The organism is Caballeronia choica (assembly GCF_001544535.1).
Taxonomy (GTDB): domain Bacteria; phylum Pseudomonadota; class Gammaproteobacteria; order Burkholderiales; family Burkholderiaceae; genus Caballeronia; species Caballeronia choica.
In genome coordinates this window covers 54752-111770 of record NZ_FCON02000011.1, presented here as the reverse complement: position 1 = coordinate 111770, position 57019 = coordinate 54752, and the positions used below count along the sequence as shown (strand labels likewise).

Annotated in this window: 55 protein-coding genes (2 of these 55 cut by a window edge); 20 read left to right on the top strand and 35 right to left on the bottom strand. The window is 64.8% G+C overall.

Going from position 1 to position 57019, the window contains the following annotated elements:
- The 5 genes from benD to catA all read right to left on the bottom strand — a co-directional run.
- Positions 1-258, bottom strand: partial view of a benzoate diol dehydrogenase BenD gene (gene benD / locus AWB68_RS07640; RefSeq protein WP_087643738.1) — the 5' end (the start) only. It extends 519 nt beyond the left edge of the window; 258 of the gene's 777 nt are visible here — the first part of the coding sequence; the start codon lies at positions 256-258; its stop codon lies off the left edge, out of view.
- Complete coding sequence (benC, locus tag AWB68_RS07635; RefSeq protein WP_087643737.1) at positions 255-1277, bottom strand: benzoate 1,2-dioxygenase electron transfer component BenC; 1023 nt, start codon at positions 1275-1277, stop codon at positions 255-257. Before benC ends, benD begins: the two co-directional genes overlap by 4 nt.
- 40 nt (positions 1278-1317) lie before the next feature.
- Positions 1318-1806 (bottom strand): benzoate 1,2-dioxygenase small subunit, encoded by a 489-nt coding sequence (gene benB, locus AWB68_RS07630; RefSeq protein ID WP_087643736.1) that lies wholly within the window; start codon positions 1804-1806, stop codon positions 1318-1320.
- The gene (locus AWB68_RS07625) at positions 1803-3161 is read right to left on the bottom strand and encodes a Rieske 2Fe-2S domain-containing protein (RefSeq protein ID WP_087643735.1); all 1359 of its coding nucleotides are present in this window, start codon (positions 3159-3161) and stop codon (positions 1803-1805) included. Before AWB68_RS07625 ends, benB begins: the two co-directional genes overlap by 4 nt.
- Positions 3162-3272: 111 nt before the next feature.
- A complete protein-coding gene (gene catA, locus AWB68_RS07620; protein ID WP_087643734.1) occupies positions 3273-4208 on the bottom strand; it encodes a catechol 1,2-dioxygenase in 936 nt (311 codons plus the stop codon).
- 175 nt (positions 4209-4383) lie between these two features.
- Here catA and AWB68_RS07615 point away from each other — a divergent pair, with 175 nt between their 5' ends.
- The 9 genes from AWB68_RS07615 (at position 4384) to AWB68_RS07575 (ending at position 17373) form a co-directional block, all read left to right on the top strand.
- Complete coding sequence (locus tag AWB68_RS07615) at positions 4384-5307, top strand: LysR family transcriptional regulator (protein ID WP_087643733.1); 924 nt, start codon at positions 4384-4386, stop codon at positions 5305-5307.
- Between the two features lie 105 nt (positions 5308-5412).
- Complete coding sequence (locus AWB68_RS07610) at positions 5413-6540, top strand: muconate/chloromuconate family cycloisomerase (RefSeq protein WP_087643732.1); 1128 nt, start codon at positions 5413-5415, stop codon at positions 6538-6540.
- A gap of 88 nt (positions 6541-6628) precedes the next feature.
- Entirely contained in the window at positions 6629-6907 is a 279-nt protein-coding gene (catC, locus tag AWB68_RS07605) for a muconolactone Delta-isomerase (RefSeq protein WP_087643731.1), read from the top strand.
- Between the two features lie 16 nt (positions 6908-6923).
- Positions 6924-8135 (top strand): benzoate/H(+) symporter BenE family transporter, encoded by a 1212-nt coding sequence (locus tag AWB68_RS07600; protein ID WP_087643730.1) that lies wholly within the window; start codon positions 6924-6926, stop codon positions 8133-8135.
- A gap of 441 nt (positions 8136-8576) precedes the next feature.
- Positions 8577-9869 carry an ATP citrate lyase citrate-binding domain-containing protein gene (locus AWB68_RS07595; protein ID WP_087643729.1) on the top strand — a complete coding sequence of 431 codons (1293 nt, stop codon included), beginning with the start codon at positions 8577-8579 and terminating at the stop codon, positions 9867-9869.
- Positions 9870-9910: 41 nt separating this feature from the next.
- A complete protein-coding gene (locus AWB68_RS07590; RefSeq protein ID WP_087643728.1) occupies positions 9911-12616 on the top strand; it encodes a CoA-binding protein in 2706 nt (901 codons plus the stop codon).
- Between the two features lie 105 nt (positions 12617-12721).
- Positions 12722-14089, top strand: coding sequence for a 2-hydroxycarboxylate transporter family protein (locus tag AWB68_RS07585; RefSeq protein ID WP_087643727.1), 1368 nt, complete (start codon positions 12722-12724; stop codon positions 14087-14089).
- 67 nt (positions 14090-14156) lie between these two features.
- On the top strand, positions 14157-16019 hold the full coding sequence (locus AWB68_RS07580; protein ID WP_087643757.1) for a sensor histidine kinase: 1863 nt from the start codon (positions 14157-14159) through the stop codon (positions 16017-16019).
- The gene (locus tag AWB68_RS07575; protein ID WP_087643726.1) at positions 16012-17373 is read left to right on the top strand and encodes a sigma-54-dependent transcriptional regulator; all 1362 of its coding nucleotides are present in this window, start codon (positions 16012-16014) and stop codon (positions 17371-17373) included. Before AWB68_RS07580 ends, AWB68_RS07575 begins: the two co-directional genes overlap by 8 nt.
- A gap of 28 nt (positions 17374-17401) precedes the next feature.
- Here AWB68_RS07575 and AWB68_RS07570 read toward each other — a convergent pair whose 3' ends face one another.
- From AWB68_RS07570 to AWB68_RS07505, 14 genes are all read right to left on the bottom strand, one after another.
- Positions 17402-17608, bottom strand: a complete 207-nt coding sequence (locus tag AWB68_RS07570) for a hypothetical protein (RefSeq protein WP_087643725.1) — start codon at positions 17606-17608, stop codon at positions 17402-17404.
- Positions 17609-17747: 139 nt separating this feature from the next.
- On the bottom strand, positions 17748-18170 hold the full coding sequence (locus tag AWB68_RS07565) for an ACT domain-containing protein (RefSeq protein WP_087643724.1): 423 nt from the start codon (positions 18168-18170) through the stop codon (positions 17748-17750).
- A 202-nt stretch (positions 18171-18372) separates the two neighbouring features.
- Positions 18373-19107 (bottom strand): Crp/Fnr family transcriptional regulator, encoded by a 735-nt coding sequence (locus AWB68_RS07560; protein ID WP_087643756.1) that lies wholly within the window; start codon positions 19105-19107, stop codon positions 18373-18375.
- Positions 19108-19724: 617 nt separating this feature from the next.
- Positions 19725-20069, bottom strand: a complete 345-nt coding sequence (locus AWB68_RS07555) for a helix-turn-helix domain-containing protein (RefSeq protein WP_200828652.1) — start codon at positions 20067-20069, stop codon at positions 19725-19727.
- On the bottom strand, positions 20069-21220 hold the full coding sequence (locus AWB68_RS07550; protein ID WP_087643722.1) for an NAD(P)/FAD-dependent oxidoreductase: 1152 nt from the start codon (positions 21218-21220) through the stop codon (positions 20069-20071). Before AWB68_RS07550 ends, AWB68_RS07555 begins: the two co-directional genes overlap by 1 nt.
- Complete coding sequence (locus AWB68_RS07545; protein WP_087643721.1) at positions 21217-22614, bottom strand: FAD/NAD(P)-dependent oxidoreductase; 1398 nt, start codon at positions 22612-22614, stop codon at positions 21217-21219. Before AWB68_RS07545 ends, AWB68_RS07550 begins: the two co-directional genes overlap by 4 nt.
- Complete coding sequence (locus AWB68_RS07540) at positions 22599-22913, bottom strand: (2Fe-2S)-binding protein (RefSeq protein ID WP_087643720.1); 315 nt, start codon at positions 22911-22913, stop codon at positions 22599-22601. Before AWB68_RS07540 ends, AWB68_RS07545 begins: the two co-directional genes overlap by 16 nt.
- Positions 22910-24739 carry an ABC transporter ATP-binding protein gene (locus AWB68_RS07535; protein WP_087643719.1) on the bottom strand — a complete coding sequence of 610 codons (1830 nt, stop codon included), beginning with the start codon at positions 24737-24739 and terminating at the stop codon, positions 22910-22912. The genes AWB68_RS07540 and AWB68_RS07535 overlap by 4 nt, the downstream gene beginning before the upstream one ends.
- Entirely contained in the window at positions 24736-25686 is a 951-nt protein-coding gene (locus AWB68_RS07530; protein WP_125482897.1) for an ABC transporter permease, read from the bottom strand. Before AWB68_RS07530 ends, AWB68_RS07535 begins: the two co-directional genes overlap by 4 nt.
- Positions 25683-26639, bottom strand: coding sequence for an ABC transporter permease (locus AWB68_RS07525; RefSeq protein WP_087643718.1), 957 nt, complete (start codon positions 26637-26639; stop codon positions 25683-25685). The genes AWB68_RS07530 and AWB68_RS07525 overlap by 4 nt, the downstream gene beginning before the upstream one ends.
- A 67-nt stretch (positions 26640-26706) precedes the next feature.
- Entirely contained in the window at positions 26707-28326 is a 1620-nt protein-coding gene (locus tag AWB68_RS07520; protein ID WP_087643717.1) for an ABC transporter substrate-binding protein, read from the bottom strand.
- Between the two features lie 71 nt (positions 28327-28397).
- Positions 28398-29672 carry an NAD(P)/FAD-dependent oxidoreductase gene (locus tag AWB68_RS07515; RefSeq protein WP_087643716.1) on the bottom strand — a complete coding sequence of 425 codons (1275 nt, stop codon included), beginning with the start codon at positions 29670-29672 and terminating at the stop codon, positions 28398-28400.
- Between the two features lie 30 nt (positions 29673-29702).
- Complete coding sequence (locus tag AWB68_RS07510; RefSeq protein ID WP_087643715.1) at positions 29703-30371, bottom strand: haloacid dehalogenase type II; 669 nt, start codon at positions 30369-30371, stop codon at positions 29703-29705.
- A gap of 184 nt (positions 30372-30555) precedes the next feature.
- The gene (locus AWB68_RS07505) at positions 30556-32034 is read right to left on the bottom strand and encodes an aldehyde dehydrogenase family protein (RefSeq protein ID WP_087643714.1); all 1479 of its coding nucleotides are present in this window, start codon (positions 32032-32034) and stop codon (positions 30556-30558) included.
- Between the two features lie 239 nt (positions 32035-32273).
- Here AWB68_RS07505 and AWB68_RS07500 point away from each other — a divergent pair, with 239 nt between their 5' ends.
- The 7 genes from AWB68_RS07500 (at position 32274) to AWB68_RS07470 (ending at position 39913) form a co-directional block, all read left to right on the top strand.
- Positions 32274-33155, top strand: a complete 882-nt coding sequence (locus AWB68_RS07500; protein WP_087643713.1) for a GNAT family N-acetyltransferase — start codon at positions 32274-32276, stop codon at positions 33153-33155.
- 4 nt (positions 33156-33159) lie between these two features.
- Positions 33160-34086 (top strand): 2-hydroxyacid dehydrogenase, encoded by a 927-nt coding sequence (locus AWB68_RS07495; RefSeq protein WP_087643712.1) that lies wholly within the window; start codon positions 33160-33162, stop codon positions 34084-34086.
- A 151-nt stretch (positions 34087-34237) separates the two neighbouring features.
- Positions 34238-35647, top strand: coding sequence for an aspartate aminotransferase family protein (locus AWB68_RS07490; RefSeq protein WP_087643711.1), 1410 nt, complete (start codon positions 34238-34240; stop codon positions 35645-35647).
- Positions 35648-35706: 59 nt separating this feature from the next.
- A complete protein-coding gene (locus AWB68_RS07485; protein ID WP_087643710.1) occupies positions 35707-36204 on the top strand; it encodes an Lrp/AsnC family transcriptional regulator in 498 nt (165 codons plus the stop codon).
- A gap of 165 nt (positions 36205-36369) precedes the next feature.
- Complete coding sequence (locus tag AWB68_RS07480; RefSeq protein WP_087643709.1) at positions 36370-37449, top strand: tartrate dehydrogenase; 1080 nt, start codon at positions 36370-36372, stop codon at positions 37447-37449.
- 17 nt (positions 37450-37466) lie between these two features.
- The gene (locus tag AWB68_RS07475) at positions 37467-38939 is read left to right on the top strand and encodes an NAD-dependent succinate-semialdehyde dehydrogenase (RefSeq protein WP_087643708.1); all 1473 of its coding nucleotides are present in this window, start codon (positions 37467-37469) and stop codon (positions 38937-38939) included.
- On the top strand, positions 38936-39913 hold the full coding sequence (locus AWB68_RS07470) for a M14 family metallopeptidase (protein ID WP_087643707.1): 978 nt from the start codon (positions 38936-38938) through the stop codon (positions 39911-39913). The genes AWB68_RS07475 and AWB68_RS07470 overlap by 4 nt, the downstream gene beginning before the upstream one ends.
- Before the next feature lie 203 nt (positions 39914-40116).
- Here AWB68_RS07470 and AWB68_RS07465 read toward each other — a convergent pair whose 3' ends face one another.
- The 10 genes from AWB68_RS07465 to AWB68_RS07420 all read right to left on the bottom strand — a co-directional run bounded on the left by AWB68_RS07465 (position 40117) and on the right by AWB68_RS07420 (position 48444).
- Positions 40117-41154 (bottom strand): branched-chain amino acid ABC transporter permease, encoded by a 1038-nt coding sequence (locus AWB68_RS07465; protein WP_087643706.1) that lies wholly within the window; start codon positions 41152-41154, stop codon positions 40117-40119.
- Between the two features lie 8 nt (positions 41155-41162).
- Positions 41163-42047, bottom strand: a complete 885-nt coding sequence (locus AWB68_RS07460; protein ID WP_087643705.1) for a branched-chain amino acid ABC transporter permease — start codon at positions 42045-42047, stop codon at positions 41163-41165.
- A 22-nt stretch (positions 42048-42069) separates the two neighbouring features.
- Entirely contained in the window at positions 42070-42840 is a 771-nt protein-coding gene (locus tag AWB68_RS07455; RefSeq protein WP_087643704.1) for an ABC transporter ATP-binding protein, read from the bottom strand.
- Entirely contained in the window at positions 42821-43591 is a 771-nt protein-coding gene (locus AWB68_RS07450; protein WP_087643703.1) for an ABC transporter ATP-binding protein, read from the bottom strand. The genes AWB68_RS07455 and AWB68_RS07450 overlap by 20 nt, the downstream gene beginning before the upstream one ends.
- Positions 43592-43610: 19 nt before the next feature.
- Positions 43611-44300, bottom strand: coding sequence for a DUF2848 domain-containing protein (locus AWB68_RS07445; RefSeq protein WP_087643702.1), 690 nt, complete (start codon positions 44298-44300; stop codon positions 43611-43613).
- A 76-nt stretch (positions 44301-44376) separates the two neighbouring features.
- Positions 44377-45609: an ABC transporter substrate-binding protein gene (locus AWB68_RS07440; protein ID WP_087643701.1), complete on the bottom strand. Its 1233-nt coding sequence runs from the start codon at positions 45607-45609 to the stop codon at positions 44377-44379.
- Between the two features lie 64 nt (positions 45610-45673).
- Positions 45674-45904 (bottom strand): hypothetical protein, encoded by a 231-nt coding sequence (locus tag AWB68_RS07435; RefSeq protein ID WP_200828650.1) that lies wholly within the window; start codon positions 45902-45904, stop codon positions 45674-45676.
- A gap of 2 nt (positions 45905-45906) precedes the next feature.
- Entirely contained in the window at positions 45907-46293 is a 387-nt protein-coding gene (locus AWB68_RS07430; protein WP_087643700.1) for a cupin domain-containing protein, read from the bottom strand.
- Positions 46294-46390: 97 nt separating this feature from the next.
- A complete protein-coding gene (locus AWB68_RS07425; protein ID WP_087643699.1) occupies positions 46391-47872 on the bottom strand; it encodes a 4-hydroxyphenylacetate 3-hydroxylase family protein in 1482 nt (493 codons plus the stop codon).
- 32 nt (positions 47873-47904) lie between these two features.
- Positions 47905-48444 carry a flavin reductase family protein gene (locus AWB68_RS07420; RefSeq protein WP_087643698.1) on the bottom strand — a complete coding sequence of 180 codons (540 nt, stop codon included), beginning with the start codon at positions 48442-48444 and terminating at the stop codon, positions 47905-47907.
- A 276-nt stretch (positions 48445-48720) separates the two neighbouring features.
- On the opposite strand from AWB68_RS07420, the gene AWB68_RS07415 reads away from it, so the two are divergent.
- A complete protein-coding gene (locus AWB68_RS07415; RefSeq protein WP_087643697.1) occupies positions 48721-49944 on the top strand; it encodes an IscS subfamily cysteine desulfurase in 1224 nt (407 codons plus the stop codon).
- Positions 49945-49967: 23 nt separating this feature from the next.
- On the opposite strand, the gene AWB68_RS07410 is transcribed toward AWB68_RS07415, so the two are convergent.
- Positions 49968-50510, bottom strand: coding sequence for a MarR family winged helix-turn-helix transcriptional regulator (locus AWB68_RS07410; RefSeq protein WP_087643696.1), 543 nt, complete (start codon positions 50508-50510; stop codon positions 49968-49970).
- Positions 50511-50619: 109 nt separating this feature from the next.
- Here AWB68_RS07410 and AWB68_RS07405 point away from each other — a divergent pair, with 109 nt between their 5' ends.
- Entirely contained in the window at positions 50620-51207 is a 588-nt protein-coding gene (locus tag AWB68_RS07405; protein ID WP_087643695.1) for a nuclear transport factor 2 family protein, read from the top strand.
- 30 nt (positions 51208-51237) lie between these two features.
- Here the strand turns inward: AWB68_RS07405 and AWB68_RS07400 are convergent, their stop codons facing one another.
- The 3 genes from AWB68_RS07400 to AWB68_RS07390 are packed head-to-tail and all read right to left on the bottom strand — an operon-like array spanning position 51238 to position 53608.
- Entirely contained in the window at positions 51238-52107 is an 870-nt protein-coding gene (locus tag AWB68_RS07400) for a LytR/AlgR family response regulator transcription factor (protein ID WP_235028246.1), read from the bottom strand.
- Positions 52104-53234, bottom strand: a complete 1131-nt coding sequence (locus AWB68_RS07395; RefSeq protein ID WP_160109983.1) for a sensor histidine kinase — start codon at positions 53232-53234, stop codon at positions 52104-52106. The genes AWB68_RS07400 and AWB68_RS07395 overlap by 4 nt, the downstream gene beginning before the upstream one ends.
- Entirely contained in the window at positions 53231-53608 is a 378-nt protein-coding gene (locus AWB68_RS07390; RefSeq protein ID WP_160109982.1) for a DUF2306 domain-containing protein, read from the bottom strand. Before AWB68_RS07390 ends, AWB68_RS07395 begins: the two co-directional genes overlap by 4 nt.
- A 242-nt stretch (positions 53609-53850) precedes the next feature.
- On the opposite strand from AWB68_RS07390, the gene AWB68_RS07385 reads away from it, so the two are divergent.
- Together AWB68_RS07385 and AWB68_RS07380 are read left to right on the top strand one after the other, a co-directional pair.
- Positions 53851-54726 (top strand): ATP adenylyltransferase family protein, encoded by an 876-nt coding sequence (locus tag AWB68_RS07385; RefSeq protein WP_087643692.1) that lies wholly within the window; start codon positions 53851-53853, stop codon positions 54724-54726.
- Positions 54727-54809: 83 nt separating this feature from the next.
- Positions 54810-55838 (top strand): S1C family serine protease, encoded by a 1029-nt coding sequence (locus AWB68_RS07380; protein ID WP_087643691.1) that lies wholly within the window; start codon positions 54810-54812, stop codon positions 55836-55838.
- Positions 55839-55846: 8 nt separating this feature from the next.
- Here AWB68_RS07380 and AWB68_RS07375 read toward each other — a convergent pair whose 3' ends face one another.
- Positions 55847-56107 (bottom strand): hypothetical protein, encoded by a 261-nt coding sequence (locus AWB68_RS07375; RefSeq protein ID WP_125482894.1) that lies wholly within the window; start codon positions 56105-56107, stop codon positions 55847-55849.
- A 522-nt stretch (positions 56108-56629) separates the two neighbouring features.
- Positions 56630-57019: the 3' portion of a hypothetical protein gene (locus AWB68_RS07370; RefSeq protein WP_087643689.1), read on the bottom strand. The gene runs 30 nt beyond the window's last position; the window shows 390 of its 420 coding nt (coding positions 31-420); the start codon falls outside the window, past its right edge — the gene reads right to left on this strand; the stop codon is at positions 56630-56632.

The window sequence follows — 57019 nt, the reverse complement described above, 5'->3', positions numbered from 1 at the left end:
CAGGACGTCGATGCCGCCAAACTTGCTTACCGCAAAAGCCATCGCCGAAGCCGCGCCTTCGTACGTCTCGAGGTCGGCGACGAACCCGGCCGTATCCGCGCCCTTCGCCTCGGCGGCCACTTCAGAAACGAAGTCGGCGCGGTCGACGAACAACACCCGGCCACCCTCGGCGGCCGCCCGCAGCGCGACACTGCGCCCGATGCCCTGCGCGGCGCCGGTGACAACCATGACCTTGCCAGCAAATCGTTGCGTGCTCATGCGGTCACCGGTGCGACGTTAGGAGTGAACTTCTCGTAATGGAAGCTGTTGGGCTTCACGCCGTTATCATCGAAGTGCTTGCGCACGGCATCGACCATCGGCGGCGGGCCGCACAGGTACACGTCGACATCGCCATCGTTCAGCGCCTCGGCCGGCATGTGTTGCGTCACCCAGCCCTTGGCGGGGTGGTTCGACTCCGCCTCGGCCACGACCGTGGTGTAGCTGAAGTTCGGCAACTTCGCCACATACGCTTCGACGGCATCGACCTGCACCAGGTCGAGGTCTCGCGTCACGCCATAAATCAGATGAATCTTCTGCTGCGAATTGGTGCGAGCCAGCACTTCCAACATCGACAGGAACGGTGCCAGGCCCGTGCCGCCAGCAAGGAACAACAAGGGCCGCTCGACGGCGCGCAGATAGAAACTACCCAGCGGTCCGGTCAGCTCCAGCTTGTGGCCTGGCTGCGCGGAGTCGAGCCAGGTGCTCATCACGCCACCGGGAATCCGCTTGATCAGAAAACTGACTTTCGATTGCCCCGGTGCCGACGAGAAAGAATACGAACGATGCTGGCCGCTGCCCGGGACATCGATGTTGACGTACTGGCCGGCCAGGAACACGGGCGCGACAGCATCCACGTCGAGTTCGAGGACGACGGCCGCATCGTTGTGCGGCTCGATCTTCGCCACCGTCGCGGCGAACTTGCTCTGCTCGGTCTTGCATACCGTGGAAGACGCCGGCACTGCAATCACGCAGTCGCTTTGCGGCACCATCTGGCACGTGAGCACGAGGCCACTCTCCTTCTCGTCGTCGCTCAGGGCGTCTTCGATATAGTCGTCGCCCAGATCGTAGCTGCCGCTTTCGGCGCGGCATTTGCAAGTGCCGCACACGCCATCGGAGCAATCCATCGGCAGGTTGATCCTGGCGCGAAAGGCGGCATCCAGGACCTTCTCGCCGGCCTTGCATTCGACGAAGCGGGTCACGCCGTCCTCGAAGTTCAGTGCAATGTTGTAGCTCGACATGTTGTCTCCTCTACTTTCAGTTTCCTGCTGACGCTCGACATCAAACGTGATAAATGTCGAGCACCTGGCGGATGTAATCGTTCTTCAGCACAATTCGCTTGTTGGAAATCAACAAGGCATCGTTGACCTTTCGCAGCGTGACGAACATCGTGCCGAAGAAGAAGTCGGTGGACCTGTACCGGTGGCTGAGCGTGTTGAAGTTGTAGCGCACGTCCACTTCGTTGTCGCGTTCGGCCAGCACTTCCACATTGGTGACGTTGTGGGCGGTCCGCGGCTCAGGCATCGAAGCGCTGCTGCGCTCGGTCTTGATGCGGAACACACGGTCTTCCAGGCCACCGCGATCCGGGTAATACATCAGCGAGATTTGACTCTCGTGGTCGTCGGTAAGCTGGTCGTCGTCGTCCCACGCCGGCATCCAGTAGGTGACGTCCTCGGCATAGCAGGCAAGCCATTCTTCCCATTGACGGTCATCGAGCAGGCGCGCTTCGCGGTACAGCGCGGCGCAGATTGTCGGGTAGTCGAAGCTCATGCCAGTGCCTCCTCTTGTTCCTTCTTCAGTGCCTCGCGCATCACGTGCACCCAGTATTCGTGCTGACATACAAAGAGGCCTTCGTCTTCGCTGCGCTCGCCCGAGATAACCGGCTTGAGACCCATGCGCTTCGCATTCTCGTCCGGGCCATCGACCCACAACGGCGCCCCGCGCGAAAGGTCGTTCCACAACGCAGTGGTGCCGGAATAGGCCACCTGGCAAGCGCGGAACTCTTCGAGGTCATCCGCGGTGCCCATTCCCGAGACGTTGAAGAAATCCTCATATTGACGAATGCGGGTCGCGCGATCGGTTGCGCTCTCGCCCTTGGGGGCAAAGCAGAAGATGGAGACTTCGGTCTTGTCCACGCTTAACGGGCGCACCACGCGAATCTGGGTGCTGAACTGATCCATCAGGAACACGTTCGGATACAGGCACAGGTTGCGAGTCTGGTTGACGATGAAATCCGCCTTGACTTCGCCGACGCGTGCCTTGATCTCGTCGCGATATTGATAGACCGGCCGCACTTCCGGGTTCATCGTCTTGGTCCACAACAGGATGTGGCCGTGCTCGAACCCGTACACGCCCGCGACCGACTTGCTCCAGCTATTCGCATCCACCGCCTTGGTGCCGTCGACCTTGCGCCGGTCCATCGTCGCGGCGTAGTTCCAGTGCACGGTGCTGACGTGGTAGCCGTCGCAGCCGTTTTCCATCTGCATCTTCCAGTTGGCGTCGTAGATGTACGAGGAATTGCCGCGCAACACTTCCAGCCCGTTCGGAGCCTGGTCGACGATCTGGTCGATGATGACCTTGGTCTCGCCGAGGTAGTCCTCGAGCGGGATCGCATCCGCGTTGAGACAGCCGAACAGGAAGCCGCGATAGTTCTGGAAGCGCGCAACTTTTCTCAGGTCATGCGACCCTTGAGTATTGAATTGAATCGGATACTCGGTGGTCTTGTTGTCCTTTACTTTAAGTAGCTTGCCCGCGTTGGAGAAAGTCCAGCCGTGGAACGGGCAAGTGAAGCTGCCCTTGTTGCCATGCTTTTTCCGGCACAGCATCGCGCCCTTGTGTGCGCAGGCATTGATGACCGCGTGCAGTTCGCCGGTCTTGTCGCGAGTGACGACCACGGGCTGGCGGCCAATCCATGTGGTGTAGTAGTCGTTGTTGTTGGGAACCTGGCTTTCATGCGCCAGGTACACCCAGTTGCTCTCGAAGACGTGTTTCATCTCCAGTTCGAACAAATCGGCGTTGGTGAAGATGTCGCGGCGGCAACGGAATACGCCGGCCTGCTTGTCGTCCTGAACGGCGGTGTGCAACAGTTCGTCCAGTTGCCTGGCTTTGTCGATAATGGCGGACATGTGTGCTCTCCCTATGCGGCTCCAGGTATGGAACCCTTGCATTGGCGTCGAATGATTCTTGCGAAGAATTGAGCGGCGGCAGTGTTAAGACCTGGCCGCCGCGTCGAGCGGTTACGCCGTCGCTGATACGCGCAGCCGATGGACAAGCTGGTTGTCCTTGCCCTGAACCAGCGGCGTCAACGCGATGTTGAACTCGATTTCCTTGTATGCGTCTGCCTTCATGCCCAGCGCCGTGCCGCCGTTCTTTTCGACCACGGGCGGAATCAGATCCTCGCGGGTGGCGTAGGCGAAGTCGTCCCAAATCAGCGGGTCGCCTTCGATATTGATTTGCGTCGTCAGCTTGCGGTACTTGTCAGAGGTAACGAAGAAGTGCACGTGTGCCGGACGGTTGCCATGGCGGGCGAGCGTGTCCAACAACTGCTGCGTCGCGCCTTGCGGCGGGCAGCCGTAGCCCACCGGCATCAGCGTACGGAATTCGTACTTGCCGTCGGCGCCCGTCTTGACCGCACCGCGCAGATTGAAGTCGGTTTGCGCGGCGGTCGGGTCGAAGTGCGAATAAAAGCCCTTCGAGTTGGCGTGCCAGCATTCGACCAGCGCATTCGCGACGGGCTTGCCGTCCGGGCCGGTTACGGTGCCGCGGATGACGAGCGGGCCGGAATCCGCGTCGGGGTCGAGGTCGATCTTCGACACGCCATCGCGCTCCGGCGCACCCGCGACATACAGCGGGCCTTCGATGGTACGCGGCGTGCCACCGTTGATGTCGGCTTCCTTGTCGGCGGCATCCATGCGAATGTCGAGATACTTTTCCAGGCCGAGGCCGGCGGCAAGCAACGCCGCTTCGCCGTCCTGGCCGAGCTTGTTGAAATAGTGCACGCCGGCCCAGATTTCATCGGGCGTCATGTCGAGGTCGTCGATGGCTTTGAACAAGTCGCCCAAGAGGCGCTGGACGATCTGCTTGGCGCGAGCATTGCCGTCCTGGCTTCCGAGGTTGGCAGCGGCCGCAAGCAGGTCCTGCACTTCCTTCGTATCGAACACTTTCACGCTCATGTCTGCTCCTGGATCTCTATATTTTGGTGGGGGTTAACCCTCGATTCGGCGCCGGCCTGGATATGCCTGGAAGGTATAATCGGCTGCGAATCAGAGTGTGAATGCAGGATAATGGACGCTGGAAAGCCCCGTCCAACACTGATTTAGTATTGGGCTATATCCAGGAGGTATTGAGATGGAACTGCGGCATCTTCGCTATTTCGTCGCGGTAGCCGAGGAACGCAATTTCACGCGCGCAGCGCAGCGGCTGCATATCGCGCAGCCGCCCCTGAGCCGTCAGATACAACAACTGGAAGAGACGCTGGGCGTACAACTCTTCGAGCGCAACTCCCGGCCGCTCAAGCTGACGGAGACGGGCAAGTTCTTTTATTCGCACGCCGTGCAGTTGCTGGCTCAGACAGCCGAACTCGAATCGATGACGAGGCGCGTGGGTAATATCGAGCGCAGTCTCTCGGTCGGGTTCGTGGGTTCGACCTTATACGGAATGCTGCCGAAAATCATCCGGCGCTTTCGCGACGAGAACACCACCGTCGAACTCAGCCTGCACGAGATGTCTACGATGGACCAGATTCGGGCGCTGAAGGACGGTCGGATCGATGTCGGGTTCGGCCGGATTCGACATGAGGACGCGAACATCCGCCGGGTGATTCTTCGCGAGGAGCAGATGATCGTTGCGCTCCCGGAGGGCCATCCGCTTTCACTCGCCAAGCCCATCCTGGCGCTTCGCGACCTGATCAACGAGACGCTGATCGTCTTTCCGAAGGCACCCCGGCCCAGTTATGCGGACCAGGTGCTTGCCGCATTCAAGGATCGCGCGCTCGAGCCTCGCAAGATATATGAAGTGCGTGAGTTGCAGATTGCGCTGGGTCTCGTCGCAGCGGGAGAAGGAATTTCGGTCGTTCCAAGCAGCGTGCACGGCTTGAAGCGAGACGACGTGAGCTACAAGGAACTGGACGACCCCACGCTGGTATCCCCGATCATCATGAGCATGCGTGCGCTCGACGAGTCGCCGGACATTCGGGAGATGCTTGAACTCATCTATCGGCTGTACGAGGAGGAGCGGACCCCCTACACGGCCCGTACCGACCAGGGACGGTGAGGCCTGCCATACCTCGGGGGTATGACACTAGACGTCAACGGTGTTGGACAGACGATTAGCGGGCGCGCAATACTCCAGCAACCCACCCACTCCGCCAATTCTCCTATGAACGCCCAAATCACCTCCGTCGAAGCGATCCTGGTTGACCTCCCGACCATTCGCGCGCATCAGCTCGCCATGGCGACGATGCAGCAACAAACCCTGGTCATCGTCCGCCTGCGTTCGAGCGACGGTATCGAGGGCATTGGCGAAGCCACGACGATTGGTGGCCTGTCATACGGCGACGAAAGTCCCGAAGGCATCAAGCTCACCCTCGACACTTACCTTGCCCCTGCGCTCATCGGGCAAGACGCGACCAATATCAACGGCGCAATGCTCAAGCTGAACAAGATCGCGCGGGGAAACCGGTTCGCCAAATGCGCGATCGAAACGGCGCTGCTCGACGCTCAGGGCAAGCGCCTGGGCGTCCCGGTTGCGACGCTTCTTGGCGGCGCTGTCCGCAAGACGCTTCCGGTTCTCTGGACGCTCGCGAGCGGCGATACCCAACGCGACATCGACGAAGCGGAAATGCTGCTCGCCGAGCGTCGCCACAATACGTTCAAGCTGAAGATCGGCCGTCGCGGCGTGCGCGATGATGTAGCACACGTATCGAAAATCAAAGCCGCGCTCGGCGACCGCGCCAAGGTCACCGTAGACGTGAATGGGGCCTGGAACGAGGTCGACGCAGCGCTCGGCATCGCAGCGCTCGAGGCTGCGGGCATCGACCTCATCGAACAACCGACGCCACGCGAGCAGCGCGGATCGCTCGCCCGGCTTGCATCGCGATTCATCGTGCCGATCATGGCCGACGAATCGGTGACCGGCCCCGAGGACGCTCTCGAACTCGTGCGCAATTCATTCGCGGACGTGTTTGCATTGAAGATTGCAAAGTCCGGTGGAATCTACGGGATGATGCGGACAGCGGCTATCGCGGATGCAGCCGGTGTGTCGCTGTACGGCGGCACGATGCTCGAGGGCAGCATCGGGTCGATCGCGTCGGCGCACGGCTTCAGCGCGCTTCCGCAACTTGCCTGGGGTACCGAGCTGTTCGGACCGCTCTTGCTGAAAGACGACATCGTGACTGCGCGCCCCCAATATCGGGACTTCGATCTTCACCTGCCGGAAGGACCGGGCCTGGGCCTCCATATCGATGAAGAGAAGCTCGCCTTCTACCGTCGCGACAAGAACCTCTGAGCGCGCGCGGTCAATCCACGATCAACCACCTCGACTTTTCCGTGCCAGCGAACTGGCAGGAGCGTCGCACTTCTTTTGGAAAACAATCATGCTTTATCTGGTGAGAATGGACGTACACCTGCCGCACGACATGCCCGCTGCCCGGGCCGACGAAATCAAGGCTCGGGAGAAGGAATACTCGCAAGAACTTCAACGACAAGGCAAGTGGCAACAGTTGCATCGCGTGGTCGGTGAGTACGCGAACTACAGCGTTTTCGATGTCGACTCGCACGACGAACTGCACACTATCCTCTCGGGCCTGCCGCTGTTTCCGTATATGACGATGAAGGTGACGGCGCTCGCGCGTCATCCGTCGTCGATCCGCTGACGCTGCAGAGAGGAGCATGAAGCGCGACACCGAAGGTGCGGCAGTATCCGCCGCTCCGAAAAGGATCTGGTCCGTATCGGCAGTGACCGCCGGGCTGCTTGCCGTCATCATCTCTTACGCCGGGCCGCTTGCAATCTTCTTTCAGGCGGCACGTACCGCGCATGTTGGCAATGACGTCGTCGCATCGTGGGTCTGGTCGATCTCGATGGGCGCGGCGGTCTCCGGAATCGTTTTGAGCTGGTGGCTGAAGCAACCGATCATAACGGCCTGGTCCGCACCCGGGACTGCCCTGCTCGTCACGGTGTTTCCGGGGATGCCGGTAAGCGAGGCAATCGGCGCATATATCGTCGCCGGCTTGTGCATCCTTTTGCTTGGCGTGTCCGGTTGGTTCGACCAGATCGTGAAGCGCATCCCAAGAGGAATTGCCTGCGCGATGATGGCGGGCATTCTTTTTCAGTTCGGCACCAATGTATTCAAGTCGATTGCGATCAATCCCGCGCTTGCGCTGGGGATGCTGGCGAGTTTCATCGTGTTCCGCCGATGGGCCGCGCACTATTGCCTCATCCTGGTTCTGGTGTTCGGTTGCGCGCTCGCCATGGGGCTCGGCTTGACGAATCTGGGGTCGGTCAGTCTTCACCTCACTCGCCCGGTGTTCACCCTGCCAACCTGGACCTGGCAGTCGATCGTGAGCCTCGCGGTGCCTCTCGTCATTGTCAGCCTGACCGGCCAGTTCTTGCCCGGCTTCGCCATCTTGCGGGCCTCCGGTTATAAGACACCGAGCCGTCCCGTTCTTGTCGTGACCGGCCTGACGTCGATTCTGGTCGCCTTCTCCGGCGGCATAACCATTGTCATTGCAGCAATCACCGCAGCGTTGTGCACGGGGCCCGATGCTCACCGGGACCCGGAGCGCCGCTACGTCGCGGGCATTGCAAACGGAGTCTTCTATCTGGCAGGTGGAACCTTCGCCGGAACGGTGGTCATGCTGTTTGCAGCGCTTCCTAATGCCTTCGTTGCAGTGCTCGCAGGTCTTGCCTTGCTCGGTGCAATCGCAGCCAACATTGTTGGGCTGGTACAGGACGAGGCCCATCGTGAAGCGTCGTTCATCACGTTCATCGCCACGGCCTCCAACATGAGTTTCCTGGGGCTTGGCTCGGCGTTCTGGGGGATCGTGCTGGGAACGTTGGCCCATCTCGTGCTCGGAAGTGCCAGGCGTACGCGCTCCGGATAGCAAGCTTCTACGAGCATGGCTGGCTAAGTGGCTGAAGTCTCAGCCCGTCAAAGTGGCCGATTCCGAGTTTCGGGACCGTCGCCGCGTCTCACGTATAACGCACGTAAAAAAATCAAATAAAATCAATGCGTTACAAACACGTCTCCTTGGCCTGAAATTGGCATGGGGCTTGCGTTATATCCGTGCATAGGCCCTTGAGGCCATCAAAGCGGTCTGCAAGTCCGCACCCAACGGAGACACCACCATGATCCTGCTTCTCCCCGCTCGCGCTGTCGCGCGACGCTAACCCGACCGCACTCGACTCTACGTCCGTCATTCAGTCACCGACCGCCTCGGGCGGCCGGAGGGACACGTGCGTCCAACACATCGCCGGGCACGGCACGCGCCACCCGTCGATATCCACCCGCAAGTCATTCAGGAAGCAACCCGCAAGGAGACGATATGCAAGTCACCGGTATGTTGTACGGCTCAAAACTGCTGCAGTTCGGCGGCTTTCCCACGGCCGAAGTGCTCGGCCCCGATGCAAGCGAAGAACAGATCAAGGCAATGATCGATCGGCATGGCTCCGTGTTCGTGAAGCCGCTGTTCAAGGGCGGCATTGGCAAGAAGGGCAAGGCCGGACTCATCGGACGCGCGAGCGACCTGAAGACCGCGTTGAAGGAAAAGGAGCGCCTGTACTTCGCCGAACACCGGCACGGCAATCAGACCGCCAAGGCCAACGGCGTGACCTTCGAGGGCGCCGTGCCCGCGCAGCACGAAGTCTATTTTTCGATCACCGATTCGACGCGCTTTCGTGCACCCACGATGACGCTCACCCATCACGGCGGCGTCGATATCGAGGAACTCGACCCGAGCATGATCGTGCACGTGCCGTTCGACCCGCTGACCGGCCTCAAGGCGTTCGTGGTGGCGAACGCGCTGTCGCGCCTGAACGCGCCGAAGGAAATCATTTCGCCGCTGGTCCAGCACCTGCCGAAGCTGTGGGAGCTGTATCACAACTTCGGCATGACCACGCTCGAACTGAACCCGATCCGCATGCAGGCCGGCCGCGATGGGCGCCTCACGCCGGTCGCCTGTGACTTCAAATGCGGCTTCGATCGCGACGACGTTCGCTGGCAGCGGCTCGACATCCCCGCGCACGTGTTCTCGGTCGACTACTCCGATTTCGAATCGGAGATCAACCAGTTGCGCACCTACCAGGGCCAGAGCGACGTCTACGTGATCAACGAGCACGGCACCATCCTCGCGCCGACTTTCGGTGGCGGTGCGAATTCGCTGGTGTCGGAGATGCTCGGCGACGACGCGATCATCTCCTCCGACTTCGGCGGCAATCCGCCCTACGAAAAGATGAAGGAAGTGGCGCGCATCTGCTTCAAGCACTGGCTCAGGCAGGCCAATGTGCTGTTCATCATCGGCGGGAAGTCGAACAACACCGACATCTTCGAGACCATGCGCGCCATGGCCGATGCGTTGCGCGAGCATGTCAGCCAACACGGGCCGACGCCGCTCTACGTGGTGATCGGACGCGGCGGCCCGGGCCTCGTGCGCGGCATGGGCGCGATGCGCGATACCTGCGACGCGCTCGGCCTGCCGTACAGCATTTTCGGCTTCGATTCGGACATCAGCGAAGTCATCCAGTACGCGAAGGCCGCGGATGCGTGGATGAAAGCCGGCGGCCGCGAGCAGATCGCCGCGAAGCTCGACGCGCCTCAAGGCGCGACCGCGAAGGCCTGAGCCGCTTACGTCGAAAAAAACGATCAATCTGGAGGAAAGCCATGTACAGGCAAGGTGCAGGAGATTTCAAGTACTACGTCGGCATCAGTTCGCTCGCGCAGGCGGCGAGCCGCGACGACCGCGTCTGCGTGCTGAACATACTCGGCGGCGAGTCGCGGCAGGTCACGCCGGTCGGGCATGCATATTCGGGCGGCAACGTCGTGTTCGGCACGTCGCCCGGACGCCGCGGACAGGTGCTGGAGACGGCGCTCGGCAATATCCCCGTCTATAACAACGTGCTGGAAGGACTGCAGGACGGTCACCGCTTCAACTGCGGCGTGATCTACCTGCCGCCATCGGCTGCACGCGACGGCGTTGCCGAACTGATCCGCGTCAATCCCGATCTCAAGAAGATCTTCATCGTCACCGAAAAGCTGTCGGTGCATGACTCGCGCGAGATTCGCGCGATGGGGCAGCAAAACGGCATCGACATTTTCGGCGGCAACAGCCTCGGCATCGCCGATGCCTGGAACCGCGTGCGCATCGGCGGCGCGCTCGGCGGCGACAGCCCCGACGAGGCGCTCAAGAAAGGCTCGATCGCGATCTTCTCCAACTCGGGCAACTTCACGACGACCATCGCCACCTATCTGCGCATGGCGGGCTGGGGCACGACCACGCTCATGTCGAGCGGCAAGGACGTGTACATCCATTTCGCCGCGCCGGAATTCGCATTCGCACTCGCCAACGACGCGCGCAGCAAGGCGGCCGTGCTGTATTCGGAGCCTGGCGGCTACTACGAACTCGAAGCGGACTTCAGCAAGCCGGTGGTCGCCTGCGTGGTCGGGCGCTGGAAGCAGAAGCTGACGCGGGCGGTCGGCCATGCGGGGGCGCTCGCCGGCGGGAGCGACGACGCCGCCTCCAAGGAACGCTGGTTCATGCAGAAGTTCGGTGTCGACCGGCCATTCACGCCGGACGATCCGGTCTGCAGCGCAAAGGGTGCGCTCGTGACCAACATCGCTCACATTCCGGCGGCGCTCACGGCGGTGATGCGCGAGAACGGCGCCCGGCCGGACTTCGAACCGGAAGGCAGTCTCGCGCTCAAGCCGTGGTTCCGCTCGTCGCAGGGGCTGACGCTGCCGGACGAACTCGACTTGCCCGTCGTCGCCGCGCTGTCGCCGTATGACGCCCAGATCGCCACGTTGAACCAGCAGGTCGGCATCGTGCTGCCGCGCCAGAACATGAAGGACGCGTCGGGCGCTTCGCAGATGGACGCGGGCACCCAGGTCACGAGCCTGCACGGCGTGCCGGTGTTGCAGGCCGCGCAATATTCGCTCGAAGGCAACCTGTGCCTCGCGTTGCTGCACGAACCGGGCGGCGTGAACGATGCCAAGCTGGTGAGCGTCGCCGTCGGCGCGGAGATCAACCTGCACGGCGACGCGACGCTGATCGCGGCGCAGGCCGCACGCGAGGCCGGCAACGCGCCGAACAGCGTGCTCGCGGCGGCGGCGAGCATCGTCGGCCCGCGCCGTGCGGACGGCGCGCGCCGCGCCGCGCGTGCGTTCGTCGAACTGGGCACGGCGGCAGGCTTGCGCGACGCGCTCGACGAGGACTTCGACGTGACGCAACTGAACGCCGATGCCGCGACGCGCGCTTGTCTCACGAGCCCGGAGCCTGACGCAAAGGCCCAGGCGATGCTCGCGGGACTCGCGAAGCGCGAAGCGAAATCGGTGTTCATCCGCTACCTGCAGAGCCTCGACGCTCACCCGAGCGCCGACGCGGTGCTCGGCGCGATCACCACCACGCTCGCGTGGGGGCCGCTGATGCGCAAGCGCGTGTCGCGCGTGACGGTCGAAAACCTGCCGTGGTGGATGCGCCTCATGGGCACCCTGATCGGCGCGTCGGTCGACGCGCGCCGGCACGAACCCGCGCGTTTCTGCGACATCGAGATGGACGCGGTGCTCGGACGCCATTTGCTGACCGAGATCGCCTGTGCCGCCCTGATCGGAGACAAGCCCGATGAAACCGAGCTGTTCGGATTCCAGACACTCGTGGGCCTGCTGCTCACGAACGGACCCGGCGCGATTTCCGCGCAGGGCGCGAAGGGCGCGGTATCGGCGGATGGCCCCGAGACGCCGGAACGCGTGCAACTGAACAAGGCGATGGTCGGCTTTCTCACGCACGCGGGCTATGCGCACGGCGGCAACGGCTTCGAGGGCGTGGCGTTCCTGCTCGAACGTTTCAAGGGCGTCGCCATGAACGATCCCGGCGACCCGTCGCATGGTCTCGACCTGAAGGCGATGGCGGCCGGCTTCGCGCGTGTCTATGGCGAGGAACGGACCCAGCGCAAGGAACTCGGCGCGCAGCAGGCGACGGCCCTGCCCTGCATCAACCATCCGGTGTTCAAGGGCAAGCCGGTCAACGTCGATCCTCGCGAGGCGTTCGTGCGCGAGCGGTTCGAGGCGCGCGGCGAGTACAACGTCTTTCACGACTATTACCGCGCGCTGGTGCAGGCGCTGTACGACGAGAACGTGACGCGCAACGTGTTCGCGGTGAATGTCGACGCGGTGATCGCCTCGGTGCTGCTGAAAATGCTGTGGACGCGCCATCAGGCGGGCGGTTTCCCGACGCAGGCGCTTGAAACGGCGGCCTTCACGGTGTTCCTGTACGGCCGGATGATCGGCTGCGCAGCGGAGATCGACGACCACCTGAATCGCGGCCGCAATCTCGACACGCGCACGCCGCAGGCGGATGTACGATTTGTCGCATGAGCCTTGACGATACGCGCAACATCCACTGAACAGATCAAGGGCCGGGGCGCACTGAAACGCATTGCTGCACTGCGTCACCGGCCTTCAACCACGAGGAGACACTTCGTGCATACCACTTCACAAGCATCGCCGGGCGCGCCTGCGCCCGCGCCGGTTCAGCCACCGCTCATCAAGCCGCGCTTCTGGCCCGAAGGCTGGTGGAAGCTGATGGAATTCCGCATCGGCATCATTCCGTTGCCGGTCTACGTGATCCTGCTCGCGCTGATCGCGGGTTTCGCGGTCACCGGCAAGGTGCCCGGCGAAATCTCGATGGCCATCGCCGTGCTGGCCTTCTTCGGCTTCACCTGCGCGGAAATCGGCAAGCGCCTGCCGGTCCTGCGCAACATCGGCGCGGCCGCGATCCTCGCGACCTTCATTCCTTCCGCGCTGGCCTACTATCACCTGCTGCCCAAACCGATCCTCTCGCTCACGGTCGACTTCACGAAATCGACCAACTTCCTCTACCTGTTCATCGCGTCGATCATCGTGGGCAGCATCCTGAGCATGGACCGCCGCGTGCTGATCCAGGGCTTCATCAAGATCTTCGTTCCGCTCGCGGCGGGCACGGTCGCGGCCGGCATCGTCGGGACGCTGGTCGGCACGGCGCTCGGGCTCGGCGCGCGCCATACGTTCCTCTATGTCGTGGTGCCGATCATGGCGGGCGGCATCGGCGAAGGGGCGATTCCGTTGTCGGTCGGCTATTCGGAAATCCTGCATCTGCCGCAGGGCGAGCTGTTCGCCCAGGTGCTGCCGCCGGTCATGCTCGGCAGCCTCACCGCGATCCTTCTCGCGGGCGTGCTCGACATGCTCGGCAGGCGCTATCCGCATCTGACGGGCCAAGGACGGCTGCAACCCGGCGAAGAGGACGAAATGGACCCGGTGCAGGAGGAGATTCGCGGACACGTCGACGTCTCCCACATCGCGGCGGCGGGCATCACCGCGATCACGCTGTACCTGCTCGGGCTGATGTGCCGCAACCTGTTCGGCCTGCCCGCGCCGGTCGCGATGCTGTTTCTCGCGGTGCTGGTCAAGCTCGCGCGCGCGGTGTCGCCGCCGTTGCAGGAAGGCGCGTTCGTCGTCTACAAGTTCTTCTCGACGGCCGTGACCTATCCGCTGCTGTTCGCGATCGGCGTGGCGATGACGCCCTGGGACAAGCTGATGGCCGCGTTCACGCTGGTCAACATCGTGACGATCGTGGCAACCGTGGTCACGCTGATGGGGACCGGCTTCGTGGTCGGCCGCCTGATGAAGATGTACCCGATCGACACCGCGATCGTGAACGCCTGCCATAGCGGGCAAGGCGGCACCGGCGACGTCGCGATCCTGACGGCGGCCAATCGCATGCAACTGATGCCGTTCGCGCAGATCGCCACGCGCATCGGCGGCGCGATCGTCGTCACGGTGACGCTGATCGTGCTTGCGCACATCGGATGATGCGACGCTGCCGACGGCCCGCGAGGCGCGCCAGCGCTTATTCCTCAAGCGGGAGCACGCCGTGCGCATGAGGTTCCGCGGGATTCCGTTATGGGGCTGGGCGGCCGCAGCCGCGCTGTATTTCGGCGTGGCGGCGGCCGCGGTCGAACTGGCATGGGACCGTTCGATCGATGCGCTCGCGGAACTCGGCTCGCATCGGCTCGACCTTTACGCCGCGAGCCTCAGGAGCGAACTCGGCCGCTACGAGACGATGCCCCTGATCGTCGCGCGGCAGGAAAGCGTGCGCGCGTTGCTGAGCGACGTGCCCGATCCGCCGCCGGGACTTCTGCAAACAGTGAACGACTACCTCGACGCGGTGAATCGCGAGGCAGCCAGTGTCGCGGTCGACGTGATCGACCTGCACGGATCGGTGATCGCCGCCAGCAACTGGAACCGGCCGGACAGCTTTGTCGGCACCAACGTGTCGTATCGGCCGTATTTCCAGGACGCCCTTTCGCATGGCTCGGGGCGCTTCTTCGGCATCGGCACGAACACCGGCATGCCCGGCCTCTATTTCGCGAGCGCGGTGCGCGAGGGGGGCGTCGCGATCGGCGCGACGGCGGTCAAGGTGAGCGTCGATGCGCTCGAATCCGCGTGGCGCACGCCGGGCGAGGCGGCCATGGTGATCGACGGCAACGGCGTGATCGTGATTTCCACCGTCCCGGCGTGGAAGTTCATGGCGGTGCGGCCGATTGCGCCTGAGCAGCAGAGCCAGATCCAGGCATCGCGCCAGTATGCGGGCCGCAGCGTGGAGTTGCTGCCGTACCGGCGCCTCTCCGACTGGGGCACATCGGCATGGTTTGCGCGCTTTCCCGACTGGGTTCATCCCGGCCGCGAGCGGCGCTATCTGGCGATGTCGCGCGCAGCCCCGCAGGCGGGCGATTCGATCATGGTCCTGCTCGACGTCGCAGGCGCCCGGCATCAGCAGCAGATCGCGCTGGCGTTCGTCACGGGCGCTTTCCTGATCGCCGGGCTGTATGGCCTGTATGCGATCCAGCGCCGCCGCGCCATCGCCGAGAAGCTGAAAGGACAGGACGCGTTGCGCAGCGCCAATGAGCGGCTGGAAGTGACCGTTGCGCGGCGCACGGCCGCTTTGCGGGAGGCCAATGAACGAATGCAGCAGGAGATCGTCGAGCGCACGCGCGCCGAGCAGTTGCTGCGCGATTCGCAGCAGGAAGTCGTGCACGCCGGGAAGCTGGCGGTGCTGGGGCAAATGGCGGCGGGGTTGACGCACGAGCTGAACCAGCCGCTGGTCGCGATCAAGACGCTCTGCGACAATGCCCGCACGTTTTTCGAGCGCAACCAGCCGGCGCCCGCGATCGGCAACCTCGAACGGATTTCGCGCCTCGTCGACAGCATGGCGGTGCTCACCGCCGAGCTGAAGACCTTCGCGCGCAAGCCGGATTTCGAGCGGGTGGCGGTGTCGCTGGGCGAGGCGGTCACGCATGCGGTGCTGATCTACGAAGCCCGCATTCGCGACGAACACGTGCAACTCGACGTGCGCATCCCGGCGGGCACGACGATATGCGCCGAGCCGAGCCAGTTGCAGCAGGTGATCGTCAACTTGCTCGGCAATGCGCTGGATGCCGTCGCCGAGCAGGAGAAGCGCATCATCGCCATCGAAGCCCGCGCGCCGGACCCGCACGGCCGCGTGCTGTTCACGGTCGCCGACAGTGGCGCCGGCATTGCGCCGGAGGTCCTCGCGCATCTGTTCGAACCGTTCGTCACGACCAAGCCGCGCGGACACGGACTCGGCCTCGGACTGGCGATCTCCTCCCGTCTGGTCAACGGGTTCGGCGCGCGGATCTCGGCCGTCAACCCGCCCGAGGGCGGCGCACAATTCAGCATCGAATTCGCGGCGGCAGCGCCGCAGGGGGAAGCGAATGAGTGATGAGATCAGCGTCGTCGTGGTCGAGGACGACGAGAACGTCCGCCTCGGCGTCGAACAGGCGGTCGCGCTGGCGGGGTTCCCGGTGCGCGCCTACGGATCGGCGGCCGTCGCGCTCGCGGAGGCCGCGCCGGGTGCGCCGGTCGTCTTCGTGTCGGATGTGCGGATGCCGGGCATCGACGGCCTGCAATTGCTCGAACGCGTGCTCGCGATCGATGCGCAGATTCCCGTGGTGCTGATCAGCGGCCACGCGGACATCGCGACGGCAGTCGGCGCGATGCGAACCGGTGCGTACGACTTCATCGAAAAGCCTTTTTCATCGGATCACATCGCGAGCCGCGTTGCACGCGCGGTCGAGAAGCGGCGTCTCACGCTCGAAGTCGAGGGCTTGCGCGCGGCGCTGCACAACTGGCGGGGGATCGAGGGGCTGGTGCTCGGCAAGTCGCCGGCGATCGTCGAGGTTCGCCGCAAGATCCTGCGCCTTGCCGATACGTCCGTGTCCGTGCTGATCACCGGCGAAACCGGCACGGGCAAGGAGCTGATCGCGCGCGGACTGCACGACTTCGGCAAGCGGCGCGATCATCATTTCGTCGCGCTCAACTGTGGCGGCCTGCCCGAGCAGCTTTTCGAGAGCGAACTGTTCGGCCACGAGGCCGGCGCGTTCACCGGTGCGATCAAGAGCCGCACCGGCAAGATCGAATGGGCGAATGGCGGCACGCTGTTTCTCGACGAGATCGAAACCATGCCGATCGCGTTGCAGATCAAGATGCTGCGTGTCCTGCAGGAACGTCAGGTGGAGCGGCTGGGCACGAACGAAGCGATCCCGGTCGATTGCAGGATCGTGGCCGCGTCGAAGGCGGATCTCGCCGAGCTTTCTACCGACGGGCGGTTCCGCGCGGACCTGCTCTATCGGCTGAATGTCGCGGAGATCGAATTGCCGCCTTTGCGCGAACGCCGGGAAGACGTGCCGCTATTGTTCGAGCACTTCGTGCTCGCCGCCGCGCTTCGTTTCGGACAGTCGGCGCCGATCGTGTCGGCGGCGCAGGTCTCCGAGTTGATGACGCATCAGTGGCCGGGCAATGTGCGCGAATTGCAGAACGTCGCGGATCGCTTCGTGCTCGGGCTGGCGGGCGACAGCCTGTTGCCGGCCGCTGGACAAGGAAGCAAGAGCGGCACGCTCGCGCAGCAGCTTGCGAATTTCGAATGCATGCTGATCGAGGACATGCTGCGGCGGCACAACGGGAATGTGGCGGAAGCGAGCGCGGAACTCGGGATGCCGAAGAAAACGCTCTATCACAAGCTGCGCCTGTTGAAGATTCCGGCGCGCGATGCGCAAAGCGAAGGCGTCGGCAGTTGAAGCGGCTTTAAGCGTTTGAAGCGGCTGGTCACTCGCGCGCGTTCTTAGGACCACGGCCGCCCGACTTCGGCTCTTCCGGTTGCGGATCGCGTCCGCGCTCCGTCGGCGCCCTCGTACAGGCATCCGGCGGCGTCTCATAGGTCACGTCGTTGCAGCAGCACGCATAGATCGGAAACCCGTACGCATTCGTGCCGATGATCTTCGTCGGCCCATGCAACGGGCATACGGCGTTCATATTCCCTCCTGAAGCTCGTGATCGATCGTGTCGAGCCAGAAGCAGGCGTCTTTCGTCCGACGCCAGCGAACCTCGCCGATGACTGTCCAGCAAGTCGCCCGCCCGGGAGAAAACCGGCTTGCGGTCCGGCGCGGGCCGTTCAGGCTCGCTGCAGAATGTCTATCGCCTTCTCGGCATCGTCGAGCGAGTCTACCGCGAGATAGGCGATGAACTGTGTGCCGAGCACAGCGGCGGAAACGCCGCGAAGGTTGATGCCGCCATCGGCCAGCATCTGGGCCAGTTGCGCGACGATCCCCAACTGGTCGAGGCCCATCACGCGGACGGAGTGAAGGCTCGGGGTGACGCTGAAACCCACCTGGGTGGCGGCGCGGATCTCCCCTTCCCCCTGCAGCGGCGCGACAAAGACGACGCCCTTGCCCGCGGCTTCCGGCGTGCGGCGCGCGACGACGAACTGCAAGTCCGCGCCCGCATCCCGCAAAGCGTTTAATACTTGCGCCAGCCCGCCCGGCTGGTCGTCGATGGTAGCGGCCCATACATCGACTTGTTCTACGGTCAGTTCCATGGCAATGCCTCCCGTCTGATGCAGCGCCCAGTAAAAATCTACTTCACCAAGGGCGCGCGAGCAAGGACGGCGTAGGCGATGCACAGGAAATAGCGGGTCTTTAGGCCGGGAATGTCCAAATTCGACTGCACTCAAGCTGACTCGACTACTGCCTCAAGCGGCAGGCGCGGCCGGTGTTCGTCCGCGCCCGACACCCCGGCCACTATGCAATCGCCTCGGCTTGGCGCGTGCGTGGCAGCATCCGGTCGAACTCGCGCTTGACGATCCCGTAGCATTCACACGCGCGCTCTTCGAGTCCGGCACGATCGAGCACCTTGATGCAGCCGCGGCTATGATGGATCAGCCCCGCGTCATGCAGTTTGCCCGCCGCTTCGGTCACGCCTTCGCGACGCACGCCCAGCATGTCGGCGATCATCTGCTGCGTCACGCGCAACTGGTCCGACGGCGTGCGATCCGTCTGGATCAGCAGCCAGCGGCACAACTGCTTGGAGAGCGAATGATGACGATTGCACGCGGCCGTTTGCGCCACTTGCGTCAGCAGGGCTTGCATATACAGAAGCATCACGCGACGCAGGAAGTCGGAGCGGCCGAAGTGTTCACGCAACGCGCCGGCGCTCATGCGGTAAGCGAAGCCCGCGCACTGAACCTGCACGCGAGTGGGCATCGTTTCGCCGCCGGTCAGCACGGGCACGCCTGTCATCCCTTCGCGACCCACGGCCGCCACTTCGACGGAACCGCCGTCCTCCATCGTGTGCAGCAGCGAGACGATGGCCGTGGTCGGAAAATAGACGTGGTGAATGCGTTGTCCCGAATCGCACAGCAACTGTTCGGTGCGCAACTGAACGAGTTCGAGATGAGGTGCGATAGCTTGCCATTCGTGCGCCGGAAGCGCGCCCAACAAATGATTGCCGTGCAGGTCGGACTGAAGGGTCAACATGGTTTTTTTTCGCTTGGTCTGTGCGCTTAGCGCTGTATTTTTTCCGGTCTGCTTCGGATTCGTGAAACGCATCTAGTGGCGTCCATCGAAACACGTAGCGACCAGCCCCGTAGCACCTTTATTGCCGCTTTGGCGGGCGGTTCTTCTTTGTGCTTTGTCATACATAAGCGAGAGCCGTGCCAGCAGTCCCAAACGCCATACCAATAAGGCAGGCGGAAAGGATGTGTCACACCATACGTCCGACGCTCGATCGAATTTGATTCAGTTTTGACCTGAAGAAACGAAAGCGCGGGAATTATCGATGGCGCTTTCATCAGCGCAGAAAAATCGGTTTAGCGTTTGCGCGCCTTCCCTATCCGTGATTGATTCGCGCACGCGCCTCAGGCGCTATGTCGGTTGAGGACGTGCTTCAAGAATGTTGCATTGCTGAGCCTGGGTTTATCGATAAAGCCGGGCAAGTCGGGAAGTCGAGCGATATGAAATCTGCATGGCCATGCTGCATAACGTTCGTGGCGCTTTCACATTGTTCTCGTGAGTCCGCAAGGGGGCCGCAGGCGCGCCATTGAAAACGTTGCATCCGGGATACCTTCGGCTTTTCGGGCGCCTCGCGCCTTGGCCTAGCCGCGTGTGGCGTGCCCCGCACTCTGCAGGAACGAACTCGGCGTCATCCCGCAGAAGCGCTTGAAGTGCCGCGCGAAATGGCTCTGGTCGAAGAAGCCGACTTCCGCCGCCACGACCGACCCCGGCACGCCCGCAAGCAGCAGCGTCTGCGCGCGCCGGATGCGCACGCCGCAAAGATAGCGATACGGCGAAAGCCCGACTTGCTGCCGGAACACGGTCGCAAAGCGCGACACGCTGAGCGCCGACAGTTCGGCGAGTTGCGCGAGCCGCACCGGTTCATCGAAATGCGCTTCGATGAACGCGAGGGCATCGTCGAGGGCGGCCGGTGGCTTCGAGGGCATCATGACGAAAGCACCGAGGTTTCCGGCGCGAGCGCGAAGCGCCTGATGGAGAAGGCGTCGAGCGGTATTGGCGTGCGGCCGGTATCGACGAGTTCGGCGAGCGTCTCGCCGACGCCCGGCCCGATCTGGAAGCCCGAGCCGCTGAAGCCGAACGCGTAGAAGAGCCCGTCCACTTTCGAACTCGGGCCGATCACGGGTTCCGAGTCCGGCAGATAGCCTTCGACGCCGCTCCACACCCGGATCACGTTGAGCGGCGCCAGCGCGGGAACGAGGCGGCGGAACTGCGCGATCTGGTGGACGGTGTTCTGCGGCAAGACGGACGCGCGGCGCGTGCCTGCATCGGCGGGACCCGGCGGGCCGCCGCCCAGGATGATGTTGCCGCGCGGAATCTGGCGGAAATAGACGCTCTCCGCCTTGACCGAGGTGTACACGCCCATCGACGACTTGAACACATACGGCACCGGCTCCGTCACGGCCATCTGCGGACCGCGCGCCGCCAACGGCACCGGCTCGTCGAACTGCTGCGTGAGCGCGCTCGCCCACGCGCCCGCGCAGATCACGAGTTGCGCCGCGCGATACACGTCGCCCGCCGCACTCTCGACGCGAAAGCCCTCCCCGTCCTTCTCGACGCGCACGATCTCCGTATTCTCGACGATCCGCGCGCCGAGCCTGATCGCCGCGCGTGCGAAGGCCGGCGATGCAAGGCGCGGATTGGCGTGGCCGTCGAGCGGGGAGATCGACGCGGCCAGCACCTCGCGTCCGAGAAACGGAAAGCGCTCGAACATCGCGGCGCCGTGCAGGACTTCCAGGTCGAGTCCATACGCGCGGGCGTCGGCGGCGTAGCGGTCGAAGTAGTCGGCGTCGTGTTCGTGATAGCAGACGCGCGTATGGCCGGAGGGAAGAAACTCCACGTCCTCGTTCAGCAGTTCCTTCGAGCGCCGCCAGGTTTCGAGCGCGCGGTTCGCCATTGCGAGTTGCGGCAGCGCGCGGCCTTGCCGGCGAATGCCGCCGAAATTGACGCCGCTCGCCTGCTGGCCCGTCAGGCCGCGTTCGAGCACGATCACCGAGCGCTTGCGCCGTCGCAGGAAAAACGCCGTCGACGTACCCATGATGCCGCCGCCGATCACGATCACGTCGGCTTGCTCGCTCATTGCGCGCTCTCCTGTTCTTCTTGAGGCTCTGCGTGAAGGGCCATCGGCAACGGCTTGACGGGCGCCTGTCCGCGCAAGCGGCCGACCGAAGCCAGCGGCACGCGCGCTTCGGCCGCGATCACCTCGGCGCCCGCGTGAGCGCAAAAGCGGCCCTGGCAACGCCCCATGCCGACGCGCGAAAACGCCTTCGCGCGATTCGCCTCCTGCGCACCGGTCTCGCGGACGACGCGTCTCAGTTCGCCCGCCGTGACCGCTTCGCATCGGCAGACGATGGTTTCATCGGGCAAGCTCGCCGCGAAATGCGCGGGCCACGGAAACGCCGTGCGCAACCCGGCGGCGAAGCGCGTGAAGCGCGCGAGTTCGGCGCGCAGGCGTCCGATGCCTTCGCTGCCCTCGGTTTTGATGCCGGCGTCGTGCAACGCGGCGAGCGCGGCGAGCCGGCCCGAGCGCTCGGCGGCACCGGCGCCGCGCACGCGCGCGCCATCGCCCGCGAGATAGACGCCCTCGACCGAACTCCTGCCGTCTTCGTCCGTGTGCGCGAGCCATTGGCGGGCATCTTCGTCGAAACGGAATGCGCAGCCGGCGAGATCGGCGAGCTGTGTTTCGGGACGCAGGTGGTAGCCAAGCCCGACCGCATCGCATTCGGCTTCGAACTTCGCGCCGCCCGCGAGCCGCGCTTCGACGCCCGTCACGCCATGCTCGCCCGACCCCGCGATGCGAACCGGCGTCACGCCGCGATGAACCGGCACGCGCGCGCGCTTCAGCACGCCGGTCAACGCGATGCCCTTTCGCAACGCAGCCGGAATCGCGAGCAAGCGGGGCAAGGCGCGCAGGCGTTGCGTGACAGTCGAGGTATCGAGCACCGCCGCGACTGTCGCGCCCGCCTTCACGTATTGCGCCGCGACGAGATACAGGAGCGGCCCGGTGCCCATCAGCACCGTGCGGGCACCGATCGCGCAACCCTGCGACTTCAGCGCGACCTGCGCGCCGCCGAGGCTGTAGGTCCCGGCGAGATGCCAGCCGGGCACGGGCATCAGGCGGTCGGTGGCGCCGCTGCAGATGATGAGCGCATCGAACGCGAGTTCGCGATACAGCGTGCCGGTCACGACGTGGACGCTCTTCGGCCCGATGTTCCAGACGAGCGTCTCGGGCCGATAGTCGATGCGGCCTTTCAGCGTGTCGAAATCCTGATGCAGCGACGCGGCGCGCCCGGCTTCCGTGCCATAAAGCGTCTCGTACGAACGCGAAAATCCTTCCGGCTGCCGTCGATAGATCTGCCCGCCGTCGCGCCGGCCTTCGTCGATGACAACCGGCCGCAGCCCCGCTTCCACCAGCGCCTGTGCGGCGCGCACGCCCGCCGGCCCGGCGCCGATCACGATTACGCGCGCGGCCATACGCCCTCCCCGGCCATAGCGAGCCGCGTCACGATCGCCATGCCGGGCTCGGCCGGCGTCGTGCAGGCGCGAACGCGCAATCCCTCGGCGGTCCAGACCCAGCAATCCTGGCACGCGCCCATCAGGCAGAAGCCAGCGCGCCGGCCGTCGCCGAATTCGGAGTCGCGCAACGCATCGCGCGAGGTGAGCAACGCGACCATCAGCGTGTCGCCTTCGGCGGCTTCGGCGCGCACGCCGTCGATGCTGATCGCAAACGTCCTGCGCCCCTGCTCCGCCACGCGTACGAAGCGCCCGCTCATGCGGCCACCGTGTCGGCGGTCTGCATGCGGTTGAGATCGGCGATCGAGTGATGACACAGGATCTCGGCGCCCGAAGGCAGCTTCCTGAGCGACGGCGGCGTGACGTTGCACTTGCCGTCGATGCGCACCGGACAACGCCCGCGGAAACTGCACAGTTCGCCGACATCGTGGCTCGCGCCCATCGCCGGCAGCGCGGCCCCGGCGATCAACCGGCGCGCGTCGAGCCAGCCCGGCTGCAACGCGGGCACCGAGTCGACGAGCAGGCCCGTGTACGGGTGGTATGGCGGTGCGGCGAGCACGTCGCGCTGGCCGGATTCGACGCGCTGCCCCGCATACAGCACGATCACTTCGTCGCAGATCGCGCGCACCGTCGAGATATCGTGGCTGATGAACATGTACGACACGCCCAGTTCGCGGCGCAGTTCCGCGAGCAGTTCGAGGATCGCCGCGCCGACGACCGTATCGAGCGCGGAGGTCACTTCATCGCAGAGAATCAGCGCGGGATCGGCGGCGAGCGCGCGCGCGAGATTCACGCGCTGCTTCTGTCCGCCCGACAAGCCGCCCGGCTGGCGCTGCGCAATCGATGCCGGCAGCTTCACGAGGTCGAGCAGTTCGAGCATGCGCTTTTGCGCGGCGGCACCGCGCAGGCCGTGATAGAAGTTCATCGGCCGCGCGAGGATGTCGGCGATCGTGCGGCTCGGGTTGAGCGCGGTGTCCGCGTTCTGGAACACGATCTGGATGCGCCGGTACTGGTCGAGCGTGCGCTTCGACAATTGCGCGGGCAGCGGCTTGCCGTCGAGCAGCACTTCGCCGCGCGCACGATCGACGAGGCCCGCCACGACGCGCGCGAGCGTCGTCTTGCCCGATCCCGATTCGCCGATCACGCCGAGCGTGCTGCCGCGCGGAATGCGCAGGCTCACGTCGTCGAGCACGCGCACGGCCGGCACGCCGTTGCGGTCGATGCGTCCGTAACCCGCGCTCAAGCCGCGGATTTCGAGCAGCGGCGGCACGGCTTCGTTCGCCACCGGCGCGAGTTCCGGTTCCGGACGGCGCGTCGCCGCGAGCAACTGGCGCGTGTACGCGTCCACGGGCGCATCGAGCACTTGCGCCGTCGTGCCGTTCTCGCGCACGGTGCCGCCGTTCAGCACGACGATGCGGTCCGCCATCTGCGCGACCACCGCGAGATCGTGCGACACGTAGACGGCCGTCGTCCCGAGCTCGCGGATCACCTTCTTGAACGCCGCGAGCACTTCGATTTGCGTGGTGACGTCGAGCGCGGTCGTCGGCTCGTCGAACACGACGACGGCCGGGTCGGTGATCAGCGCCATCGCCGCCATCAGGCGCTGCAACTGGCCGCCCGACACCTGATGCGGATAGCGCTCGCCGATCGTCTCCGGCGCGGGCAACGCGAGCGACCGGAACAGCGCGACGGCCTTCTCGCGCGCGGCGGCCGGCGTCATCAGCTTGTGCAGGAGCGCAGGCTCGGTGACCTGGTCCATGATCGTGCGCGCCGGGTTGAAACCGGCCGATGCGCTCTGCGCTACATACGCGACGGTGCGCGCACGCAGCGCGCGCCGGCCGCGCTGGTCGAGCGCGAGCACTTCCACATCGCCGATCCGCACCGAACCGCCCGCGATCGAACAGCCCATGCGCGCATGGCCGAGCAGCGCAAGCGCGATCGTCGTCTTGCCCGATCCCGATTCGCCGATCAGCGCCAGCACTTCGCCCTTCTTCACCGTGAAATCCACGCTCTTCACGATCTCGACGACGGCGTCCGGCGCCGTGCCCGCGACCACCCGCAAGCCCTTCACTTCGATCATGCTCATTGCGCGGCTCCCTGCCCGCGGCCGCCACGGCGGCGCAGGTTGTCGATCAAGAGGTTCACGCCGATGGTCAGCGTCGCGATCGCGACGGCCGGCATCAGCACGGCGGGCGCGCCTTCGGAAAGGCCGCCGATGTTCTCGCGCACGAGCGAGCCCCAGTCCGCGTCGGGCGGCTGCACGCCGAGGCCGAGGAAGGAGAGGCCGCTCAACAGGAGCACGATGAACACGAAGCGCAGGCCGAAGTCCGCGAGCATCGGATGGATCATGTTCGGCAGCACTTCGACGCGCGCGATATAGAACAGGCCCTCGCCGCGCGCTCTCGCGACCTGCACGTATTCGAGCGTCATCAGGTTGACGGCGAGCGAGCGCGAGATGCGGAAGGCGCCGGGAATGTAGGCGAGCGCGGCGACCGACATCAGCATCGGAATCGACGATCCGAACGCCGCGATCACGACGAGCGCGAGCACCTTGCTCGGAATGGAGATCAGCGCGTCGAACAGGCGGCTCAGGATTTCATCGACCCAGCGCCCCGACACGGCGGCGAGCAAGCCGAAAAACGTGCCGATGCAGCTCGCGAGGACCGCCGCCGCGAGCGCGAGCCCGACCGTGTAGCGCGTGCCGTAGAGAATGCGGCTCAGCATGTCGCGGCCGAGATAGTCGGTGCCGAACGGGTACGCGGCGCTATACGTGCCGAAGATTTCCGTCGAGGTCAGCGTGCCGCCCTTGTAGGGCGCGACGAGCGGCCCGATGAACGCGACGACGAGCCAGAACACGACGATCACGAGGCCGATAAGGCCGAGCACCGAGAAGCGGCCGACGAGCCGTTTCAGGAGGCCGCGCCTGACGACGGCCGCAGCTTCAGGCAACGGCTCCTGCAGGCCGGCGGCGGGCTCGACGCCCTTCTCTTCGGACACGGAATAGAGGGCGGTAGGGGTGGCGGGTCGGATCATCGTTGACGCAGCCTCGGGTTGGAAACGATTTGACACAGGTCGGCGATCAGCACGAGCGCCAGATACGCCACGCAGAACACCATCACGCAGCCCTGTACGAGCGGCATGTCGCGATTCGTGACGGCATCCACCATCAGGCTCGCGAGACCCGGATAGTTGAAGATCGATTCGACGATCACCACGCCGCCGAACAGATACGACAGGCTCAGCGCGACCGCGTTGGCGATCGGCCCGATGGTGTTGGGCAATACGTGGCGCAGCACGACGCGCATCGGCGAGGCGCCCTTCAGGATCGCCATCTCGACATACGATGCGTTCAACTGGTCGAGGACGGCGGCGCGCGTCATGCGGGCCATCTGCGCGACGATCACGCAGCAGAGCGTCATGACGGGCATCGCGTAGATGCGCAGCAGGCCGCCGAACGAGTTCACCTCCGACAAGTACGACAGCGCCGGCAGCCAGCGCAGCTTCACGGCGAAGATCAGCACCGCGACCGTCGCGATCAGGAACTCGGGCACGGCGACGGTCGAGAGCGTGAGCACGTTCAGCGTGCGATCGAGCAGCGAGCCGCGAAACATCGCCGATGCGATGCCGATCACGAGCGCGACCGGCACGGAGACGAGCGCCGTGAGTCCGGCGAGCACGAGTGAATTCGGCAGGCGCGTGGCAATGAGTTCGCTCACCGGCAGGTTGTTCGACAGCGAGATGCCGAAGTTGCCGCTCACGATATGAAAGAGCCACTGGAAGTAGCGTTGCAGCGCGGGCTGGTCGAGCCCGAACTGATGACGCAGCGCCGCGACGGCCTCGGGCGTGGCCGCCTGCCCGAGCGCCTGTTGCGCGGCGTCGCCGGGAAGCAGGCCGGTGATCGCGAACACCACCGCCGACACCAGCAGCAGCGTGAGCAGCGCGAGGCCGAGTCGCGCGGCGATGAGTCGTTGCGCGTGTGCTTTCATCGGAATCGCCTCCTGGGTTGGGGCCGCGCGCCGCGAGTTCGAGGCGCGCGTCGTGGGAAGGACGGTCTCAGGCTTCGAGCCAGACGTTCTCCGCGAACGCGAAGCCCATCAGCCCCGCGAGCGGAATCGAGCCGAGGCCCTTGAGCTTCGTCGTATGCGCGTCGAGCGAGCTCTGGAACAGCGGAATGCCGATGCCGCCGTTGTCATGCACCAGCACCTGCATGTCGCCGTAGATCTTCTTGCGCTTCGCATCGTCCGGTTCGCCGCGTGCCGCGACCAGCATCTGGTCGAACTGCGGGCTCTTCCAGTTCGCCTCGTTCCATGGCGCGTCGGACTTGAAGAACTGCGTGAAGATCACGTCCGCGCTCGGGCGTCCGTTCACCGACCCGAAGCCGAGCGGATGCTTCATCCAGTGATTCGACCAGTAGCCGTCGGCGGGCACGCGCGTCACCTGCAGGTTGAGGCCGGCTTGCGGCGCGACCTGCTGGAGCAGCATCGCCATTTCGATGGACCCGTCCGCCGCCGGCGACGCCACGATCTGCACCGGCGCGCTGCCGAGCTTCGCCTTCTGGAAGTGGAACTTGGCCTTGTCGGGATCGAAGCCGCGTTGCGGCAGGCCCGCCATGTAGTACTTGTTGGTCGGATCGATCGGCTGGTCGTTGCCGATCGCCCCGAAGCCGCGGAACACCGCGCGGCGGATCTGCTCGCGATCCATCAGGTACATCATGCCGCGCCGGAAATCCTCGGTCCCGGTGATGCCGCCTTCATCGCGCACGATGAGGTCGGTGTAGGTTCCCGTCTTCGTCTCCAGCACCGTGAAGCCGCTCGTGCCCTTGATGCGCTCGGTCGAGCGCGGGCTGACCGCGTTGATCAGTTGCACGTCGCCGGAGAGGAGCGCGTTCACGCGCGCCGGTTCGTCGCCGATGCCGATCAGTTCGATCTCGTCGAGATGCGGCATGCCCGGCTTCCAGTACTTCTCGTTCTTCACGCCGACCGTGCGCACGCCCGGCGAGAATTCCTTGACCTTGAACGGGCCGGTGCCGACGGCCGTCTTGAAGTCCTTGGTGCCGTCCTTGATGATGAGGAAGTGCGACGTCGCAAGGATCACCGGCAGGTCGGCGTTCGCGCCTTCCAGCGTGATCGTCACCTCGTTCGGGCCGGTGGCCTTCACTTCCTTGATCTGGTCGGCGAGCGTCTTCGCCTTCGACGCGGTCGCCGGGTCCTTGTGGCGCATGATCGAATAGACGACGTCGGCCGGTGCGAGCGACTTGCCGTCGTGGAACTGCACGCCGCTGCGCAGCTTCACGACCCACACGGTCGCGTCCTTCGTTTCCAGCGACTCCGCGAGCGCCATCCGCGCGCCGAGATGCGAGTCGAGTTCGGTCAGGCCGTTGTAGAACATGTTGGCGCGAACGTAATCCGTGCCGAGCGCGCCTTTCGCGGGGTCGAGCGTATCGGCGGCGGACGCCGATTGCGTCGCGACACGAATCTTGCCGCCCTGCTTCGGTTTCGCCTGCTGGGCGATTGCGGCGCCGCTCGCCGCGAGCAGGCCCGCGCCCGTCATCGACATCAGTCCGCCCGCGGCCAACGCGCGCAGGACGTCGCGCCGCGAGGCGCCGCGTCGGGTCAGCGCGTCGAGCCGGATGCCAGCATTGGCGACTGCATCAAGCGATTTGTCCTTGGTCATCGAAACTTCTCCGCGTGAGGTGGCTTGGGGTGCCGTTATGTGTCTTTATGTGGCTTCAAGGTTTTATGCGTTCAATAGAAGACATCTTTGATGCGGTAGTACGTGCCCACGAGCGGCAGGAACCAGGGCTTGCCGGTATGTCCGGGAATCGCGGGCCAGTCGAATTCGCGCCACGGGTTCGCCGCCGCGTTGCCGCCGATCACGTCGGCCATCACCTGGCCCATGTGCGTCGACATCTGCGTGCCGTGGCCGCTGTAGCCCATCGAAAAATAGATGCCGTCGTGCTGGCCGGCGCGCGGCAACCGGTCGGCGGTGATGTCGACGAGACCGCCCCAGCAATAATCGATGCGCGCATCGGCGAGAGTCGGGAACATCTGCACGAGGTTCGCCTGCAGGATGCGCCCGCTCTTCGCGTCGGAGGGTTGTTCCGACGCCGTGAAGCGCGCGCGTCCGCCAAACAGCAGGCGCGCATCCGGCGTCACGCGGAAGTAGTTGTGCATCAGGCGGCTCGTCGTATACGAGCGGCGTTCCGGCAACAGGCGCGCGAGTTCGGCAGCCGGCAGCGGCTCGGTCACGACGATGAACGAACCCACCGGCGCGAGCCTCCTGCGATACCAGCCGAACGGCCCATGCCGCGACGGGCCGGTCGCGATCAGCACCTGCTTGGCGCGCAGCTCGCCGCGTGCGGACACGATCCGGTACGCGCCGCCGTCCTTTTCGATCGACGTGACCGAGGCGTTCTCGAAGAGCCGCGCGCCGTTGCGCGCGGCCGCGTTCGCAAGCCCGACGGCGAACTTGCCCATGTGCATCTGGCCGCCATGCTTCTGCAGCAGGCCACCGTAAAAACTGTCCGACCCGACTTCGGAGCGAATCCGGTCGCGGCCGATCAGTTCGACGTCGGGATCGACTTCGCGCCGGATCAGCTCGGCGGTCTTTTCGAGGTGTTCGAGGTGATGCGGCTTCGCCGCGAGCTTGAGCTTGCCCGAAGCGAGATAGTCGCAGTCGATCTGCTCATCGCGGATCAACCGCTCGACCGTCTCCACCGCCGACGCATACGCGCGATAACAGCCGCGCGCACGTTCGGCGCCGAGTTGCGCGTAAAGCGCCACGTAGTCTTGCGCGACGCCCGTGTTGCACTGGCCGCCGTTGCGGCCCGACGCGCCGCCGCCCATGCGGCCCGCGTCGAGCACCGCCACCGACGCGCCGCGTTTGGCGAGCGCCAGCGCCGCGGACAGGCCGGTGAAGCCGCCGCCGATCACGGCGACATCGACGTTGCCTTCGACCGGCCCTTCGCTCACGGACCTGCACGCGGGCGCGGTGTCGAGCCAGTAGGAATCGAGCTTCATCGGTGTCCCTGAGCGTTGGCGTTGAGTGGCTTACAGTCCGAGCAGCGTGGCGACGCCGCCGATATCGTCGACTTCGTAGTACTCGTAGTAAGGCGTCGAAGGCTCGTGGCCGCGCTTGACGAACGCCTTGTGCTTGATGCCCATGTCGTGCGCGGTCATCAGGTCGTAGCGCAGGCTCGACGACACATGCAGCACGTCCTCGGGATTGCAGTTCAACTGGTCGAACATGTACTCGAAGCCCTGCATGCGCGGCTTGTACGACTGCGCCTGCTGCGCGGTGAAGACCTTGTGGAACGGCGCGCCGAGCTTGTCGACGTTGCTCTGGATCTGGTCGTTCGACGCATTCGACAGAATCACGAGCTTGTACTTCTTCGCGAGCCGCGAAAGGCCTTCCGGCACGTCGGGATGCGGGCCCCAGGTCGGCACGGCGGTGTAGAACTTCTCGGCTTCGGCTTCGTTGAACTCCACGCCCATGCGCTTGCAGGCGCGGCGCACCGAATTCACGACCACGTCGCGATACGGCTTCCATGCGCCGAGCACTTCGTCGCGGCGATAGCCCGCGAAGAACGCGACGAACTTCTCCAGCTCCGCGCCTTGCAGGCGGTCGCCGTACAGCTCGCGCGCCATGTCGGCCATGCGGAACTTCGTGAGCGTGCCGTAGCAGTCGAACGTGATGTACTTCGGCTCGAAATCGATCATGGTGATGTCCTATCGTTGTTGTGAACTCGTCGGGAGTTCAGTGGCGAAAACAGGAAAGCGCATTCCTGTGGAAGATTTAAACAGCGCAAAAAGCGGGGGTGTCGCTGATTCGGGGCGTTCAAAAACACAATCCGAGCGTTTTGAGGGGCCTCTACAGCAGACTCTGCGGTCGCCTTGAAGCGCCTTACGGCCGCATGTCGATCAGCACGCTCTTGAAGCGCAGATTCGCCTCGTAAGCCTGCCGGCCGAGGTCCTTGCCGATCCCCGAGCGCTTGTAGCCGCCCGTCGGAATCATGAAATCGCTGGTTCGTCCGTAGTGGTTGACCCATACCGTGCCCGCCTCGATGCCGCGCACGAGCCTGAGCGCCCGGCCGAGGTCCGCCGTGTGCACGCCGGCCGCGAGGCCGTAGTCGGGATGCTGCGCGAGTTCGAGCGCTTCTTCTTCGCTGTCGAAGGTTTGCAGCGTGAGCACCGGGCCGAAGACCTCCTCGCGCACGGCTTCGGATCGCGGCGTGACGTTGGTGAGGATCGTCGGCGTGTAGAAGGCGCCGCGCGTGCCGCCGTCGGCGCGCGCGCCGCCATAGCGCAGGCTTGCGCCGGCGGCGACCGTGCGCTCGACGATCGCCTCGATGCGCGCCGCCTGCGGCTCGGAGATGATCGGCGGCAGCGTCGTGCCCGGCGCCCAGGTCGCGCCCGGCTTCAGTTCGGCAAACACACGCTGGATGCGCGCCGCGAGATCGTCCGCGACCGACCGCTCGACGAGCAGCCGCGAGCCCGCGTTGCACACCTGCCCCGCATTGCCCGCGATCGCGCCGGCGATGCGGCGCGCGACATCGTCGAGACGCGAGGCATCGGCGAAGACGAGTTGCGGGCTCTTGCCGCCCAGTTCGAGCGTCACCGGCTTGGTGCCGGTCTCGGCGCACGCGGCCATGATGGCGGCGCCCGTGCGGGTCGAGCCGGTGAACGTCACCTTGCCGATTTTCGGATGGCGCACGAGGGCGTCGCCGGTCGTGCGGCCGTCGCCCTGCACGACGTTGAAGATGCCCTTCGGCACGCCCGCCGCGATGGCGAGTTCGGCCAGGCGCAGCACGGAAAACGGCGTCATTTCCGAGGGCTTCAGCACCACCGCGTTGCCCGCCGCGAGCGCCGGCGCGATCTTCCAGGACGCCATCACGAGCGGGAAATTCCACGGTGCGATCGCGGCGATCACGCCGTATGGCTCGGCAATCGTCATGCCGAGATGATCGTGATCGGTCGCCATCACTTCGCCGCCGAGCTTGTCGGCGAACTCCGCGTAGAAGCGGATGCCTTCGGCGGTGTACGGGACGTCCCACGCGGCGGCGTCGCGCACCGGGCGCGTCGAGCCGAGCGCTTCGAGCGGCGCGAGCGTCTCGACATCGGCGGCGACGAGGTCCGCGAGACGCCGCAGGATGCGCGCACGCTCGCGCGGCGCCATGCGCGCCCAGCCGCTCGTGCGAAACGCGGTCCATGCGTTGTCCACGGCGCGGTCGATCATTTCGGCATCGGCGAGCGGCACCGACGCATAGACGACGCCATCCGACGGCCGCGCGACATCGATGCGCCTCGCGCCCTCGTCGACATATTCGCCGCCGATGAAGTGTCCGCTGCGTACGGCGATCTTTGCCGGATCGAAACTGTCCATTGCCTGGGTTCCTCGTTGCGTGCTTGCGATGCCTGAAATCGTATGCCTCCCACGCCGCAGATATCGCCGACAAAAAGGGCGATTCAGCAGATCGCGCGCGAAAACGGCTCGCCGACTGCGCGTTTTGCATCGATCTGCCGGATGCACGGCGAACGGCGGCGCGATAGAAAGATCGTCCTAGTCAGCGTTGCAGTGCAATGCGAGAGTGACGGGTGAGTCTTTAGCCAAAGGAGGCCGGCGTGTCCGACCCGAAAGTGAAACAAGCGGAGCAACCAGCGCCTTCATACAGGCCGTTCACCCTCGACGACATCGGCGCCGCGCACGCGCTGTCGAGCGAGCTCAACTGGCCGCATCGCGCGGACGACTGGCGTTTCGTCGCCGATGCGGGCAAGGGCTTCGTCGCCGAGGACGAGAACGGCGTGATCGGCACGGCGCTCTGCTGGAAGTATGGAAGCGATACGGCGTCGCTCGGCATGGTGATCGTGTCGCCCGGGCAGCAGGGGCGCGGCATAGGGCGCAGGCTGATGGAACTGCTGCTCGCGGAACTCGGCGAGCGCACGACGCTCCTTCACGCGACGCCCGCCGGCAAGCCGCTCTATGAAAAGCTCGGCTTTCGCGAGATCGGCACGCTCAACCAGCATCAGGGCGCCGCGTTCCAGCCGCCGCTGGTTTCGCTGCCGCCGGGCGAGCGCCTGCGCCCGCTCGGTTCCAACGACGCGCCGCGCCTGATCGAACTGGCATCGCGCGCGAGCGGGCTGGACCGCAGCGACTTGCTGCCGGCGCTGCTCGATGTCGCGAGCGGCATCGCGCTCGATCGCGACGGCGAACTGCTCGGCTTCGCGCTGTTCCGGCGCTTCGGGCGCGGGTATGCAATCGGCCCGGTCGTCGCGCCCGACTCCGACGCTTCGAGCCGTGCGAAGGCGCTCATCAGCCACTGGCTCGCGCTGAACGCGGGCGTGTTCGTGCGCATCGACACCCCGGGCGACAGCGGTCTTTCCGACTGGCTCGCGGGCCTCGGGCTCGCCCGCGTCGACACGGTCGTGAAGATGGCGCGCAGCGGCACCCTCACCGCCGATCGCGAACTGAAGCAGTTCGGCATCATCAACCAGGCGGTCTGCTGACACGATGACATTCCTCTATAAAGCCGATCCCGCGCGCGGCGAACAATGGGCGCGGCTCTTCGCGCAAAAGGCGCCGGAACTCGAATTCCGCCTGTGGCCCGACCTCGGCGACGCCGCCGCGATCCGCTATCTCGCCGCGTGGCAACCGCCCGAGGACCCGGCGCGCACGCTGCCGAATCTCGAAGTGGTGTTTTCGGTGGGTGCGGGCATCGACCAATTCGACCTGTCCGGCGTGCCGGCGCACGTGCCGGTCGTGCGGATGATCGAGCCGGGCATCGTCGAGGGCATGGTCGAGTATGTGACGCAGGCGGTGCTCACGATTCATCGCGATCTGTTCGACTACGCGCTGCGCCAGCAACAGCGCGAGTGGCACGAGATGCCGGTGCGCGCGGCGGCGTCGCGGCGGGTCGGCGTGCTCGGGCTCGGCGTGCTGGGCACGGCCGTGCTCGAACGGCTGCGGCTTTTCGGCTTTCCGTGCGCCGGATGGAGCCGCTCGCCGCGCACGCTCGATGGCATCGATTGTTATGCGGGCAACGAGACACTCGGTGCGTTCCTCGCCCGCACCGACGTGCTCATCTGCCTGCTGCCGCTCACCGAGGCGACGCGCGGCTTGCTCGACGCGAAGCTCTTTGCCGCGCTGCCCGAAGGCGCGTCGATCGTGAATGTCGGGCGCGGGCCGCAACTGAATCAGGACGATCTGCTGGCGGCGCTCGCAAGCGGGCGGCTGCGGAACGCGATCCTCGATGTCACCGATCCCGAACCGCTGCCCGCGTCGCATCCGCTGTGGACGCATCCGCGCGTGCGCATCACGCCGCACATCGCGAGCGCGACCCGGCCCGACACCGCCGTCGATGTCGTGCTCGACAATATCCGCCGTCATCGCGCGGGCCAGCCGATGCTCGGTCAAATCGACCGAAGCCGCGGCTATTGAAGCGCGTTGAAGCGCTCGCAGCAGAAAATGCTGCGGGTGCATCGCAAAACGCGGCATCCACGCTCTTTAAGCATTTTTTTGGCGGCACGGCGATACGGGTTCCCTCAGTAGTATGGAACGGTCAACAGCCCATACCGAGACGAGAACCAACATGCCGAATCAAGCGCTCATCGAAGCCGACCGCAAGCACCTGATCCACCCGGTAGTCAGCTACCGCGCCCACGAAGCGCGCGGCGTCACCGTCCTCGATTCCGCGCACGGCGTGTTCCTGCGCGACATCGACGGCAACGAACTGCTCGATGCGTTCTCCGGCCTCTGGTGCGTGAACACGGGCTACGGGCACGAGAGCATCGTCAAGGCCGCGGCCGACCAGATGACGCGCCTGCCCTACGCCACCGGCTACTTCCACTTCGGCTCGGAGCCCGCGATCGAACTGGCGGCGAAGCTCGTCGAACTGTCGCCGGCTTCGTTGCAGCATGTGTACTTCACGCTCGGCGGCTCGGACGCGGTCGATTCCGCGCTGCGCTTCATCACGCACTACTTCAACGCGACTGGCCGGCCGTCGAAGAAGCACATCATCGCGCTGGAGCGCGGCTATCACGGGTCGTCGTCGATCGGGGCGGGACTGACCGCGTTACCCGCGTTCCATCGCAACTTCGATTTGCCGCTGCCGAACCAGCATCACATCGCGTCGCCGTATGCTTACCGCAATGCGTTCGCCGACGACGACGCGTTGATCGCCGCCTCGGTCGCCGCGCTCGAAGCAAAGGTCGCGGCGCTTGGCGCCGGGAACGTCGCGGCGTTCTTCTGCGAGCCGATCCAGGGCTCGGGCGGCGTGATCGTGCCGCCCGTGGGCTGGCTGAAAGCGATGCGCGAGGCGTGCCGCAAGCTCGACATCCTGTTCGTCGCCGATGAAGTCATCACCGGTTTCGGGCGCACCGGCCCGCTGTTCGCGTGCGCCGGCGAAGGCGTGGAACCGGACCTGATGACGGTCGCCAAGGGTCTGACGGCCGGTTACGCGCCGATGGGCGCGGTGCTGATGTCCGACGCGCTCTACCAGGGCATCGCCGATGGCGGCGACGCGGCGGCGGCCATCGGCCACGGACACACGTATTCCGCGCATCCGGTGAGCGCGGCGATCGGCCTCGAAGTCTTGCGGCTTTACCACGAGGGCGGACTGCTCGCGAACGGCGTCGCGCGTGCGCCGCGCTTCGCGCAAGGGCTCGATGCGCTGCTCGCGCATCCGCTGGTCGGCGATTCGCGGCATCGCGGGCTGCTGGGCGCGCTCGAACTCGTGTCGGACAAGACGAGCAAACAGGGGTTCGATCCGGCGCTCAAGCTGTCGGAACGGATCGCCGCGGCGGCGTATGAAAACCGCCTGGTGTTCCGCGCGTTCAACGACAACATCCTCGGCTTCGCGCCCGCGCTCTGCTATACGGAAAGCGAGTTCGACATGATGTTCGAGCGCCTCGAAAAGACCCTCGACGATGTGCTCGCGCAACCGGACGTGAGCGCCGCGCTCAAGGCCTCCGGCAAAGAGGCGCCGCGCGCGGCGGCATGAGAAATAGCGCGTGATAAGATCGACGGACAATTTCGAGATGCCCGGGCGACACCACCATAATGAGCAACGACTGCAAGCTTGACCGTATCGATCTGCGGATCCTTTCGCAGTTGCAGAAGAAAGGCCGCATCACCAACGTCGAGCTTGCTGATGCGGTCGGTCTGTCGCCGAGCCCTTGCCTGATCCGCGTCAAGCGTCTGGAGAAAGCGGGCTATATCGTCGGCTACGGTGCGCAGATCGCGCTCGAAAAACTCGGCGACGTGCAGATCGTCTTCACCGAAGTGACGCTCGCCGATCATCGCCGCGAAGACTTCATCAAGTTCGTCAACGCGATCAGGGATATCGACGAGATCGTGGAGTGCCATCTCGCGAGCGGCGGCTACGATTACCTGCTCAAGTTCGTGACGCGCAGTGTGAGCCACTACCAGAGCATCATCGAAGGGCTGCTCGAACGCGATATCGGCATCGAGAAGTACTTCAGCTATGTGATCATCAAGTCGCCGTTCGTGAAGTCGCACTATCCGCTCGAAACACTCTTTTCACAGCACCATCCGTGAGGCGCCCGCTTTAAGCGGGCAGCGCGCGAAGTCACGCTCGCCCAAGGGCTTGGGTTCGGCGCTTTCTTCACGATTCGTGCACAGTGGCTTAACCAAAAGCCAAATTTTATGGCGATCCACCAGGAATACACTGGTCGTCATTGAAAACCCGAACAGGAGACTCGCATGACGAAGGCATATCGAATCGCTGTCATTCCCGGAGACGGCATCGGCCGTGAAGTCATGCCCGAAGGCCTGCGCGCGCTCGACGCCGTGAGCAGGCGCTTCGGCATCGCGCTGGAATACCAGCATATCGAATGGGCAAGTTGCGACTACTACGCGAAGCACGGCCAGATGATGCCCGACGACTGGAAGGCGCAACTCCAGGGCGCCGACGCGATCCTGTTCGGCGCGGTCGGCTGGCCGGCCATCGCGCCCGATCACATCTCGCTGTGGGGGTCGCTGCTCAAGTTCCGCCGCGAATTCGACCAGTACATCAACCTGCGCCCCGCGCGTCTGTTCGACGGCGTGCCCTCCCCGCTCGCGGGCCGCAAGGCCGGCGACATCGACATGATGATCGTGCGCGAGAACACCGAGGGCGAGTATTCAGCGGTCGGCGGCACGATGTTCGAAGGCACCGAGCGCGAACTCGTGATGCAGCAATCGATCTTCACGAGGAAGGGCTCGGAGCGCGTGCTCAAGTTCGCGTTCGGTCTCGCCGAGCGTCGCGAGAAGAAGGTCACGGTCGCGACGAAGAGCAACGGCATCTCGATCAGCATGCCGTGGTGGGACGCGCGCGCCGCCGAAGTGGCTGCGCTCTATCCCGACGTGACCTGGGACAAGCAGCACATCGACATCCTCTGCGCGCGCTTCGTGCTGCACCCGGACCGCTTCGACGTGGTGGTGGCGACCAACCTCTTCGGCGACATCCTCTCGGACCTCGGCCCTGCGTGTACGGGCACGATCGGCATCGCGCCTTCGGGCAACCTGAATCCCGAGCGCACGTTCCCGTCGCTGTTCGAGCCGGTGCACGGCTCCGCGCCCGACATCGCGGGCAAGAACATCGCCAATCCGATCGCGATGATCTGGTCGGCGGGCATGATGCTCGACTTCCTCGGCAACGGCGAAGGCGTGGAGCACGACGCGCACGACGCGATCCTCGCCGCGATCGAAGCGGTGTTGAAGGAAGGCCCGCATACGGGCGATCTCGGCGGCAAGGCCAATACGACGGAAGTCGGCAAGGCCGTTGCAGAACGGCTCGCCTGAATCAAGGAGTTCGCACCATGACACGCAAGTTTGAATTGAGCGACCTGATCCGCCCGGACAATTTCATCGACGGCAAGTGGGTCGCTGCCGTCAGCGGCAAGCGCTTCGGCGTGACGAACCCGGCGACGGGCGAAGTGATCGCCGATGTCGCCGATAGCGGCGCGGCCGACGCGCGCGCCGCGACCGACGCCGCCGCGCGCGCGTTCCCCGCATGGCGCGACGCGCTGCCGAGCGAGCGGGCCGCCGTGCTGCATCGCTGGCACGCACTGATGCTCGAAAACGCCGACGCGCTCGGTCGGCTCGTCTCGCTCGAACAGGGCAAGCCGTTCGCCGAAGGACGCGGCGAGGTGCTGTACGGCGCGTCGTATGTCGCGTGGTTCGCCGACGAAGCGACGCGCATCTACGGCGACATCATTCCGCAGCAGCAGCGCGGCAAGCGCATGAGCGCGATCAAGGAGCCCGTCGGCATCGTCGCGGCGATCACGCCGTGGAATTTCCCGCTCGCGATGATCGCGCGCAAGATCGCGCCCGCGCTCGCGGCGGGCTGCACGGTGGTCGGCAAGCCGGCCGAGGACACGCCGCTCACCGCGCTCGCGCTCGTGCTGCTCGCGCATGAAGCGGGCGTGCCGCCCGGCGTGCTCAACCTGATTTCGGCGTCGCGCGAGAACGCGATTCCCGCCGTCGCGGACTGGCTGCATGATGGGCGCGTGCGCAAGATCACGTTCACCGGCTCGACGCCGGTCGGCAAGTATCTCGCGCGCGAATCGGCGGACACGCTCAAGAAGCTCTCGCTGGAACTCGGCGGTAACGCGCCCTTCATCGTGTTCGACGACGCCGATCTCGACGCCGCCGTCGCGGGCCTGCTCGTCTCGAAGTTTCGCAACGGCGGGCAGACCTGCGTGTGCCCGAATCGCGTGTACGTGCAGTCGGGCGTGTACGAGAAGTTCGGCGACCTGCTTGCCAGGCGTGTCGCCGCGCTGAAGGTCGCGCCCGCGACCGACCCCGACGCGCAGATCGGCCCGATGATCAACGCCCGCGCGATCGACAAGATCGCGCGCCACGTCGACGATGCCGTGCACAAAGGCGCGCGCGTGCTGACGGGCGGCAAGCGCCTGACATCGGTCGGGCCGAACTACTACGCGCCGACCGTGCTCGCCGATGCGACGAGCGCGATGCAATTGAGTTGCGAGGAAACCTTCGGGCCGGTGGTGCCGCTCTTTCGCTTCGACGACGAAGCCGAAGCGATCCACGCCGCCAACGACACACCGTTCGGCCTTGCCTCGTACTTCTATAGCAACGACGTGCGCCGCATCGACCGCGTGGCGCGTGCGCTCGAAGCGGGCATCGTCGGCATCAACGAGGGGGCGATCTCCAGCGAGGCGGCGCCGTTCGGCGGCGTGAAGGAATCGGGCTACGGACGCGAAGGATCGAAGTACGGCCTCGACGATTACCTGTCGATCAAGTATCTCTGCCAAGGGGGACTCGAATGAGCACGCAAGCCTATCCGATCGAACTCACGTTTCCCGACATCTCCGCTCACGAGCACAGCGATTCGGGCATTGCCTACGTGCATACGTTCGACTCCGGCGTGGCCGGCCCGCACGTGATGATCAACGCGCTCACGCATGGCAATGAAGTGTGCGGAGCCATCGTCGTCGATGCGCTTTTGCGCGCGAAGCTGCGCCCGCGACGCGGACGCCTCACGCTGGCGTTCGCGAACGTCGCGGCTTATCGAAGCTTCGATGCATCGAAGCCCGATGCCGCGCGCTTCGTCGATCAGGACTTCAACCGCGTGTGGACCGCGAAGACCCTCGACGACACGTCGCGTGTCTCGAGCGAACTCGAACGCGCGCGCGCGATGCGCCCCGTGATCGATACGGTCGACCTGCTGCTCGACCTCCATTCGATGCACGAGAAGAGCGCGCCGCTGATCGTCGCGGGACCGCTTGCGAAGGGCATCGAACTGTCGGCGAGGCTCGGCACGCCCGCGACGGTCATCTGCGACGAAGGCCATCCGGAAGGCCGCCGCATGCGCGATTACGAGGGTTTCGGCGATCCGGCGAGCCCGAAGAACGCGCTGCTCATCGAATGCGGGCAGCACTGGGAAGCGAGCGCTGTCGGCGTCGCTCGGAATGTCACCGCGCGGTTTCTGGCGTTGTCGGGCGTGGTCGATTCGAGCGATTTGCCGCAAGACTGGTTCGCTCCGGTGCCCGATGAAATGCTCGTGGTGCGCGTGACTGAGCCGGTCGTTGCCCGCAGCATGGATTTCAGGTTCGCCGGGGCATATACGGGCCTCGAAGTCTTCGACAAGGCGGGCAGCGTGATCGGCTGGTCCGATGGCGAACCGGTCGTCACGCCCTATGACGACTGCATGCTCGTCATGCCGTCGCTCAGGCAATTGCGACCCGGCGTGACGGTCGTGAGGCTGGGCAGGATCGAGCAGCGGATCGCGGCTTCGGGCTGAGGTCTGGCGGGAGGCGCATCCGGCCATCCCGCCGTCGCCAGGCGAGTCACGCGCAAAATTATCTTTTCATTCAGCCGCTTGGTCTCATCCCGCGCGGGTTATCCACAAGTCTTTCAACAGAAACGGTGGATAACTGTCACGTCGGTGTGATCGGGTGCGGTTCCTCGACCTTGGCCATCTGCCGGACCGTGGAACGATGATTGCTAGCGCAGGAAGCGACGCCCGACTTCACCCCCGCTGCACGAGCCGCCCGAACGCCCCCCCCCCCGTGCATCCTCGCGACGCGCCAGCCACCGGGCGCCTTCGCCGACTATGCCGCGCCGGAACAACAGCACGCAGACGACGAACATCACGCCGGTGACGATGCTGGCCGATTCGCCGAGGCCCTGAAACCACGCGATATGCGTCAGCTCCGCGAGCCATGTGCCGAACGCGGCGAGCTTGGTCTCCAGCCCGACGACAATCACCGCGCCCACGACCGGCCCGAGCCGCGTGCCGAGTCCGCCAAGCAGCGTCATCAGGATCACGGCGCCCGACATCGTCCAGTGCACGTCGGACAGCGTCGCGAAGCCGAGCACGAGCGTCTTCATCGCGCCCGCGAGGCCCGCGAGCGCCGCCGAAATCACGAACGCGAGCAGCTTGAAACGATCGACGTCGTAGCCGAGGGAAATCGTGCGCGCCTCGTTTTCCTTCAGCGCGGTCAGGATCTTGCCGAACGGCGAATCGACGACGCGCCCGATGAAGACGAATGCCGCAGCCGAGATCGCGAGCACGACGAAGTAGAGCGTCAGGTCGTCGTCGAGCGAAATCGCACCGAACAGCCGCCCGCGACCCACGCCCTGCAGGCCGTCCTCGCCGCCCGTGAATGGCGCCTGCACGCAGAAGAAGTAGATCATTTGCGCGAGCGCGAGCGTCACCATCGCAAAGTAGATGCCCTTGCGGCGAATCGCGACCAGTCCGAACACGAACCCGAGCGCCGCGCCCACGCCCGTGCCGAGCAGCAGCGCAAGTTCGGGCGAGACACCGTGGTCGCGCAGCGCGCTGCCCGCGACATACGCGGCGCCGCCGAAGAACGCAGCATGGCCGAACGACAACAGGCCGACGTAGCCGAGCAGCAGATTCAGCGAGCAAGCGAACAGCGCGAAGCACATCAGCTTCATCAGGAACACCGGATACGCTCCGAGCCAGGGAGCCACGGCCAGAGCGGCCAACACGACAACGCCTGCAGTGCGATTACCCATCATCCACCTCACTTGACTTGACCAAACAGCCCGGCGGGACGCACGAGCAGGACGAGCGCCATCACGACGAACACGACCGTCGCCGACGCTTCCGGATAGAACATCTTCGTCAGGCTTTCGATTACGCCGAGGCCCAGACTCGTGAGCACGGAACCGGCGATCGAACCCATTCCGCCGATCACGACGATCGCGAACACGGTGATGATGACGCTCTGCCCCATCAGCGGCGAGACCTGCACGACGGGCGCCGCCAGCACGCCGGCCAGGGCCGCGATGGCCACGCCGAGCCCGTAGGTCAGCGTGACCATGCCCGGCACGTTGACGCCGAATGCCGCCACGAGCCGCGGGTTCTCGGTGGCCGCGCGCAGCAGTGCGCCGAGCTTCGTGCATTCGATCGCCCACCACGCGCCGGCGCACACAGCGAGCGACGCTGCCACCACCCACGCGCGATAGCCGGGCAGCATCATGAAGCCGAGGTCCACGGGACGCATCAGCCCTTCAGGCGCGGCATACGACATGCCCGACGCGCCATACGCAGAGCGCGATATGCCTTCGATGATCAGTGTCACGCCGAGCGTGAGCAGCAGCCCGTACAGCGGATCGAGCGCGTAGATCCGGCGCAGCATCGTGCGCTCGACGAGCATCCCGAGCACGCCCGCCGCGACGGGCGCGCAGATCAGCATCGGCCAGTAGCCGAGACCGAGATAGGTCGTGCCCATCCATGCGAAGAGCGCGCCGAGCATGAAGAACGCGCCATGCGTGAAGTTGATGACATTGAGCAAGCCGAAGATGACCGAGAGGCCGAGGCTCAGCACGGCGTAGAAGCAGCCGTTCATCAGGCCGAGGACGAGTTGGCTCGACATTGCCGCGAGCGGTATTCCCAGGAGTTCCATGACGATGGTTCCGTTCAGACATTCAGACGTTGAGCAGGGACTGGAGCGTGTGCATCTTTTCGCCGAGACGCGCGGCATCGAAGCTTTCCACGATCGCGCCGTGCTCCATGACGTAAAAGCGATCGGCGAGCGGCGCCGCGAACCGGAAGTTCTGCTCGACCAGGAGGATCGTGTAGCCGCGCGATTTGAGCTTCGCAATGACGCGCGCGAGCATTTGCACGATCACCGGCGCGAGGCCCTCCGAGATTTCGTCGAGCAGCAGCAGGTTCGCGCCGGTGCGGAGAATCCGCGCGATCGCCAGCATCTGCTGCTCGCCGCCGGACAGACGCGTGCCCTGGCTTGCGCGGCGCTCGGCAAGGTTCGGAAACATCTCGTAGATCTCGCTGAGCGGCATGGGCGTGATCGTCGCTCCCCGCACGAGCGGCGGCAGCAGCAGGTTCTCTTCGCAGGACAATCCCGCGAAGATGCCGCGCTCCTCCGGGCAGTAGCCGGTGCCCAACCGGGCGATGCCTTGCGGCGGCATGCCGATGGTCTCGCGGCCGTCGACGCGGATCGAGCCGCGCCGCGTGCCGGTCAGCCCCATGATCGCCTTGAGGGTCGTGCTGCGCCCTGACCCGTTGCGGCCAAGCAGTGTCACCACCTCGCCGCGCGCCGCGCGCAGATCGACGCCGTGCAGGATGTGCGATTCCCCGTACCACGCGTGCAGCCCGGTGACGCTCAACGCGTCAGCGCCTGCCGCGCTTTCCTTTGCCACGGCCGCGCCGTCCAGCCGTTCAATGTTCAAGCGATCCATCTTCAGTCCCCATGTAGGCTTCCTTGACCCGCGGATCGGCGGAGACCGTCTCGTAGGCGCCTTCAGCCAGGATCTCACCGCGCTGCAGAACGGTGATCGTGTCCGAGATGCTCGAGATGATCTTCATGTTGTGCTCGACCATCAGGATCGTCCGGCCGGCCGACACCTTCTTGATGAGCGCCGTGACCCGATCGACGTCCTCGTGTCCCATCCCTTGCGTCGGCTCATCGAGCAGCATCAGCACCGGGTCCATTGCCAGCGTCGTGGCGATTTCCAGCGCGCGCTTGTGGCCGTAGGACAACTCGGCGGTCTTGAGGTCGGCATGGGCGGCGAGGCCCACCTCGTCGAGCAGCGCGAGCGCGCGCTCCCGAAGGCGACCCAGCGCGGCGCTGCTCGTCCAGAAGCGGAACGACACGCCGAGCGCCCGCTGCAATCCGATCGACACGTTCTCGACCAGGCTCAAATGCGGGAAGACGGCGGAAATCTGGAACGATCGAACCACCCCGCGGCGGGCGATCGATGCGGGCGCCGCACGCGTGATTTCGTGACCGTCGAAGAAAATCTGCCCCGAACTCGGCGTCAGGAACTTGGTCAACAGGTTGAAGCATGTGGTCTTCCCGGCGCCGTTCGGCCCGATCAGCGCGTGGATCGTGCCGCGCCGAACGCGCAAGTCGACGCCATTGACCGCGGTGAAGCCGTTGAACTGCTTGGTGAGACGTCTCGTCTCCAGAATCAGGTCTGCATCCGCCATCGCTACTCTCCTTGCCGAGTCAGCCCGCCACCGGCAGCGTCTCGATTGAATATGCATGGCGCAGCGTCCGGCCCAGCACCGGGTCTTCGAGCACGAACTCGAAGCGCTCCGCCGGGCGAATCCCGCCGATCGCCGCGAGCGTGCCGCACAGCATCGCGGTCCCGTCGACGAACCGGCCGCCGCGTTGCGCGAACTGGTCGAGCAGGTCCTGCGGTGCGCGCATCGCCGTCACCTTGCCTTCCTGGTAGAGCACGCGCTCGCCATCGATGGTCGCGTACGAGCGCAACAGCAGTTCGTCCCAGTGACCGGCCACGTCGCTCAGGCGCCACAGCGTGTTCGAGCACGGCTTGTCGCACATCTGTTTCGACACGGTGATGCCGTAGGTCTCGACCTGGCGATCCGTGTGATCGGACGCGATGCCGACATACGTTTCGCCGCCGTCCTTCACCAGTACGAATTCCACCTCGCCGCTGCTCTCCTCGCCCGTCACCTGCATCGTCGGTGCGACGCTGAGCCGGTCCGCCGCGACGCGGTAGAAGACCGGCGTATAGGCCGGCCGCTTCACGCCGAGCTCCTCCAGTTCGCGGATGTGCTTCTCCATCGCGACCGTATCGCGGCCGGTCCAGCCCGCGATGACGAGCGTGTGGATCGCGATCGTGCGTTCGCACCAGCCGTTGCGGCCCGCGATATCGAACGTGATTGCTTTCATCGGATGCTCCTGTTGGCGGACGGGTTCGCGACAGCGCCGCTCTCGTCCGCGGTTATTCGGTTATTCAGCTATTCCGTCACTTCGCGGCGACCAGCGCGCAATGGCTTGCGCTGAGCGGCGCGAACGCCTCCTGCGCGGGAATGGTCTGCTTGATCGTGTAGTAATCCCACGGCTTCTTCGATTGCTGCGGGCTCTTCACCTCGGCGATATACATGTCGTGAACCATCAGGCCGTCGCTGCGGATCGTCCCGTTCTTCGCGAAGAAATCGTTGACGGGCGTCTTGCGCATCTGCGCGAGCACGGCGTCGGAGGCATCGGTGCCGCTCGCCTGAACGGCCTTGAGGTAATGAAGCGTCGACGAGTACACGCCCGCCTGTACGAAGGTCGGCATGCGGCCGGTCTTCGCGTAGAAGCGTTGGGACCACGCGCGGCTCTCGTCATCGCGATCCCAGTAGAACGGCGTCGTCAGCATCATTCCCTGGGCGGACTGCAGGCCGAGGCTGTGGACGTCGCTGATGAACATCTGCAGGCCGGCGATCTTTTGCTTGCCCGGCGCCGTGATGCCGAATTCGCGCGCGGTCTTGATCGCGTTCACCGTGTCGGCGCCCGCGTTGGCAAGGCCGATCACCTTTGCGTGCGACGCCTGTGCCTGCAAAAGATACGAGGACAGGTCCGACGCGTTCATCGGGTGTTTGGACTCACCGGCCACCTTGCCGCCAGCCGCGTTGAGCGCCGCCACCGAATCCTTCTCCAGCGACGCGCCGAGCGCATAGTCGACGGTCAGGAAGTACCACGAGTTGTCGCCAGCGCGAGCCATCGCCTTGACGAGGCTCGTCGTCAACGCATAGGTGTCGTACGAGTACTGGATCGTGTAGGGCGAGCACGCCTCGTTGCTGAGCTTGGTCGTGCCCGCGCCGCTCGCGATCGCGATCCGGTGCTTTTCCTTCGCGACATTCGACACCGCCAGCGCGACGGAAGAAGGCAGCATGTCCTCGACCATATCGACATGCTGGTTGTCGAACCAGTCGCGCGCGACGGTTGCGGCCACGTCGGTCTTGTTCTGGTGATCGGCGCTGATCACCTTGACCGGCGCGCCGAGCACTTTGCCGCCGAAATCATCGACGGCCATTTGCGCGGCGACGACCGAGCCTTTCCCGCCAATGTCGGAGAAGATCGACGACATGTCGGTGAGCACGCCGATCGTCACTGTGCCGTCGCTGAGGTTGGACGCGCTGGCAGCGTCCGGAACGGCGGCACACACCATGGCGGCGGCGACGGATATGGCGGAACACGCCAGATGCTTGAACATGGAACTCCCCTTCGTCACGAATATCGGAATAAAACGGAATCAAGCGGACGCGGCGAACGCGACGTTAGTTGTTTCGACGCACCACTGCCTCGACACCGATGCCGATCGCAAGCAACCGGCGATCGAACATGTGTCGTCCCATCAACATCAGCGCCACGGTTGCATCCTCCGGTGCGTGACACGGGATCGATACCGCGCACAGGTCGAGCATGTTGGCGATCGCCGGATTGCGCAGCAGCAGCCGGTTGATCGACGAATACGCAGGTTCCGCGGCGAGATTGGCGATGCGCGGCATGCTCAGGCCGGATCGTAGTAATGGACTTCCAGCAGCACGCAGCCCTCGTTCGACTTGAACGGGCCGTGCCACGCGCCAGGCGGACGCACCGCATAGGTGTAGCCCTCGAAGGGTCTGCCGCCCTGCCCGTGCTCGTCGTTGCCGACGGTCAGGTCGCCCTGGACCAGAAACACTTCCTCCCAGTAGTCGTGCACGAAGGGCTTCTTCGTGAAGAGGCCTGCCGGCAGTCGCAAGAGGCGCGTGCGGCTGCCTTGCTTGTTGACCGTATCGAGTGCACCGGACAGGATCAGTTCCTGCGCGCCGGAGGCCGGGTCGTAGCCTTCCGGCAACTGCCAGCCCTCCTCCATGTCCAGTCCATGAAACTCGTCGTGAAGTTTGTTGATTGCCATATGTTTCTCCTGTCGGCCAGAGTTGGCGCTCTAGCGCTTACTCTGGCCCGATGCAAAATGGTTGCTGTGGGAATCGCGAAAACGCGTTGAATGAATGTCAGGCGGCGCGCGGCGACTGCGCCAGCTCCGCGCCGAGCGAATAGGTCGACAGCAGGTTGTCGACGAGGCCCGTGGCGCGCTGCCAGTCGTAGCTGCGGTACGCGTGACCCTTCGTGACGAACGACGCGCCGGCATAAAACAACTCGTACTGGTTGTGGCGCGACGCGAATTCGGAGCCGACCGCATCCCATGCGAGCTTGAAGAACTTGACGCGCTCCTCGGCGCTGCAGACGGGCGACTTCTGGGTCTTCTCGATGATGCGCAGCAACTCGGGGTTTTCGAAATCGTGCACGCTCGACGGCAGCATGATCATTCCGCCGCCCGCGAGTTCGCGCAGCGTATTGAGGATCTTCGAATACAACTGCTGCGTGAGGACCTGCGAGCTATAGAGCATGTTGCGGTCCGGCACGTAGTAGCCGTTGACCATGCTTCCCTTTGCTTCCATGCCGTACACGTACGCCTCGACCATCGACGCCTCGGACGCAAGCTGGCCCAGCGTCTCGCGCACCTGCGGGAAGGTGTTGGTGCCGTTGACTTCCGAGATCCTGAGACCCAGGCCGACGAGAAAGCGCAGCTTCGTCATCAGGCGCACCTGGCATTGATAGTTCTGGTAGACGTGCGCCGGAGTCGCATGAAACTGCTTCGCGCACATCGCCACGTCGCCGGCAACGAAGATCCGTTCCCACGGCACCTTGACGTCATCGAAGTACAGCACCGCATCGTTCTCGTCGTAGCGGCTCGACAGCGGGTTGTCGAATACCGAGGGCGCATGCTCCTCGTACGATTTGCGGGACATCACCTTCATGCCCTTCGCATTCATCGGCACCGCAAACGACAGCGCGTACATCTCGTCGCCTGGGCGCAGCGGCTGGATGCAACTGCAGAACACCTCGTTCGCCATGATGCCGCTCGTCGCCAGCATCTTCGCGCCGCGCACCGTGATGCCTTCCGCGTCCTGGTCGACGATGCCGACCGCGAGGTACTTGTCCTCCTGCTCGTGTGCCGACTTCGCCTGATTGGCTTGCGGATTGACGATTACGTAGGTCAGGAAGAGATCGTTGTCACGTGCATATTTGTAGTAATCGCGCAGTGCGCCGGCACGGGCCGGGTCGTACTGCTCGAACAGGTCGATGCCCATGAACATGCCCGAGATGCACGATGCGACGTGATCCGGCGAGCGGCCCATGAAGCCGAAATGCAGTTCCGTCCACGCTTCGAGCGCGGCGCGGCGCTCGACCAGCTGGTCATAGGAAGTGGGCAATTCCCAGATCCGGCTCACGCGGTTTCCCGAGTCGGGCGACACGAAGGTCATCTTCTCGACGTTTTCCGGACGTGCCTGGAAGTCATACAGGCTCGCGTAGCTGCGAATGGAGTTGCGGAACGCGGGATGCGAGGTCACATCGCCGACTGCCTTCCCGTTCAGATAGACCTGACGTCCGTCGCGCAGCGACGCAATGTGTTGAGTGCCATTCTTGATCATGATGTTCTCCAGAAGTAGGTTCGTCTGCGGATTCAGGCCGACGGCGCGTGAACACCGTTGAGCGTGTGGTAGCGGCCGCCGAAGAAGATGAGCGGGCGCCCCTGCGCACGCGCTCGATGGCGGGTGACTCGGCCGACGAAGATCACGTGATCGCCGCCGTCGTATTGCGCATAGGGTTCGCATTCGAATGTCGCGAGCGCGTCGGGCAACAGGACCGGGTCGCTGCACGGGTCCGCTGCGCCGTCGCGCCATCCCCATTTGTCGCCGTTCGCCCTGGCGAAACGATTCGACATGTCGTGCTGGGTCTCTTCGAGCACGTTGACCGCGTAGCTGCCGGCCACGCGCAGGTCGGCCAGGCTCAGGCTGCGCCTGTCGACTGAAAACAGGATCAAGGGCGGATCGAGCGAGACCGAATTGAATGACGCGACCGTCATGCCGATCGGCGGCCCTTCCTGTCGTGGCGCCGTGATCACGGCCACGCCCGTCGCAAACATCGACAATGCCGCCCGGAACTGACGCTGCATGTCCTGAACGTCCTCTTCGCCGCCCGGCCGTACAATGCTATGTGCCATCTCGTCCTCCTTGCTTCGAGCCGCCACCCCGGCGGCTCGTTTGACAGACCAAACAAAGCGTTGTTTATTAGCTTTGTTACATAGCTATTATTAAACGCAACTTCGAAAAGCTATTCAAGCTATCGTTTACCATCGTCAAAAAGCTTTGGAAGAAAGACAACCCTACTGGGCAGATGGATGTTGCCCGGTCGCGACCACCGTCCGCGCTAGACTTCGCCCACCGTCTATCCCGGGCCTTCGCGCGCTGCGAACGGCACGTCCTCTGGAGCACGATCCATGCAATCCCAATCATCCTCACGGCCCATCTACATGGACTACAGCGCGACGACGCCGGTCGATCCGCGAGTGGTCGAGAAGATGGTGCCGTTCCTGTACGAGAACTTCGGCAACGCCGCGTCACGCAGCCACAGCTACGGCTGGGATGCGGAAGCAGCCGTGGAGGCGGCGCGCCGACATGTCGCCGACCTGCTGCACGCGGACCCGCGCGAAATCGTCTGGACCTCCGGCGCGACGGAAGGCAACAACCTCGCGATCAAGGGCGCGGCGAATTTCTACAAGAGCCGGGGCCGCCACATCGTGACGGTGAAAACCGAGCACAAGGCAGTGCTGGACACGTGCCGCGAACTGGAGCGGCAAGGGTTCGACGTGACGTATCTGGACGTCGGGCAGGATGGGTTGCTCGACGTCGATGCAGTGCGAGCGGCATTGCGCGCCGACACGATCCTCGTGTCGGTCATGATGGTCAACAACGAGACGGGCGTAATACAGCCGATCGCCGATATCGGCGCGCTATGCCGCGAGAAAGACATCGTGTTTCATTGCGACGCGGTGCAGGCGGCGGGAAAGATCGTCGTCGATGTCGACGCGCTCGGCGTCGATCTGCTCACGGTGACGGCGCACAAGGTCTATGGGCCGAAGGGCATCGGCGCCTTGTATGTGCGCCGCAAGCCGCGCGTTCGGATCGAAGCGCAAATGCATGGTGGCGGGCATGAGCGCGGCATGCGCTCGGGGACGCTGCCCACGCACCAGATCGTCGGGATGGGCGAAGCCTTTCGTCTTGCGAAGGAAGAGATGGACGCGGAAAGCCGCCGGGTCGGCGAGTTACGCGACCGGCTGCTGGCGGGATTGACGAAGCTCGACGAGGTTTACGTCAATGGCGACCTGACGCGCCGCATTCCGCACAACCTGAACGTCAGCTTCAATTTTGTGGAAGGCGAATCCCTGATCATGGGCATCAAGGGCGTCGCGGTGTCGTCGGGTTCGGCGTGCACGTCGGCGTCGCTGGAGCCGTCGTACGTGCTGCGCGCGCTCGGCCGCAGCGACGAACTGGCGCACAGCTCGATTCGCTTCACGCTCGGCCGCTTCACTACCGAAGCGGAAGTCGACGAGGTGATCCGGCAGGTTCAGGATACCGTGGCGAAGTTGCGCGCGCTAAGCCCGCTGTGGGACATGCATCTCGAAGGCATCGACCTCGGCACCATCGAATGGGCCGCGCACTGATCGTGCGGTCCGGTCCATGCCGGCTATTGCTTTTCCTGGCGCGCGATCAAATGCGACAGGTCGAGTGTCGCGCGATCGCCGTTGGCGACCAGCCGGTCAACCACCGAGCAAAGCGCCTTGAATTCGGTCTTCGTCACGCCTTCGAACAGCACGTTGTTGATGCGCTGCTGCGTTGTCGCCAGTTCCCGGAGCAGCTTCGACGCGGCCGAGGTCACTGTCAGCCGCATCTTGCGCTTGTCTTCGGGATCGGAACGCTTGTCGATCAGGCCGAGTTTCTTGAGCTTGCCGGTTTCGATCGTGACGAACGCGCCGCTCAGATGCAGATGATCGGCGAGCCGATTGACCGTGACCGCTTCGTCGTGCGAGAGATGGGCGATCGAGACGAGCAGCGAATACTGGATGCCGGTCAGGCCGATGAGCGACCCGAAGCCGTCGCGGACGGACAGCAGTCGCGCCGCGAACGGCAGCAAGCCGCTGATCAGATGGCGGAACTCCGTGTCGGTTCCATCGACCAGGCAAGCAGGGTTCGTGATTGTCAGGATCGATTCTTCGGGCTGCTTCGCCATGAGATTACACTCCGGGGTGATATGCGTTTACCTTTGAAAGCTAATTATACGGCAAAGCTTAACCTGGCTCGCACGCCCTCCATGACCGCTTCCTCTTAAGGCTTTTAGCATGATCTCACCTCCATCGCTTTCGTCCGTCCAGTCGCTTCTTGAATGCTATCTGCGCGCAAAGGACCAAAACCGGCCCGAGCTGATCGCCGAATGCTTCGCGCCCGATGCCGAGCTGACCTTTTCGATCGCGACCGACGATATCGACTTTCCTCGCAGCGTGACCGGCGCACCGGCGATCGCCAGGACGCTGGTCGCGGACTTCGGCGATCGCTTTGATCGTTGCCTGACCTACTATGTATGTGCCGCGCCGAAGCTGGATGGCAACGGAGTCTGCGCGATGCCGTGGCTCGTGACAATGCGGCAAAAGGACAACGACGCGCTGCGGCTCGGGAAAGGCACCTATCGATGGCGCGTGGGCCGCGCGTCGGGCGGCATGGACCGGGTCGTCCAATTGCACATCGCGATCGAGCGCATGGACGCGATCAGCGATCCGGGCTCCGTGAAGCTGCGCGGATTGCAGGCCTCGCTGAGGTATCCGTGGCTGCCGCCAGAGGAATTGGCGCAAGGCATGGCGGCGTTTGTCGCAGCCCATCCCGATTCGGACTTTGCATTGCCGTTCCTCCAGCCGGCAGCGTTCCCATGCTGAATTCGACGCCTCCACATCTACGTTGCCGCCTCACATCTGACGAAACAAATGCGCGTACTGTTTGCTCACCGCCACCACGCCACTATGGCCGCGCAACTTGAGCGACATTTTGCCCAACGCGCTAACGGATGCGCTTTCCACCTGGTCGACATTCACCACCGTGCCTCGGTGCACTTGCCAGAAGCGCGCCGGGTCCAGTTGCGCGCACAGTTCCTTGAGGCTCGTGCGAATCAGCACTTCGCCGGTGCGGGTTGTGACGACAACATACTTGTCGGCGGCCTCGAAGTACAACACCTCGTCCACCGGCACGATCCTGATGTCATTGCCGCTGGATGCGCGCAGGTAGCGTAACGGCGCACTCCGCGATGTGTCCTGCGAGCGGTTCTCCGTTTGCACGTTGCGCGTGATCTGCTCCAGTTGACCGAGGAGACGTTGCAGATCCGCGTGCACGTGCGTATCGGCGGCCGCATCCGGCGGCACGTGTGCGCGCGCGAGCAATTCGCGCAATCTGTCGACGGTACGCGCGAGCCGCGCCGGATCGACGGGCTTCAGAAGATAGTCGATGGCGGCGGCGTCGAAGGCGTCCAGCGCATACTGGTCGTAGGCGGTCACGAATACGATCTGCGGCGGCGTCGCGAGCTTCGCGCACGCGCGTGCAACATCGAGACCGGTCGCGCCCGGCATCGAGATGTCGAGGAACGCGACGTCCGGTTGCAATGCTTTAATGCGCTCGATGGCATCGAGACCGTTGACGACGGTCGCGACAATCTGCAATGCGGGCCAGGCCTTCGCCAACTCGCGCTGAAGCGCCGCCGCAATCGGCGGCTCGTCCTCGGCGATCAGCGCGGTCGGCTTGCCGCCGTCATTCTGTGCCGCTGTGCCGGACGGGCGGGTCTTCACGGCTTGCGCGCTCCTTCAGGTCGATCGGCAACGTCCACCGGAAGCAGAACACTCGCGACCGTTCCGTGCGGCGCGTTCTCGAGGAGCGTCAGCGAAGCGCGCCCGCCATAGAGTGCTGCGAGACGGTCCCTCACGTTCGCCAGTCCGATGCCCGTGCCCTGCGTAGCCGGCGTCGCGCCGAAACCGGGGCCCGTATCCGTGATAATCAGTTCGACGTGCCGTTCGCCGCGCTTCGCCCTCAGTTCGACCCGGCCGCCTTCCACCGCCGCCTGAATCCCATGCTTCAGCGCGTTTTCGACAAGCGGTTGCAACAGCATCGGCGGCACGGCGAGGTTCGCGCAATCGGCAGGCAGATCGAGCGAATACGTGAGTCTCGGGCCGAGGCGCATCGCGTGTACGGCAAGCATCGCATCCAGCACCGCGAACTGATCCGCGAGTGTCTCGCTTTCGGCTCTCGACGCTTCCAGCGTCGCCCGCAAAAACCGGTTGAGGCTCCGAAGCAGCTCACGTGCGCGAGGCGGATTGGACACGATGAGGCTGTCCAGGGTCGCGAGCGTATTGAACAGGAAATGCGGTTCGATCTGCGCCTGCAAGGCCTGCAAGCGGGCACGCAGCGCGGTTTTTTCGGCGGACTCCCGAAGCCACGCTGTGCGGGCCACCTGCTCGCTTAGACCGGCGATCCGGGCTCGCGACCAGCCATACCACGTGAGCAGCAGCGTCGCGACAAGTGCGATCCAGCCGGTCATGGCGATTTCTCTGGCCGCGAACATCTTGTCGATGTCGAGGCCGAGCAGCAGGCTCGCGATCAGACGTCCGAGCGCAGCGCCGGCAATGATCGCGCTGACCATCACGACCGCCAGCCTTGGCGCAGTGAGTGCATTCGTGCGCTGAAGGCGAAAGCGGCCGACGTTGAGCAGCAGCATGATCGACAGTCCGATCGCCTCGCTGAAGACGATGTTTTCCCCGAGGCTTTTCCCGATGCCGACCGAGGTGAGCCCCGCCGCGATCAGTGCATTGCCGATGACGACGAGCACCGTCTCGCGGGCATATTCGGCCAGCAGTTGCTTCGTCGGGATGGGCAATCCGGCGGACGCGTCGTGGAATTTGACGTTGCTGCCAGGAGTCATGCGATCCACCCTGTCACGAGGATATTCAGCATGCGGTGCGGCGTCGCCACGGCGGTGGCACCGGCCACGACGAGACCGATGAACGATCCGCGCATGGCAAGCCGGTGACCGCGGACGTTGCCTTGCCGGATCGCCCATATCGCTCGTCCGACACTGACCAACGTGAGCAGCGAAAGCCCGTGCACCCACGACAAATGTCCCCGGTTCAGTTCCCGGATGTCGAACGAACTGAGCGCCGTGGCGAACATCGCCGCGGCCCAGAGACGGCCAAGCCACTTGTGGCGCGTCGTCCCTTTTTCGGCGATGAGCACGGTGCTTCCAAGTATGACAGAAAGGCTTGCGGCGGCGATATGTACGGCGACGATGACAGCCATGCTGGCTCTCCCTGAGAGGACGAGCGGACTCGATGGCGGCATTCTGTGCGGCGACCGGATGGTTTTCGAGGAGCATGCGACGAAGTGGCGGAAATCCGTCGCGAATGGTGTTGAAAGCGGCGCGAGGGATGGGCGTTTGGGCGCCGAGGCGAGCGTCTTTTTGGCATTTGCGTGCAGAATGCTGAAGCGCACCGATCATGCGTCGGTGCTAACCTCGATGCCCACCGACGAGCAGATCACGCATGACAGCGCCCCTTCCCGAACCCGGCTCGCTATGGCCCGCCATCCTCCGACAGACGCAGCACGCGCTTGCTTGCGGCGCGCTGCGGCCAATCGAAACGACCCAGACGACGGTCGAAGACGCGAACGTAACGTTTCTCGTGCGGCAGGTGTCGAGCGTCGTGCGCAAGGAAGCCGATCGCAAGAAGCGCGAGGCCGCGCCGCCCGTGAATCCGTTTCTGCCCTGCGATGCCGATCTCGTGGTCGCGGATATCGGCGACAGCCACATCCTCCTGCTCAACAAGTTCAACGTGATCGATCAGCATCTGCTGATCGTCACGCGGCATTTCGAGCCGCAGGAAGCGCTTATCACGCTGTCGGACTTCGCCGCCCTCTTCGTCTGCCTCGACCAGTTCGACGGCCTCGGCTTCTATAACGGCGGACCTGAAGCCGGTGCGAGCCAGCCGCACAAGCATCTGCAGATCGTGCCGTTGCCGCTGGGGCGCCCTGGTCCTTCATTGCCGATCGAACCGCTTCTCGCCGCGGCGCGGTTTCGCGACGACGGCATCGGCACGGTGCCGGGCCTGCCGTTTCTCCATGCGTTCGCGCGCATCGAGGGATCGCGTGAGACGGCCGCGCAACGCGCATCGGAGCGATACCGCGCCCTGCTCGACGCCACCGGCCTGCATCCCGTCGACGCGGGGCGTCAGCCGGCGCCGTACAACCTGCTCGTCACCCGCGACTGGCTGCTGCTCGTGCCGCGGTCGGCGGAAAGCGTCGAGGGTGTCGCGGTCAACGCGCTCGGTTACGCAGGGTCGCTCTTCGTGCGCGACGAGGCGCAGATGCGCACCGTCGCGCAACTCGGGCCGATGCGCCTGCTGGAACGGGCGGCGCGCTGACTCACGCGGCCGGCCGCCTCCGACATCTTGAAATCGCCGCGTCCGGCCCGCAAGTCGGGTTCCATTCACCCGGAGCCCCGACCATGGGAAGCCGTCCCCGTTTCATCGACGATCTGTCGCGGGGCGCGCCGGACGCTGCCGCGCCGCATGCGCTCGACGACCTCGCACTCCTCGACGCTTACTCCCGCACGGTCATCGGCGCGCTCGCGCGCGTGCGGCAGGCCGTCGCCTTCATCTCCGTCGAACGACGCCTGCCCGGCGACGAAAGCCGGCGCGGCGCGCGCGGCGGCACCGGCTCCGGGTTCATCTTCACGCCCGACGGCTATCTGCTGACCAACAGCCACGTCGTGCATGGCGCGACGCATATCCGCGTGACGCTGGCCGACGGCGCGAAGTTCGATGCCGACCTCGTCGGCGAGGACCCCGACAGTGACCTCGCCGTGCTGCGCATCGGCTCGCCGGAGCCGCTGCCGCATGTCGAACTCGGCGACTCCTCGCGGCTTTCGGTGGGACAGATCGCGATCGCCGTCGGCAATCCGCTCGGCCTCGCGCAGACGGTTACGACGGGCGTCGTCTCCGCGCTCGGGCGTTCGCTGCGTTCGACCTCCGGCCGCATGATCCCCGATGTGATCCAGACCGACGCCGCGCTCAATCCCGGCAACTCGGGCGGTCCGCTCATCAACTCGGCGGGCCAGGTGATCGGCGTGAACACTGCCGTCATCCAGGGCGCGCAGGCAATCTGTTTCGCGATCGCGATCGACACGGCCAAGTGGGTCATCATGCAGATCTTCACGCACGGACGGGTGCGGCGCGCGTACATCGGCGTGGCGGGCACCACGGTGCCGATCTCGCGGCGCATGCAACGGTATTTCAGCCTGGATTCGGCGAGCGGCGTGCATGTGATGGAACTGGTCAAGGGCAGCCCGGCCGCGCTCGGCGGATTGCGCACCGACGATACGATCGTCGCTGTCGATGGCATCGTGGTGGACAGCGTCGATGCCTTGCAGCGCACGCTCGATGCATCGCGCATCGAGCGTGCCGTGAACGTCACCGCGTTGCGCGGTGCGCAGAAACTCGAACTGGTCATCACGCCGGTCGAGCAGACGGCGTAGGCGTCGTTCTACCTGACTGGTTGATCGGACTGCTCGTGTCCGTTCGACACGTGGTCCAATCGTTCGAGCAGCGCGAGCGCATGCTGGATCATGGGCTCGGTAACGTCGGGCGAACGCATCAGCACCTGGATGCGCTGCCGCCAGTACTCGGGGCGCATGACCGGGTTATGCGCCCCGACTCCGCGGAGCGCGCCCTGGGTACGCTCTAGTTCGACAATCATCCTCTCGATGTGAGCCAGCTCTTGCCGCTGGATTGCTTCCCTGCTCACACGTTTCTCCTCGAAGGGTTCGCGCGTCGTCCGCCACCGATCGCCGGCCAGGCAGTCGAGCCGCTTTACGTCCCGCATGACGATCGGCAAGGGATGACGCGCGCGAGTGCCGATCGATCCGTAAACGAATCAAACCCGGCTTTTATTCCAGTTTCATGGAGGAAGGCGCGCCCCGAAGCCGCCGGCGCTATCCGTATGATTGATTGTGTGCGCTAGCAGCCAGTGGCATTGGCCGCGCTGCGGCTTAATCCATTGCAAGCAGCCGCCGCCGCAAGCCATCGTCCGATAGCGTCGGCGCGGTCCGGGAGAAGGTCCTAAAAAGGATTGCCATGCTCACGCAAACAGATTGCCCGTCGTCCACACGCGAAGGGTTTCGCTGCACCGGCGAACAACTCGACGCCATCGTGCGATTCGCCGAGGAACGCGGACTAGAACACCAGCCCTTGCACTTCGTCGTCGCGCAATGGCGCCGCTCTCAACTCGATTCTTCCCGCTCGGACGCAGCCCGTGGCGAGCGCGATTTCACTGGCCCGATAGCACGCGCTGCCTGAGCACGAAGATGGCGGTCGGCACCGCATAGTATTCGCTCACGTTGCCGGTGACGAGCTTGCCCGTCAACTGGATGCGCGCGTTCTCGGGGGGGACCGCATCGATGATCTGGACGAGCGTGACCGTGCTCTGTTGACGCTGGCCTTGCGCGGCGGCAGGCGCGTCGACGCAGATCGGACTCGCGAGCGACAGGACCCACGCCGGCCTGGCGGGCGGCGCCTCCGTCTGACTCTGGCTTGCGGCCTGACTTGCCGCCTGGCTCGTGGCCTGGCGCGAGGCCTGTCGTGTGGCGGTGCCCTCCAGCGTGACGACATCGCCATCGGAATAACAAGGCGCTGCTGAAGCAGAGGCCGTTAGCAGCAA

Coding starts and splice junctions, on each gene's coding strand:
- AWB68_RS07575 (WP_087643726.1), top strand. CDS start 16,012: ATGAGTGATGAGATCAGCGTCGTCGTGGTCGAGGACGACGAGAACGTC.
- AWB68_RS07555 (WP_200828652.1), bottom strand. CDS start 20,069: ATGCCCTCGAAGCCACCGGCCGCCCTCGACGATGCCCTCGCGTTCATC.
- AWB68_RS07545 (WP_087643721.1), bottom strand. CDS start 22,614: ATGGCCGCGCGCGTAATCGTGATCGGCGCCGGGCCGGCGGGCGTGCGC.
- AWB68_RS07480 (WP_087643709.1), top strand. CDS start 36,370: ATGACGAAGGCATATCGAATCGCTGTCATTCCCGGAGACGGCATCGGC.
- AWB68_RS07505 (WP_087643714.1), bottom strand. CDS start 32,034: ATGGACAGTTTCGATCCGGCAAAGATCGCCGTACGCAGCGGACACTTC.
- AWB68_RS07465 (WP_087643706.1), bottom strand. CDS start 41,154: ATGGGTAATCGCACTGCAGGCGTTGTCGTGTTGGCCGCTCTGGCCGTG.
- AWB68_RS07430 (WP_087643700.1), bottom strand. CDS start 46,293: ATGGCAATCAACAAACTTCACGACGAGTTTCATGGACTGGACATGGAG.
- AWB68_RS07410 (WP_087643696.1), bottom strand. CDS start 50,510: ATGGCGAAGCAGCCCGAAGAATCGATCCTGACAATCACGAACCCTGCT.
- AWB68_RS07460 (WP_087643705.1), bottom strand. CDS start 42,047: ATGGAACTCCTGGGAATACCGCTCGCGGCAATGTCGAGCCAACTCGTC.
- AWB68_RS07510 (WP_087643715.1), bottom strand. CDS start 30,371: ATGATCGATTTCGAGCCGAAGTACATCACGTTCGACTGCTACGGCACG.
- AWB68_RS07600 (WP_087643730.1), top strand. CDS start 6,924: ATGAAGCGCGACACCGAAGGTGCGGCAGTATCCGCCGCTCCGAAAAGG.
- AWB68_RS07485 (WP_087643710.1), top strand. CDS start 35,707: ATGAGCAACGACTGCAAGCTTGACCGTATCGATCTGCGGATCCTTTCG.
- AWB68_RS07405 (WP_087643695.1), top strand. CDS start 50,620: ATGATCTCACCTCCATCGCTTTCGTCCGTCCAGTCGCTTCTTGAATGC.
- AWB68_RS07450 (WP_087643703.1), bottom strand. CDS start 43,591: ATGGCGGATGCAGACCTGATTCTGGAGACGAGACGTCTCACCAAGCAG.
- AWB68_RS07495 (WP_087643712.1), top strand. CDS start 33,160: ATGACATTCCTCTATAAAGCCGATCCCGCGCGCGGCGAACAATGGGCG.
- AWB68_RS07380 (WP_087643691.1), top strand. CDS start 54,810: ATGGGAAGCCGTCCCCGTTTCATCGACGATCTGTCGCGGGGCGCGCCG.
- AWB68_RS07565 (WP_087643724.1), bottom strand. CDS start 18,170: ATGGAACTGACCGTAGAACAAGTCGATGTATGGGCCGCTACCATCGAC.
- AWB68_RS07420 (WP_087643698.1), bottom strand. CDS start 48,444: ATGGCACATAGCATTGTACGGCCGGGCGGCGAAGAGGACGTTCAGGAC.
- AWB68_RS07425 (WP_087643699.1), bottom strand. CDS start 47,872: ATGATCAAGAATGGCACTCAACACATTGCGTCGCTGCGCGACGGACGT.
- AWB68_RS07580 (WP_087643757.1), top strand. CDS start 14,157: ATGAGGTTCCGCGGGATTCCGTTATGGGGCTGGGCGGCCGCAGCCGCG.
- benC (WP_087643737.1), bottom strand. CDS start 1,277: ATGTCGAGCTACAACATTGCACTGAACTTCGAGGACGGCGTGACCCGC.
- AWB68_RS07440 (WP_087643701.1), bottom strand. CDS start 45,609: ATGTTCAAGCATCTGGCGTGTTCCGCCATATCCGTCGCCGCCGCCATG.
- AWB68_RS07470 (WP_087643707.1), top strand. CDS start 38,936: ATGAGCACGCAAGCCTATCCGATCGAACTCACGTTTCCCGACATCTCC.
- AWB68_RS07595 (WP_087643729.1), top strand. CDS start 8,577: ATGCAAGTCACCGGTATGTTGTACGGCTCAAAACTGCTGCAGTTCGGC.
- AWB68_RS07385 (WP_087643692.1), top strand. CDS start 53,851: ATGACAGCGCCCCTTCCCGAACCCGGCTCGCTATGGCCCGCCATCCTC.
- catC (WP_087643731.1), top strand. CDS start 6,629: ATGCTTTATCTGGTGAGAATGGACGTACACCTGCCGCACGACATGCCC.
- AWB68_RS07530 (WP_125482897.1), bottom strand. CDS start 25,686: ATGATCCGACCCGCCACCCCTACCGCCCTCTATTCCGTGTCCGAAGAG.
- AWB68_RS07490 (WP_087643711.1), top strand. CDS start 34,238: ATGCCGAATCAAGCGCTCATCGAAGCCGACCGCAAGCACCTGATCCAC.
- AWB68_RS07415 (WP_087643697.1), top strand. CDS start 48,721: ATGCAATCCCAATCATCCTCACGGCCCATCTACATGGACTACAGCGCG.
- AWB68_RS07550 (WP_087643722.1), bottom strand. CDS start 21,220: ATGAGCGAGCAAGCCGACGTGATCGTGATCGGCGGCGGCATCATGGGT.
- AWB68_RS07475 (WP_087643708.1), top strand. CDS start 37,467: ATGACACGCAAGTTTGAATTGAGCGACCTGATCCGCCCGGACAATTTC.
- AWB68_RS07395 (WP_160109983.1), bottom strand. CDS start 53,234: ATGACTCCTGGCAGCAACGTCAAATTCCACGACGCGTCCGCCGGATTG.
- AWB68_RS07560 (WP_087643756.1), bottom strand. CDS start 19,107: ATGTTGACCCTTCAGTCCGACCTGCACGGCAATCATTTGTTGGGCGCG.
- AWB68_RS07525 (WP_087643718.1), bottom strand. CDS start 26,639: ATGAAAGCACACGCGCAACGACTCATCGCCGCGCGACTCGGCCTCGCG.
- benB (WP_087643736.1), bottom strand. CDS start 1,806: ATGAGCTTCGACTACCCGACAATCTGCGCCGCGCTGTACCGCGAAGCG.
- AWB68_RS07570 (WP_087643725.1), bottom strand. CDS start 17,608: ATGAACGCCGTATGCCCGTTGCATGGGCCGACGAAGATCATCGGCACG.
- AWB68_RS07445 (WP_087643702.1), bottom strand. CDS start 44,300: ATGAAAGCAATCACGTTCGATATCGCGGGCCGCAACGGCTGGTGCGAA.
- AWB68_RS07435 (WP_200828650.1), bottom strand. CDS start 45,904: ATGCCGCGCATCGCCAATCTCGCCGCGGAACCTGCGTATTCGTCGATC.
- AWB68_RS07590 (WP_087643728.1), top strand. CDS start 9,911: ATGTACAGGCAAGGTGCAGGAGATTTCAAGTACTACGTCGGCATCAGT.
- AWB68_RS07390 (WP_160109982.1), bottom strand. CDS start 53,608: ATGGCTGTCATCGTCGCCGTACATATCGCCGCCGCAAGCCTTTCTGTC.
- AWB68_RS07625 (WP_087643735.1), bottom strand. CDS start 3,161: ATGTCCGCCATTATCGACAAAGCCAGGCAACTGGACGAACTGTTGCAC.
- catA (WP_087643734.1), bottom strand. CDS start 4,208: ATGAGCGTGAAAGTGTTCGATACGAAGGAAGTGCAGGACCTGCTTGCG.
- AWB68_RS07535 (WP_087643719.1), bottom strand. CDS start 24,739: ATGAGCATGATCGAAGTGAAGGGCTTGCGGGTGGTCGCGGGCACGGCG.
- AWB68_RS07615 (WP_087643733.1), top strand. CDS start 4,384: ATGGAACTGCGGCATCTTCGCTATTTCGTCGCGGTAGCCGAGGAACGC.
- AWB68_RS07515 (WP_087643716.1), bottom strand. CDS start 29,672: ATGAAGCTCGATTCCTACTGGCTCGACACCGCGCCCGCGTGCAGGTCC.
- AWB68_RS07520 (WP_087643717.1), bottom strand. CDS start 28,326: ATGACCAAGGACAAATCGCTTGATGCAGTCGCCAATGCTGGCATCCGG.
- AWB68_RS07455 (WP_087643704.1), bottom strand. CDS start 42,840: ATGGATCGCTTGAACATTGAACGGCTGGACGGCGCGGCCGTGGCAAAG.
- AWB68_RS07610 (WP_087643732.1), top strand. CDS start 5,413: ATGAACGCCCAAATCACCTCCGTCGAAGCGATCCTGGTTGACCTCCCG.
- AWB68_RS07540 (WP_087643720.1), bottom strand. CDS start 22,913: ATGAGCGGGCGCTTCGTACGCGTGGCGGAGCAGGGGCGCAGGACGTTT.